This window comes from Pedobacter immunditicola, assembly GCF_037482985.1.
Lineage (GTDB): Bacteria > Bacteroidota > Bacteroidia > Sphingobacteriales > Sphingobacteriaceae > Pedobacter > Pedobacter immunditicola.
In genome coordinates this window covers 345,130-402,800 of the sequence record NZ_JBBHKC010000005.1, presented here as the reverse complement: position 1 = coordinate 402,800, position 57,671 = coordinate 345,130, and the positions used below count along the sequence as shown (strand labels likewise).

The following is a 57,671-nucleotide window of genomic DNA, read 5'->3' as shown; positions in this document are numbered from 1 at the left end:
GAATGCATCGCCAACTGCACTAAATGCATCGCCAATGCCTTGACCAAATCCAGTTGTAACCAAATTATTGAATTGATCATTGAATTGAATTTGACCCGCAATTATTTGAGCTTGCTCAGTTGTTAATTGACCTGCTAAATCTTTTAATCCTACTTGACTACTCATTTGAATAGAAGATTTCTCACCTTTTACTGGTGGTATAGCGGTTACTTTATGATTGTTAGGTTGAAGTAAGTTGAATTTTAATTGTTCAACTTGTAAATTCTTAATTGCTATAGATGCAGGTTCATAACCGTTTTTGATAAGTCCATTGATAGCCTGTTGATATTCTTCAATCTTTTTCTTTGCCTTCTCGTCAAATGTTGCTCCAAAAAGAGAATCAATTTGCTTTAATCCAACACTTAAATCATTATAAACCTGAGCAATTGCATCTTGTGATTTTGAATCTGTGGTACTTTTAGTCTTAGTTGTTGTGGTAGTCTTAGTTGATGTAGTAATATCACCTGCTGTAACACCTGTAACCTCTTTTTTAAAATCTTTAACAGCCTTTGTAGCTGCTTTAATGGGTATTTGAATTTTAGAAAATATTGAATCAATTCCAGATCCTAGCTTGGTTAATCCATTACCTAGGGTTTCCATTCCCAACAATTTGTAAAAAGCACCTAAACCATTAGCTAATCCCTTAATTGCACTCTTAACAACATTTACAATTCCATTCCAAAGGTTTGCAGTAATGCCTTTAATACCTTCCCATATCTTTGACCAGTCACCACTTAAGACGCCATCCCAAACTTTCATCAGTCCTGAAATAACTCCAAGGGTTGCAGTGATGATATCTTTAACAAAGTTGAAAGCAACCAATACCTGATTAATAATATTGTCACCAAATTTTTTCCAAATTGCTGCACCAACACTAACAATAGTTTGAAAAATGGATTTAAGAGAACTCCACATGTCAGAGGCATAGCCTTTGACAGTGTCCCAGAACTTACCACCTTCACCAGATGTAAAATATTGAACAATGCTATCCCAATTGTAAACAATCAATGCAACTGCACCTGCCACTGCTGCGACAACTAAACCAATTGGACTGATTAAAGCTGCAAACCCACCTATCAATGCAGGTAAAATAGTACCAGTTAAAACCCCTAAAGCAACAAGTATTGGTGGTATCACAATCGCTAAACCTGCAAATACTAAAACTCCTTTTTGAACCTCTGGAGATAAGTTTTTGAAATATTCTGTTACTGATGATAATCCATTGATAAGCTTATCAACCAGTTTAGATATATCAAGATTCTTATTGATTATCTCACCTATATCGGCAAGATTACCAAATACACCATCTTTAAGGTTTTCAAAGGCTGCATTCACACCACCAGTAACAGGTGGAAGTTTGGATAAACCATCAACAATAGCATCAACTACCATTGCAGATGAAACACCCATTTTTTTCAAATCATCGGATCTTGCAGACCCAAATGCTTCTTTTAATAAAGGTGTTACTTGTGGAATAGCATCTTTGATAATGTTTAAATCTTCACCTAATGGAAAATCTGTGTTAGCTAATTGAGCAAGTCCATACGTAGCCCGTTCAAATTGATCTTTACCACCACCAACTGTTGCAACCGCATTACCAAATGCTCTGATAGATTTCTCTGCTTTTTCTGCTGTGAATCCAATAACTTGAAGATTTATTGAACCCTTAGTAACTTCTTTCAATCCAAGCCCAGGCATTTTAGCAAGCTCGACTAATCTTGTGAATTGTTTGTTTGCTTCGTCTGCACTTCCAGTTACAGCAGTTAAGCCATTCTTTAAAGATTGAATATCTCCAAATGCTTTTATTGCACTAGCACCAAGGGCTACCAGTGGAAGGGAAACATAAGCTGATAAGTCAGAACCAAAATCTTTTAATTGTTGTCCTGCGCTTCTTAAAGATGTCTGTACTGTACCAATTGCCGATTGGAATTGTGAAATATTAGCTCCGAAAACATAGCTTATATTTTGTGTATTTATTGCCAATTCATTATTGTATTAAAAAACCCCTTAAACTCTTTTTAAGGTTGTTTAAGGGGTTTCACTATCAAGGTTATTTAAACCTTGTCTTTTCCTTTATTGTATCGCTCCACTGCTTGTAAAAACTCATCTTTTGTTGGCACTGGTTTTTTCTTGATTATCAGGTTATCACTTGGTAATGAAAACAACATTTCTGGTGTGATATGTTTGTCTTTAGGCATTTGCACATTGATAAGTAATGATGCAAGCATTCTAGTTCTCAACCATTCCCTTTCATCTTTTTGCATATATGCCTTTGCAACATTATGATATTCATTGTAGGTCAGTGTATAGAAATCTTTCAAGGTTAAACCAATCTCACCAATTGCCATTCCTTGAAGCTCTTCAAACTCTAAGCTTTTTTTTTGTCCTTAGGTGCTTTGTCCATCTCATCATTGGATAGAGATTTACCGCTGATTTGAGTCTCTAAAAATGCTTTGAAAATCTTATCGTAATTATCTTTATCTACTCCACCAAAATCTTGATACAGTTTGTAATAGTTAACTACCTCATTGATATCATTAATCAAATTGTAATTGCTTATTCCTGCATAAAGCAAATCAACTAGTAAGTCAAATGCCTTGATTGGATCTTGATCAACACCTTCAAATAATTCACCAATTTCATTTAAAGTGATGCCTCTTTTTTCGGTTAACAATTTGATGGCATACATCCCGAATTGAACCCCTTTTTTTTCTTTATTTATTTCTATTTGTAAAAATCCTTTCATATCCTCTTCTTATGTTATGATTTATACAGTAGCTTCAAATAAAAGCTTACCTGATCCTTTAAGGGATACTGAAAAACTTACTCCATCTTCCATAGGTGCATCAATTTCAAGACTTTCTAAGTATGCGGTACCCGAATAAACCATATCACCAGTCGCTAATTCTCTAGGTGAAAATTTTATCTGTAAAGCTGTTTTATTTTGGAATGCGGTCATTAATTCTTTGATGTTACCACCCCAAGCTGCAAGACCATCTGCTGATAATTCCCAACTTCTAGTAGTAGGAATTGACTCTGAATAACCCTCATTATCTTTGGTGGTGGCATCAGCCATATTTACGCTCATTGAGATCGAGCAAGATCTAGAAGATGCAATTGGTTCTGCACCGATGAAAAGAACTAAGTCTGATCCATTAATAAAATTATCTGCCATTTTTATCTATTTTATAAATTCCACTTGTGTGGTCGTTTATAGATAAATAGGCTGTTAACTGACTGATATTAAGAGATATTACTTAATAATATAGATGTTAAATTCAAGGCATAAAAAAACCCTAACCAACTGAATGATTAAGGTTCACTTTGTTTTTATTTAAATTATTTTATACTAATCCAAATCCTGTATTACAATCACCAGATGACGTTAAAACACCTGCAACCCATTGATCGCCATTATATGCACCATTAGTTTTAGTACCGTTAAAATATAACCCGTGAGCTAGTCCCCAATCACTAGTTGTTGATCCCGAACTAAACCCATAGAATTTATTATCGTTAACATTTCTTTTAAGTGTTATTTGAAGTCCAGTATTACCATCATTCATATATTGAGTCAGGTTAATACAAACATTACCCCAGAATGGAGTATCACCTTCATTAGGTGACCTGTGATAAACATAAGTAATATCACTAGCTGGATCTGTAAAGTAATCTACTTGTACAGGTGGTGTAGGTGGCGCTACTACACTTGGTTGAGTAATTTTGCTTGTCCCTCCCACAGTTTCAATTTCAACCCATCTAGGATTGGTATCGGATAACATATACCATCCGGTAGGGACTTGAGTATAACTGCCTTTAGCCAAACTTAAATTACTATTAGCATCCAATTTACCGTTGGAACTATAAATTAATTTTCTCCCAGCCAACAAAGTTCCAACCTTAGTAGCAGCTGGACCCCTCATAAAAAAGTTAACTTGATTCTCAAAAACTCCCTCACTATTATCAGGTAAACTTCCTTTTTGTGTAATCTTAGATTTACCATTAATAATAGCTACTCTAATCCATATATTACTGTTTGTATCTAAGTAATAACCATTTGGAACTGTACCTGCTGGTTGTACCCCTGATACGTGCCTTGTTGGTGTAACATAAGCACCTATGTCAAGTCCTCCTGATCCACTGAATTGACCCTCTGCATTTGTATATATTTGAGTTGTAGTGGTTGAATCTAAGGCACCAGTTAGGTTCACAGATGAAAACCTCATATCAAAATAATAATTATTGAGTAGAAAATTTTGTGCTGGTAATTCTCTAGTACCTTCCTCATTAGTAATAAAAGCTATAATGTTAATGGTATTTGGGGACGCATCAATAATGAATGGTACAAGCTGATCCGATAATACTGAACTCTGTTGTGATGGCAGTGTCCCGCCATCTAAAGTAGTCCAGGCACTACCACCTTCTGGCTTATATCTGATCCCAAAATTACTTGTGGTACTGTAATAACTTGAACCAAAAGACCCAAAAACTACCGACATACCGCCAATACTTATGGCTTGAACCTGTTCTAAATTACCATAGGTATTTAAACCAGCATCATTGAATAGAACACAATCACCGCCATCATAAAGCCTTAAATTGCTGTGTCTAGCATTGTTGTGCATATTAAAATTTGGTGTGCCAATTCTGCAATAGCCAACTACACCATCACCCTCGCCGCCCAGATTAGCATTAAATAACCCATCAAGATGGAATCTTGATTGCATTGTTGCTTTATCTGCTTGTGGAATAGCTGTTAGTGTTTGAATATCAGCTGTATTTTCTTTATTTCTTGTATAGATTGATTTGGTACGATAAGCGTTTATAGGTGCTGCCATTTATAATTGTTTACCTATAAATAGTACTAGTAAGCTTATATCTTGATCAAGGTAACTTAACAATATTAAGTAGTAATAAGGCTTAGTCATGTTGGCAATGCCAACATGAAATAAGCTATTAACATTACACTATCCAAATATCTCCTGCGGTTTTTGATGCTGGTGCTGACGTTGGAATTGTCATTTTTGTGGTCGCTTTAACTACAGGGGCTTCTACTGAGTTAGTTACGTACATACCATTCCCATTCCATTGTAAAGTACCCCCTGAACTCATCCAAAGTGATGCTCCATAAGCACTCGGATAGTGAAAACCGATCCCGGGATTCACTCCTTGTGTTTCAATTTGAGCTGTTCCATAAGCATTACCATTTAATTGTTGCCCTACACCTGCTGTTATTCGCCCATCAAACCAAGCATTACCCGTTCCTAACCCTATTGATGCATAGACGGTTCCAGCATCCCTGAAAACTATTTGGTGTGCCCCGGGGGCATACTTAGATGCAAAACTATATCCGATTCCATACATACTACCTATACTATTCCACTGATCACCTATTGTCCAAATGATTTTATCACCATTTCCGTTCTGGTCGTAGTCACCAACCATACCTTTTAGGTTGGTGGATTTAAAACCCCCAGTACTTGTTACTGACCCTTCAAAATATCCTGACCCATTGGCTGCAAATTTATAGCCGACATCCACACTATATCCAATAGAAACATTACCCCCATTTGGATTTAGCTTTAATAATTTAGTCCCAGTTTCAGAGGCTAAAACTACATCACCACTAGCAAATTGAAGGTAACCTTGTCTAACCGTTCCTGCTGTATTAAATCCTGAGATATAAGCACCATTATGATTAATTCTTAGGGCTTCTCCTGTTGAAACAGTAGACGTAATTGTTCCTACCATCGTACCACCACCCCGGGATAAAGCATAAATGCCGTAATTAGAATCATCTAAAACTGTTTTCCAAGCAGATAAAGTTCCAGCAGTCATTTTTCTATGGTATAATCCTTCGGTACCAGTGAAAGATTGTGCTAGTTCTGTATAATAGCCTGCAGCATTATCGTGCAGTATTTTGATTTTATTGTACCAAGAACCATTAACAGGTCCACTTGTTGAATCCTGAACAACACCACCGTATTTCCCATAAGTAGCAGTATTCAATTCCAAACCCGTAGGGTTAATACCAATTTTTGTTCCCTCAGTTATACCTAACCACGCCTTAACATTTCCTGTTCCAATAGGATGCCACTTATTATCAGCCCCATAACCCATTATATAAGTACCTATAGCTGTTTCAACACCAACATACTCCATTGTACCCCACTTAGCAGCACTTCCACTTATATTCAAAGCAAGTGTAGCATTAGTGACAACTGAGTCTAAGAACACTTTATTAGTATGGGTATGATTATTCGTGAATGCTGTATTCCAATTAGTTGAATTACCACCAGTTGCTGTAATTACACCTGTTGTAGATATGTTTGAATTCGATGTTAAAGCTCCATATAATGATCCACCATCTCTACCTACAAACACCTCTTTCATTAAACTACTGTTGTAGTTCAGAACCCATATTTGAGCAATACGTTTATCAGCTGATTTAAAGTTATTGAGTGTCCATCTCATCTTACTAATACCACCCCCTAGACCAACATTTACATAATGATAATTATTATTATTATTTGTGATGTCGGAATTTAAAACCCACTTAGCGTTTGCTACATCATAGGTTTCAACCTTAATATCATTTGAACCCCACCCTGAATTTCCAAAATTAATCCCAACCTTAGTTCCCCAATAAAATGTCTTATTAAAATTTATCTCAATTATTAAACCTTCAGCTGGAAGTGCCATATTGAACCCACCGTAACTTGGTGTGCCATCAAACCACATATCCATAATACCAGAAGATATACCAATATTGTTAGTTACAGTACCTCCACGTTTTGTTAAATATGCGATATCGTTTGATATATATGGTAAGATCGTTGTATTTCCCTCTGGATGAAGATCGAGTAACGTATTTTCAAGTGTTTTGGCAGATAGAATTCCACTAGCTGTAAGATTAGTTACACCAGTTAATGCACCAGTAACATTACCTGAACCATCAAAATTAACACCCCAGAGTGTCCTAGTGGTCTGCAGTTTAGTAGCAGTTGCAACATTACCATTAATTGATGCTAATCCTAAATCACCTATTATTTGTGCATTGGTTCGGGTTGATATTGTTTTACCATCAACACTACCTAAGGTTAATAAAGTACCTGTTTGGTTTGGGATTGTTGAAATTGATAAATTACCATTAACCTCTAGATCACCGTGTATTTTTTGTTTTGCCATTATTTATTGTCTTTATTATAAATAGTTCATTCTTGTTGAAATGACCTATTCCAAATAATAAAACCCCATATTTCTATGAGGTTCTTATAATTTTTAATACTTATGTTATTTTTTGATTATAACACGATATTGATTGGTAGCAGGTGCAATATTACATTGAACATTAACAACATTAGCTGATGATCTACGTGATTGCATAATAACCGTTTCGCCTGTTGATACTTCAATAATCTGAATGGTAACATCAGTTGTATTTAAATTATGAGTAAAATCAAATGATGTTAAACTTGCATTACCAAAAGTTGCTGCATATCCACCAACATAACCAGTAATATAGGTTTTCATTGTCAATGGGGTGATAGCCCTTGAATAGTCTGTACCTGCATTTACCTCTGCTTGGGTGGCTATTTCAATTAAACCTAATGCTGCATCCGTTGCTACTTTAGCTTGTAATGTAGCAGGTGTAACAGCTTTATTTGCATCAACACCTGCATTTACTTCTGTTTGGTTAGCTAATTGAATTATACCTTGTGATCCAGTACTAGCTTGTACAATATCAGCAATGTTTTTATTCACCACTAACCAATGCGCTAAGGTTGTTGGATTGTCTTGTTTAGCAACAATCATATCACCAACCTGAACATTTTCAGTAAAGAATGTACCAGCAACTGTAATTACATAAGTCCAACCATTCTTAATTCCCGCTATTGGCGTTACATCAAGCATTGGAGAATTTGCACCAGCATCGTAACCACCTTTATTTACCAAACCACCTGTGATTGTTGAATTAATATCAGCTATGGTATTAGTAATTTTCTGAGATGACCAAGTTTGAGTTGTGTTTGTTGAAAAATCGTTGACACTTGTTACAACTTGGTTTGTCCAATTTGTACCGTTAAACACTAATGCTTGGTTAGCTACTGCACCACCAACGATAACATCACTTAGACTACCTAAAGTATTGGCAACAATAACTCCTGCAGATGCTCCATCGCCCACCCATAGTGAACCCGCATTAACACCAGCTGCTTTAGCAACTGGAATTCTAATATCTGTTGCACCAGATAAAGTACCTGACATTGTGATGTTAGTAACACTTGATAATGCACCAGCAATATTTGCTGTTCCATCAAAACTAACACCCCACAAGGTTCTTGCTGTGGTTAATTTGGTCGCTGTTGCTGAATTACCGCCAATATTAAAAGAAGCTGCTGTACCTGTTAAACCAGTACCTGCACCATTGAATACAGTAGCTGTGATTGGTAATGAAGATGTAATTCCAGTGGTATTAATACTGAACCTGTTTACTCCACCGGTTGTAAAACCTAAAGTATCCGCTGCACCCCCATTCCACATACCAGTATTAGGATCACTTGTAAATGAAAAACTTGGTGCTAATGCTGTATCAGATGAATTACCATAAAACAATGCAAAATCTGCTGTCCCCGTACCTGCTGCTGATGTTATACCAGTCAAAGCACCAGCTATATTAGCACTTCCATTGAAAGATTGTCCCCATAGGGTTCTAGCTGTGGTTAATGTTGGTGCAGACCCTGTGATATTGATACCCCACGATCCACTTGCACCAGTACCTGTTAAAGTAGGTGCTACTGCGTTAACTCTGGCAGTTGTAAAATATTGATTTGTTCCTTCTGGTACTGCTGATGTATTTAATGTCTGCCAAGATTTATCACCTCTCCAAAATTGAGCGGTTGTACCTGCTGTAATAGAAGGCTCAGCTCCAATTATTGCAGGTGTAAGTAGTGCTGATGTAGCACTAGTAACGTGTCCTAATGTGTTTACTGATAATGCAGTAAGTACGTTTGCACCAGTTAATGTAGGATTAATTGCTGTCTGAGTCGGGTGAACATAAATATCACCTAAATTCAACCAGGCTACACCAGTCCATTGATAGGTTGTCTTGTCTGCAGTATTAAAGTATACATAACCTGCTTTTAGTGCTGCTGTTGAGGGTGCTACCGCTAAATTTTGAAGCGTTGCGTTAATTAATTGGTTTTGTGACAAATCAATGTCTGTCAAAAATGTTTGTTTTGCCATTGTTTCTTTTTATTCTTTATTCTTTAGTTTAGCGTTGCATACCCACTAAAAGCGGCATTGAACGTTATCGTTATCTTATTTTTATTTATATATGTCACAGATCCTGATACTATTGTATTAGCACTATCGATCACGGTCACATTAACTAGCTTGTTTAAATTGTGTTGGATTTCCCAATTTGCTGATGGTACATTTTGTGTGTATTCATAGTTTTTATCTGCTATTGATGCTACTTCTTGATTGATCCACTGACCATTAGAATACACCAATCCATCACCATTTACTGGTGCTGTAATTATTACATCTTCAAGATTATCTAAATGATTAGCCTGAATAATTCCTGCTGTAGCACCATCACCTACCCAGATTGAACCTTGTGTATTTGCGTCTGGTGTTGTAGTTGGGATGATTAGTTGATTATCAAATTTGGCTGTACCACCTATTGTAATATCTCTATCTGATGAATTACCACGTGATAATACCTTATCAAGTGTTTCACTTTCGCCTGTGATGAAATTGCTCGGATTTGTGATTGAATAATATCTTGCATCAGCTTCATCTTTTGAAAAGAATTTTTCTGCTAGATATGATAACCCAACACCTGTACCTGCCATTTGGTAACGACCATCAAGATTTGTTGATAGGTTACCTACGGTTAGATTTCCATTGTCTTTTGAAAATGATAAATTATTAATAGTTGAACCTGTACCGCCCGTATTTTTAAATGATGATGAGTAAATATTACCATCCTTAAATTTTATCTTCAAAGTTGTTGTTTCTCCAATTGTTAGAAATTCTAATTCTTGGATTATCTTGTTATTGGCTTCGTTCCACTTTTGTTTATCAGCTTCTGATATATTGAAAGATGGTGAACCACGAAATACAGGATCAGTTTCAACCTTTAAATATCCTGATTGCTCTGGTGTGCCCTCATTGTCAAATGATATATTTCCGACTCCTTTTAATGATCCAGAATATTGAGCTATCTCACCATTATCAGCAGTCTGTTCAATATTTTGTATATGAACTTCGCCGTAAAAAGCGTGTGTAAAATTTTCTTGTACTACACCAAATTTGACAAAGAACGGTTCAGCATTTTTGAACTTAGACAGGAAAAAACTTGTATCAAAGGCATTGCCATAGCTTACAAGCCCATCAAAATCAATTGACCAATCCTTTAACCCAACCATATAATCTTGCCAAGAACCACTGTCTTTAGTGGTTACATCAGATAAATTATTATTGATCTTTAAGACACAATTGGTTGAGTAGGCTACTGGTTCATTGTTTATATTATAAAGCAAGAATTCAGAACCTGAAAGGATGTTTCTCTGCATATATTATAATTGTTGAATTTTATTTTCAAAGCTGATTAGCTTTCGAATCACAACACCAGTACCTGATTGACTCTCAATATATCTGGTGTTATCTAATTTTGAAGTGTAAATATTCCAAGTATCATCCACATAAAATTTATTTCTAGTTAGAATTACTTTGAATATTTCATTTGAAATTGAGTCTACAAGACGTTTTCCCCCACCACTAGCGAATCTTGTGACAATATCAATTGTCATATTTGCACTATATCCGTAACCTGAATTATAAAGGGTGGGGGTTAAAGTCAAAGAGGAAATTATGATGTACGGTGCTTTGGCATCATCAGGAACAACGTCATATACAGGTATAAATTTACCTTCAATGATAGAAATCTGATTATTGAGCTTTTCAAAATAAGCTGTACGATATAAGTTACTTGGATCTTGTGCAAATTCATTCATTACCTATAAATAGGATAATGGAGCTGTTACACTGGTTGATATATCTTAATAATATTAATTTAAGGTCTTAAACTGTTCAACAATTTTCTATGTAGATTTTGCAGCTCACTGTTTACCGCTGGATGAAAATATGGCATTGGTCTAATGTTTACTTGTTTTAAATCATCACCCTTGAATTGAATTGCAAAATCTTCAAATCCTGTTGGTACATCTACATTGGTTCCAGTTCCATACTCTATATAAGGTGCGTAGTGCTTATTGAAACCAACATCAGCACTTAACCCATCACTTGAATAAAGAATATATCCACTCTGAGCAATACCACCAACCGAATCATTAAAAGGTATTTGAGCAAGGTTTTGCTTTGCTTTGCGCTCAATGTTTATCGCTGTCTCTGCGATGGCTTGCTTTGCTTCTGATTCATTCTGTCTTGCTAAACGGGCTAACCTATCAAGGGCAGTATCAAGCCCATTAACACTTATATTGAAATTTGATCTAGTTCTCATAACTATAAATAGTATGTTAGTAGAATATTAACCTCTTTATATGATCTTATCTGAATCTTTTTCTATTTCGACCTCATTATCAAGTTACGCCAAGGAAATAAATGAATCATTAACTCAACTAACCAATAAATCTTTTGATAATATAGTAAGTTATGACATAGATTGTACTTTATTGAGTGACTTTGGAAAAAGTATTGAATGTGAAAAGACTTTAAAATTTATTACTGACTTAGAGCAATTTATTGATATACCAGCAGTATACTGGTTTGAAATTGTATCGGAACATACTACATTGGAGATATATAATTCTGCAATAAGCTTAAAGGAAAACTCATTAAGGAAGCTACCCGCCCATAAAAAGTTATTTTCCAAGTGGGATTCTAAAGTACTCTATGTTGGAAAAGTAAAAAGCAACATATCAGGTAGAATGTATGTGCATCTTGGTTACCATAGAGCACCAACAATACAAGGTTTACAACTTTGTCATTGGGTAAATATTGAGGGCTTGAAATTAAGATTGAATGTAATATACCTCCCTAAAAATTTAGATATGCTTGCAGGGACTTTTGAATTCCATCTAGCCAAACAATTGCATCCAATTTTGGGAAAACATAGATAATAACAAAGCCCTGCATTTCTACAGGGCTTAAATTCAGTTACATAAAGTAAGGTATAGGTAATAATTTCAATCTTATTAACATATAAACTGCGTTTACAGCTAATTTAAACACTTGTTGAAAACTAGATTTCCAACAAAGTTGTAATTGCCTAGTGTTAACCCTAACTTTGATTAACATTGTAAACAATGGTGCTTCACTACCCTTGTTTAATTTTAAAATTACTTCATTCATAATTTGTTAAAGCAAATTTTTAAGAGGGCTGATATTACAAGTATTAGCCCTTTTTGCTTGCTGTAAAGATAGGTACCTCCAGCTTTGTTTCCATCCTATAAGTTGTTAACAACTCTTGCAATTTATTAACATACGGGAAACAAACTGACATATAAATTACTTGAAATATTTGCTCCTGATCGATTCTATTTGACCGTATCCGTTCGCCCAGCCACAATTAGATAATACACACCTGATACAAACATCGTATCCAGAAACGATTCTATTGGTAATTTTGATACGGGTCTTCTGGTATATCTGTACTGTTATCAGATTCACTGGCAATAAGCTTAAATTCTTTGTTTAATTCATCAATATTAACAATGCTATGAATGGTTAAATTCTTTCCTTTCATTTTGATATTATGACTTTTAGCAATTGAAATATCTGACCTGTAACGCAAATAGACCTCAAAATATCCTTCTAATATCAATTGTCCCTCTTGTAAGGTTCTAGTCTCATCTTTGGTTATGATGTGAGCATAATCAGCAAAATCTAGCATATAATGAACATAAGTACCACCTTGACCATTACTGACTTGATTAGTTGACCAAAACTCAATGAGTTGATTATATTTCTTGGCATTTTTCATTTAAAGAATGATGTTAGTACGAAATTGATTCAAAATTTTGATGGTGGTATTTGATAAAATATTACCGCCATTCTCTGGATCTAGGTAATTTTCTCTATGCTGGTAATTACTTGCAATATCTTTCAATAATGCAACATCAATCAAGGCATTAGATTCTGTTGTAATCCTTGTAGCCTGTATCATTGCAGCAGCTTGAAGAAGTGATATTAATGCATCATCAGTTGTATTGGTTTCGTGAATATTTAGGTATTTTTTTACTAATTCTAGTGTCATAGTATATATATGTATAAAAAAAGGTGATGGATATTTTCCACCACCTTCAAGTATTGATTATTGATAGTAACCTAGATTAGGCTGTTTTCAATTTTGCTTTAGCTGTTCCAAATGCTCCGAAAATAAAAGATGCAGGGTTGTAAATAGGTACTGCAATTCTTTCTTCAAGTGCTATTGTAACTAGACCATCCTCAACATCTGTTGAGTTTTGATTGTAAAAATTGATTGACAAACCTTCACGTTCTACTAATTCAGCACCTAATTGAAAGTCTCCGATTAGGAAGTTACCTTCTTCTATCACATTTGAACTGATAACTGGCACACCAGCAACGCTCATTGATCCGTTTGGAAACAAGTAACCGCCTTGGGTATCTTTTGTAAGCTCAAGTCTTGCTTTGTCACTTGGGTGAACCAAGATTGCAGTAGCACCATAGTTACCAACTTCTACCATATTAACACCTACACGCATAACATCATACTCATTTGGAGTACTAGCAACACCTAATGTTAAAGTAGTAGTTGTAAAAGCGACTGCTTTAGCTCTAATTAGATCTAAGATGTATTTATCCTCTACAATTTTTAATTCAGCAGGGGCACGATTTGTGATAAAGCTTGAAATACCTTGCACGTCTGCTAATTGCTCTTTTGACACTTTTAAGAAAGTACCAATAGTTTTAACTGGTGCTAATTCACCTTTTAATACGAATCCTGATTCTGGTCTTTTGGTACCCTCAGCAGTAGTACCACTGAATGAAGTCCAAGACTGTGACTGTACATAGTTAACTGCATTTGAACTGGTAGAACCAATTGACATTAAATTTCTAACACTTACTTTTCTGTTTGCGTAACCGTGGATTCCTGGTACTTGATCAGGTGCAACGACACCAGCTGGTGTTAAAGATGCTTTAATTACAAATTTTGCACCTTTTGCCAAAACATCTTCGGATGTGGCAGATAGTTTAGTTGTTAATTCATCTTGAAAAGTGATTCCTTTAGATGTTAGGTCAATATTCTTTGCAGATAATTGGTCAAATTGATCTTGAAGACCTTTAATTTCATTTTTTAATTCGTTATTAGACTTTTCTAAGTCAGATTTTATTTGAGAACCTAGGTTCTCCATTTTTTCATTTAATTCCATTTAATTGTTAGTGGACTTTTTATTATATCCTTTGAAAAAGGATTCTAGTAGTTCTGCATCATTGTTTTTAACCTCAATTTCTTGCTTGATATCTAGCGGGTTTACGTCTTCCAGACTGTCTTCCAACGGGTCTAGTGCTTCAACTGCTTTTATTGATAAATCAAGGAATGCGGTTTTAAACTGATTCAGGTATATTGTTAATAGTTGTGCAGTCTCAGGTGTGATATCACCTTTTAACATTTTGGACACCTTGTCAAATTGACTGGTGATTGATTCTTGATCTGAGAATTGAGATTTGAACCCCAGGAATGGAGTATTAGCGTTTGCACCGAATGTTACTGTTGAAAACTCAAATAATTTAACCTCTTGAATTTCGTTGTAACTACCTCTATTAGTTGATTTAACTGTTTGAAATCCGATTGAATGCTCATTTATAACACCTTCTTTATAGAGTTGCAAAACATCATTACCAAGGCTTGTATTGGCTATTTGAGTCTCAAAATAAAGACCTTTATCATCTTCAATTAACTTCGTAGGTCTACCTAGTACCTGTGTTATATCGTGTTGATATAAGTGGAAGATCCTTGGATTAGCTGACTCTACGCCATTCTCCATTAGGGTCTTCGCAAATGCACCTTTTACAATTAAATCACCATCAGCATCAATTGTATTGAATGTACTTGCATAACCGCTTATAATACGGCTGTCAACGTCAACGTTGCTAATATCTATCGTAAAGTTTTTTGTAAGTAATTTCTTTTGGTTACCCATTTATATCAGTGTCTTTCTGATAAATAGGTCGTGAGGTGGGAGTTATTAACAACTAATACTTAATAATGTATTAGTTATTATATTTGAGGATTAATAAAAAATAATGGTTCAAAGAATAAAGAATTTTTTCAGTAATGGTTGGGTAATTACTATTGGTAGTGGAATTACAGTAATTTATCATACGCAAATACTAAATTTCATATATAACCTTATAGGTAGAACCCCTATTATAATAAATGAATTCTGGTCGGGACTTCAACACCTCATTTCATCGGTTTTGAATTTCCCAATTAAATTATGGTGGTTAATTGTAGCTTTTCTATTAATTGGATTGATAAGGCTTCTTGTAAACCTTTCAAATAATCAACCAGTTGAAAGAGCAGTAAATTCTTCAAGTCCGGGAGTAACTATAACACAAGGAGGTATACCATTTGAAGAATATCAACGTCTAAAATCACAACAAGCTTTGGATAGAAAACTAAAGTATGTTGGTGATAAATTTGATGGGTTTGTTTGGAAATGGGATTGGATTTACAATGATCTAATAGAACAATATGAAGTTAAAAACATTACACCTTGCTGTGCAAGTGTAGATTGTAAAAACAATGGACTCACATATGTTACTAGGAACAAAATTGGTGAAATCTTTAAGTGTGTAAAATGTGGTGAAGCGTACAATCTGAAGTTAACTGATCTGGAAGTGCAAAAAAAGGTGGAAGCGCAAGGAAAGTATTTACTAAGTCCTTACTATGAACATAATGAGCGAAGGGAGAATAACCAAGTATCAAATTATTTGATGAGAAGACCGCTTAAGGAAGATTAACTCTTTAATCCTCATATTCAATATCATCATACATCTCTTCAAAACTTGTATCAATTCCACCTGCTTTAAGAAATGCAATCCTATCTTCAAATACATCATCACCTACTTGCTCAGGAAATCTCACTGTATGCATTAATTTACCTGTTAATATATCAACTGGTATTCCATTTGGGAATGCACTGCAGGTATTATTCTCATTATAATTGATGCACTTATGGCAATATTTTATTTTAATCTGTTCCATATATAATAAATAGTTAGATTTTGGTCATTCTGAAAAGTTTATCAAAATATTCAACAATATAAATAGGTAGATCAGGATCTTTAGCCATATACATAACAAATGTTTCAGCGAAAAATTCTTTGTTATTACTTGCACCATAGGCAGATATCTTATAAATATCACCATTTTGTTTTGCTCTACCATATAATAAATAGTGTTCACTATCTAATTCAGTAGCCATTTGCCTATAACCATTAATATCTAATCTGGTTTTATTTATAACTCTTAATCCATTGATACCACCAATTAATTGATCGTGCAACACGTGCCCAAATTCGTGATGTATGGTAGATTCTAAAAATCTATCTTCTGCATAGTTGATTGTCCACCTGTTGAATTTGGCTTCATCTTCATAATGTTTAGCTTGTTTTAACCACTTGGAATTTTTAGATATCTCATAATTTCTTTTACAAGTAGCTGCATTGGCTAATGCACGTTCTCGAAATCCATTCTCATTAACTTTTGCATAATTCTGATGTATAATTTTGTCAGTCTTCCAGTAACTGTGTTTCATATTAAGCCCTCTATAGTTCGCACTCATGAGTGCGCTTACAGGCTTTGGTTTACCCCCAATTTGGTCTAACGTATCAAAATTAAATCTATCCTTTAAATTATATAGTACTCTATTTATATCATTTGCAACCTTAACATCTTTAATCCAAGTATAATCAACGTGTTTAGCCATATTGTTATTAATAGCCCATTGTGATGCTTCTTCAATTGTTTTAGCAGGTTGAAATCCTGTTTTAACTGGTTGAATGATATTATCAAATAATTCTGGTTGTACTGTCGGTTTAGGTTTAGGTGTTCTTGGTTTTCTGGCAGGTTTTACTGGTGTTGGATTTAAACCAACTGGTATAACTTCTGATGCAGGAATAAATGCTACGGTACACCTACAATTGCATATATTCTTTGCTTTTGCTCCATTGGATGAGTCCCCAGGTTGAGACATCTTATCATCACCGACATCAAATAAATCATCTATGGGTATAGGTGCAGAATCAACCATTCCTGCGTGACTGTCCCTTGTTCTACTATCTCCACTTCGTGCAATCCATTGCTTGTAAAGTACAAGTCCCGAACTCTTTGCGGAATAGATAGCCCCAAGGTTGCTGCCAACGCAATTTTCAGTCCTAGCAATTAGTAGCGCACGTTTTTTAGTCGTGATTCCATCAGCTTCATCTAGAAGTAATTTAGCAATCTGTTTGTGACTCAACTGATCTTTAACAGCATCATTCATTACCTGCCTGATCTGGTTACGTGTGGTGTCGGTTATACCTTTAACCTTTGTAGCGCAATCAGTAGACTGTGTAAATCTTATAAATTCCTGTTTCCAAAAATTGGTGTGATCTGGATGATCATCTGGAGTAGGTATATATTGCTTTTTAGGCTTCTTATCTGCTTTTGTTTGAATATTTAATGATTTACCCTTTTGTTTTGGAAGTGAATTAGTTACCAATAACCCCATTGAAATACCAATACCATCATAGATTTTAACCAGAATATCCAATGTATCTTGCTCACTTACAAGTAACTCAATTGGTGTATCAGGCTTGTTTAAATACTGCTCACTAGCCTTTGAATAGATACTCTTAAAGCCCTTCAATACTACTTGATAGCTTAGTCGTTCATATTTTTTAATAAGGTTGTTATAGGCTCTATAATAGCGTTTTACATTCATTTAAAATTGAAGGGTTATACAATAACCCCACATGAGTGGGGTCTTAAATTCTTATTGGTAATCAGATAGATCTTGGTTACTCGTGTTATCAATATCAATTGAAAGTTCATCAATCGGCACTATTCCTTGTGGTACCAGATAGGTATTCATCAATGGAGTGTTATTATCAGCACCGTATTTTGATGCTATCCTTTTTTCATTACCTGTGATCCAATACATTTTAGATAATTGCTCTACAATTAAACTCATATCACCTGCTAATTGAGGTAAAACCGAGATATCAAAATCAATGAAGTACTTTTTACCATCTGCTTTTTCGTAGGCAGGTAAAATCCATTTGTTTAAAGCATCTCGTAATGAAGTTAATTCTGGCACTACCGTATCATATATGAGGCTTTTTTGAGCTGTCTCAAAATTTAAAAATGTTTTATCGTCACCACCAAGCAACAAGGAAGGAAAACCGTAAATATTACAAAGATCCTGCTGATTCAAATTCATTGACTCTAATATCATCAGGTCTTCTGTGGGCATTCCAATTTGGGTAAATTTTAAGTCTGCTGATGCTACCATTAATTCATTAGCTTCTGCACTTTTGAACCTCTGTTTTAGTTGGGTTAACTGTTCTTCATCCAGTGATTGTGATGTATCGGATAGAAACCCATAAGCACCCTTATTTGCTAGGATTGATCCTTGTGCATCATAGGCGGTATTATGTAATTGCATTACTTTTAATGCAGCTTTCAATGGTGATTGTCCATAATGTTGTAACCCAGAACTAAAATCTGGATTCCAGTATTTAAGGTGGCAAATGGTTTCTTTCTCAATTCTTGTGTTACCTCCAATTATATTATAATAATCAACCTCACTTGGATTCTTAGATATGATATTCATTAATTGACTTGGTAACACAGTTATACCAGTAATTTTTCCTTGATTTTTTCCCATCTCTGGACTTTGCCCATAGATATAGCTATTACCAGTAACAAGCTTATATCCTAAGCTATTTTTCACAAAGTCACTCCAAGATTGATTTTCATTTGGTTGCTCCAATAAATCTATAATTTTGTGAGAGTCTACTTCTTTAAGACTTTGAGATTTTGTAACCATACCATCATAGGAAATCAAATTATTTGATAGATTCAAAGACTTATATCTCTTTAACTTCTTATCATCTTTAACCTCATACAAATAAAAAGGTACTGCTGCTGCTTTCTCTGTTATCTGCTTTATTATTGAATATATCACAGGGTTACCGCAATAGCCATTTTGGATAAATGAGGTAGCAGACGAATCATTCAACCAGTTGATACCATTATTTCCAATAATTGGAAAACTGATCGGTGTACTTTGTGCCTTTTGTTTTAGATTTGGCTTATCATTTTTAAATAAATTGTAGAAAAATCCCACTTGCTTAATTGTTATACTTTTATATCCAGTTGATGGATATTCATTGACTATATATAAATAGTCTGGTCTTGGTCAAATCGTTAGACAAAGAACCCTTTTCTTTTTAATTCGAGATATTCTCTCATTATTAATGCATCACTAAAATCTGGAGAATGACCAATGATTGATTTTATTATATCTTTTGAAATCACTTCAAGCTTACCTGTATCATTATCAATGTTGGTACGCTTCAATTGTTCCAGTTCCTTGATGATATCTTGCTTGTGTACTTGGTCTTTTATATAGTAACCACCACTTGCAGCCCTCTCACAGAATTTATAGATGCATTGAGTTTTTTGGTTTTTGTAATTCTCGTTATTCAATGCCTTTCCCCCATTATGGAATGCTTTTGCCCCTTGAAGATATCCACCAACGAATGATCCAACACCATCAGCATCATAAACTATTCTTGACTTAGGTACTTGATAGGTGTTAGCCATTAATTCAATAGCATCAATAACTTGCTTACCATCTGTTTTTGGATATACCTTTATTTTCTCCGCAACAAATCCCGACCAGTAAGTTATTACCATCTTATCAGCCCCCTGCATTGCAATGTCGCAGGTTAATGCCCGATTAGTTGGGTCTGGTAGTATGTGAGAATTAGTGAATAAATCAAGTATTTGTTCAAATTCTAAAAGTGATGATGGATCATTATCATAATCCCAATTCCCGAACAATAAACGCTCCTTAGATGCCTGATCTAGCGTGTGTAAGTTGTTAATATAATGCTGACTGATATATGGGTTGTCGGTGGCTAAGGCTTGTATAAAGGCTTTATATGCTTCTAATTTGTTGTCTTTATGAAGCTTGAAGAAGTTGGAATAAACCCAATTTTTTGAAGGGTTACAGGTGCCTAATATCTTTGGAATAAGCCCATATTCATCTAATTTGTACCTTATCCTGGACTTAACTATTAACCAAGCCTTTTCAGAAATCTGATTACATTCATCTATGAAGGCTCCAGAAATTTCTAATGAACCAAGTTGATCGAAATTAGGATCAGATGGATATGTGAATAGGTCTTTAAGTATGATTTGAGAACCGTTGAAGAATTTAATAACCCCTGTCTGTTGGTTATAGATAAAATGCTCCTTATCTCGTAAACCCTGTAATTTAATTACATCAAATAATGAGTTTAAAGTAGTTTCTTTTAATGATTTTAATTTAGACCTACCTATCAACCATCTTGTACCCTTGTATTTAAGACAATTCTTCAAAATCCAGTAACACCCAACAATTGATTTACCTCCACCTGCACCACCACCAAATATTACTTCAGTCGTTTGGTTATCTTCTAAAATATCAAGGACAATGGTCTGTTTAAGGGTTAGATTCAATTATTCTGAATCCTTTCCATTGTCAGAATAGGTTTTATTCTCTACCCATTGAATTTTATCGCCACCAGTAGTATGATCCACGTCTACCTCTGACTTATCTTTCCATCCGAAATTCTTTAATGCGAATATGGCACCCGCTGGATTACGCTCATATAGATTTGACTCATATTGTTGCTCAACCTTTAAAATTCCCCTTTTTATCGGGTACGAAAACCTAGCTTTCTTTTGATACTCATATAATGTTGATTTAGAATCAAAGCCAAGAAATAAGGCTAAACCAGTAATAGTGATACGCTCAGGGTATCTAATCCATACATCTATGACATCAATTTCACCAGTTTTTAAGTTTTCAATTTCTTTGCTGATTTTTTCACCTTGAACAAAAATGAAATATTCATCAATTTTCAATGATAAATCATCAACATTAGTGTATTTCGGTGGTCTTCCACCCTTGTTTATTTCGGCCATCTATCTGATTGTTTACAGATAAATAGCCTGATAAAGGGTGTTAATAGGTGATGATAACTTAACCTGTTTCAGTTATTAATTATTAATCAGTACCTTCAAAAATAATTTAAAAAGAAAAAAAATATATGAAAGTTCAATTTAAACGGAATACCAAGTTAACAGGAAACACTTATAGTAAGATAGATATAGTGGGTCGCACTCTTGCAAATAATATTAGCGAAGGATTATCACCAGAGGTTTACATAACCAGTGTTTTTGAGGTTGCTGAGTATAATTCAAAACTTGATAGAGCAGTGTTAAGCCCCTTGAATACTGATGAAATAGAAGATGTGACCCTCGACACTAAACCAGTAAATACTAATGGTATGTCTGTGTATGCCCCTCGAGAGAATCACTATAGCTACACCCTTAATTATAAACCAGTCTCTATAACCTATGATTGTCTATTTATTTACCCAGATGATGTGTTCATCTTAATTGAACCAGAAACAAATAAAATCATTGAATATAAAAAACCAAAGGATGCTGAAGCCTTCCTTATTCATTAAATGATTAAGGATTATTCATGTTGGCGGTGCCAACATGATAACGCTACTATAATAAATTACTAAGCAAGGAAACGTAAATATTGAGGGTCATATATAAGTTTCTTTTCCAAATTAAACTTTAGAGGTACTAATTCCATCTGGTAAACTTTTGCATTGGGAAAACCCGTATTAATTTGATTCATAAATTTTATCTTTTCATTTTCAGGAAAATTAACTCCTAGAACAATTTCAGCAATTACATCTTTTGGTACACTTAGTTCCTTTCCATTTTTATAAATATGTAAAAACCTAAATTCGCTTTCGTGGTCCCAAACGTCAGATTTCGTAAAAAAAAGACTTATGAAATGATGATCTTTTTCAGAAGGAAATAAAGGAAGGACTGGAAATTGATTATCATATATTATTTTACCACCCATTCCAAAAATCTGTGTACGTATTAAGTTTTCTGTATTGTACCCAATAGCAAAACCTTTATGTGAATTAGAATAATATGACCACATTAAAAAATTATTAATATCGGGTGTTGTACAAAAAATACCAAAGTTATTACAAGTATTGTTATAGTTCTCTATGTCACACTTATTCAGGTGGTCTTCATCAAATAAAAGTCCTTTCTTTTGGTTATCGTAAGCATTTTGTTGATGTTCTTCTTCTTTTAAGCTTGGAAAACTTTGTTTAGAGATTAGCAAACACTTTTTATAAATATTCTCTTCAGTTAATTCCTCAACATCATATCGGAAAGGGGTTTTTGAATCCAATGGATCATTAAACTCATTGGCTGATGGAATATAGATTTTATTATTTAAAAGTGTATTTACGCTTAAAGTATTATAATTTTTGAATTTATAAACTATCTTCTCAACATTTAGCTCTTCAATTGGAACAGGTATATTCATTCGTCAATATAGTAAAATGAATTTGGTAGATCAGGTTAAAACCTAAAGAATAAAAAACCCTCACCAAAACTGATGAAGGGAGACATAAACCTAATGAGTAGTCAGGTTATAATATTTATATTAATGGCTTCAGATTTATATTATAATGAATCTGCATTTTTACCATTAGTTTCTGGATTTCGTGTTGATAACTCTGGTCAACATTACAATAATCCCAAGCCGAATAAATTAACTGGCAAATCCATTCTTTATTTACGTTAAGGTACTCAGCGATTATTTTACCTTCAATGTTGTGGTGCATCCTCGCAAGGAATGCTATTTTTCTCCTAGCTTCTGCTATCTTTCTTTTCCTGGTCCTGCTGAATAATTCAGCCTTAGATATCTGGTATTCATTAATTACGAAGTCGGTTATTAACTCTAAGCGCTCCAGTTGAAGATCAGTGATATATAATTTTAGATTTTTATACGTTTTTAATTCTTTCATTTATTTTAATTTCCAACCAAGATTTCTTATCTCTATAGCAATATTTTGTAATTCATTAATCAACAAATCTTGCTTTGAATCTTGTTGATGTCCATCTTTCTGATTTACAATGAATTCAACTGCATCGTTGAATATTGAATAAAATTTATCTAATGAGTCCTTGATAAAGCGATATTCCCCACCTTTCATTGTGATATCATCTAATACATTAATGAGGTTTTTATAATTAGTATCCAATTTTTCCTTTAATTGTTCGAATGTTTTTATTTCTTTGTTTTCTTCTTTTTTCCTGTAATTTTCAACGATGCCTGAAAATTCAACCTTATTTAATTGTTCGTCTGTTATCATTATTTTATTTTCCATTCTATTTATAATTTATTTTTTCTTTTTCTTTTAAATTCAACTGCCTTACCAATAATAGCATACTATCAACTAAGGCTTGTTTTTCTTGTTCCAATTTTTTGACTTTTAATCTCAAATTTTGGGTTTCGCTTAGTTCTTTTCCTTCAAAACTATGAAACCACTGATTAAATAACTTTTCGTTAGTTTCCATCCAGTGGTCAAAAAACCTTGAATAATCGTTTACATCTTTTTTTAATCTTTCTATTTCTTCCATTTTTATTTTCCTTCTTTTATTTTACTATTCTTTTCATACCAAAACACCCATATGATAATCCCTAATCCAACTATCCCCTGTAATATTTCCATTTATTTAGTTATTATAAACTTTAACCGCTGCTGTTAATGGCAGTTCTATTATTTGCTTTTTTATCCAAAACTCATCATCGATAAATGTCGATTTCGGCATATATATTTCACTTGTTTTGAATCCCTTTTCCCATAATTTAGTTAAGTCAAACAAGTAAGATTTATGATCAGTAAACGTGACGAAATAGAACGCTTTTCCCTTATTAGGGCTATTCTGAGCTTGAATTAGTAATGCTTTACATTTTTTCACCTCGAGGAATGTTGTTGGGTATGTTGAAGATTTTACATCCCTTGCTTTAACCTCAACGTAATAATCTAGTGGATTTACTGGAAAATATTCTGCAGTTGATCCTGAAATATCCCATATTCCATATTTATCATTATTAGTTATCCACTGCATACCAGTGTGGTGCTGTAGGTAGATGGCTCTGCCAAACTCTTCTTGTGTTAATATTCTTTGATTTAGATTTTTCATTTTACTATAATATGTTTACTCTTATAAATAGTGCGTTACTTGGTAAAAGTTGATTTTATTCTCATATTTATTTTTAGGCATAAAAAAACCCCTTACCGAGTTGGTAAAGGGTGGTGATATATATTTGAAAAATTAGCTAGTTGTTAATTGTATAAATCATCATTCCCTTTGGGTCTGGTTTGAGCAATAACCTCTGATGTTTGGTATTCTAGTTTATCGCCTAATTTCAAGGCAAAGTCATTCATTTTATTAAATATAAACTTCTGCAAGCCCTTATATTTTATGGCATAATTTGAAGGTCCCTGACTAATCATACCGACATTTAGACCTAAATTAGTTCCCCACGTGCCCGTAATACTTATTTTACCCTCCCTACAATTAATCAAATAAGCATAACTACCATTGTCAGTTGATCTAATCTTACCTGTCTTAATTTGAAATATATCCCTATCCTGACTGAGAATCTCTATATCAAGATCTGCCAATGCTTGCTTTGCTTTGATGAAATTGTCTGCTGCTGTGAGTTTATTTATTACAATGATTTTATCCGAGTTTTTCGGGATTTCAGTTTGAGAATATCCAACAAATGGAAGGAGCAACAATAATAAGAGGGTTAATTTTTTCATAATATTTTTTTCGGTAAGTTAATGTTTTCAATTCGTCAAGCACTCCAGATAGTTACATCATTTAAAAGGGTTCACCATGTGAACCCCACATACAACACTAAAATATATCAGCATCTAAAAAAATCAAGTCGCTATCATTGTTTATATTTTCATCAATAAATTCACAATTTGGATTAATAATTAAGGCTTGCTCTCTTATGGTTAATACGTCCATATCTTCCATCAGTTGGATTAAGTTTTCTTCTTTGATATCTTTATTGATGATGGCTTTGTGCTGCTTAAAAGCTTTAATATCAGTTGTATTATCTTCATTTAATCCACGAGCATATTCTTTAACTTGCGCCCAATATTTGCTTACTGTATTTGGAGCTAAACCAGTAGCTTGTGCTACACTCCTTATTGTGATTTTTCCATTAAACTCGAAATTCCAATCTTCAATTACCTCATAAATTTTGGTGGTAGCAGCATTAGTATAATATTGTGATTGGCTTTTAGCTCTTAACTTTTGTTTTTCATCACTACTTAGCAAGGATTTAGGGTTGAAAATTATTCTACGCTTTTTGATCTTTGGTACTAACTTACCTACATTCTTTTGCTTTAAAATAGATGTTACTTGTTGTTCAATTATAATTCTTGGTAATGGATCAATGCTTAAAGAAATATTAACAGCTAAAGCACTATTAATTATTTGATAGAGTTGAGCATTTGGGTTCAACCAAACATAGTTTCTGATATAATTCAGCATATATCGTTTTCTCCCATCTCCTAATGGCTTGAATGGTTGATTGCATTCAACATAGCTTAATCCCTCATTCCAGTTTTCAATATATTCTTTACCTTCAAAATCAAAATCATTAACATTATTAAACCTTATTTCTGATTTTGTGCCAACGGTCACATTATGTTCTTCTTTTTTTTGACTAATAATATGACCCTTGGTACAAAATGAATTATTAGTATTTATTTCAGGTTCAATAGTAGAATAAATAAAGGAATCTTCATTTATGTATAAATTTGGATCATAACTTAAAATAGAATATTGAGTAGGCTTAACAGCATTAGTATCATCACATTCAAGACCTAGATCATTAGTAATATAATTGTAAGTTGATTTAAAATTATCAAGAGTTATTCCATCAACTCTAACCAAGAGTGAATACCCCAAACCACCAATACTTTGATAATATGAATAAATTTTATTTAGATCCAAGGATTCAATTTTGAAGTCAGTGGAATCGATATCAATATACATCAACCCGGTACCACTGATAAAATTTTGATTACATTTTTTTTCAGAAAACAATCCATTCCAAGTGATCGCAGGAAGAGTTTCTTTTATTTTGTCGTATTCGGTTTTGATAAATTCATTACCAGTGTCTTTATACAATAATTTATATTTTCTGGCTTCTGTGATAGTATCAAGATGTATAGATGATCCTCTAATAAGGTTTAACCAATCGGTTGAGGTAATAGAAGACGTGATGTTAGGGCTAAATACATTAGCATAGGTGTTTAAGTAAGTTGTCATTTAGTTTTTCTCTTTATCCAGTAAAATGTTATGATTAAGAGAATGGTCGGGAGCAACCCCGACCACTTAAACTAATAATGCATTTCGAACATTAAACTGTATATCAATAAATAGTGCGTCATAATTTTAATGATTGTTTATTGAAAAATATTTATTGATATCTAACTAAAATAGGTCAGGAATATTTTTTATCAAGGTCGTATTGAAAATATATTTAATTTAACTTTGATATTATTTTGATAATTACGAAATATTTTTCTATATTTGTACTTTGACGACAACTCAAACAGGACAGGTAAAATGGTTAATGGGTTAGTCACGCTTTTTTAATATAAATAACACTACAATACACGAGTAGGTAGTATGTTTTGTCAAATCGATCAAACATACTACCTACTTTTTTTTTGCCAAAAATTTAAACTAAAAATCAATAAAATACGAATTATGAGAAAATCAACAAAGAAAGAGAAGCTAAGAATTAGCATTAAGTACATCAATGATTATGGTGTAGTGGATTTTAGAGAACATTACCACGATCTAATTAAACGTTATTATTCAACAAATGCGACAACAACTCAACTGCGAAAACTAAAAGTACCTTATGAAAAGGCATTCTTTGATTTCTCAGTGACTCGTGGTAAAGCTGGTGGAACATACTACAAACCTACCATTGGTAACATTGTAAGAAAAAAAGACCTATCAACGGTTGATGCATACCTTCAGGAGGTGCAAGCAAGAAGAGAAAAAAAGAATTAACGCTAAATTAAAAGAAATGAAAAAAAACAAAACAATAAAAATTGTAAAAGACCTAACTAAGTTGGATGTTGAAACAATATGGTCAAATAATTTCTTGCCTGACCTGAAGGAAATATCTGATAGATTAATTCAAAAAGGCATTAATATTATGATGGAGACAGAAGAAAATATCAGTTACGTATTTGAATACGACTTATTAGATAGCGAATTCAATGGTGGTGATGAATTGTACTTAATCCCAGATGGTGAACTAAAAGCAACCTTAGAAGAGGCTACAGAAAATATTAGACTTATTATACTAAATAAGCGATAAAGATCCTCACTCAGGAAAGGGCTACTGTAATGGTAGCCTTTTTTATTTACTAGAAGCTATTATAAATTTTATAACTTTTCAATAACTAATAATTTTATAAGTCCGACTTGATTTTTTTAGAACCTAACCTATTTTGGTTCTATGACACTAACAGAAGGTGCTACAGGTTGAAAAAGAACACAAAAAGAATTATCACTTAATTAATATATATAAATGGAAACACCACTATCTAACATCGAAACTGCTATCGCCAACATTGAAGAAATACTAGAGGATCTTACACTACCATATAGTGCTGCACTACATATCAATGATAATCTCAACACTCTTAGGCAGGCATTAAGGGCACTAGAATATATTCAAAGCTCAAAAGCAGACAATAAGATAACAGTAGACTATGAAGAGCTTACAGAGCAGGAAAAACAGGTTGGCGATTTATTTCCATACCTAAAAAGAACAGAACGACTCTCAATGAGTTTTCAAGATGGTTTGGTGTATGAGTATTTACTAGATAAGGTTTTACATAATACAGCAACATCAGACCAAAGACTTTTATTACAACATTTGGTTAATGGCAACCATCTTGTTTTTACTGATAATGATGAAAATAAATTTTCGGATGCTGAAATAGCACAAACTGTTAATATGGTTGCTTCAGAGAATTCAGAACTATTGCAAGCACTTTATGTAATGCAAGCCTAATCAAACTCCTTTTAAATCACAACTTATCAATATAATATGAATATCCAGAAACACAATGAAACAATGATACTAGAGGGTTATGTACTTGGTCGCATAGGTGACTACACATTAACTGCTGACAATGTGAATGAACACATTAACCACATCTTAAACAGTGGTAGATTTACAGAGCTGAGCAAAGAGGAAATAATTGCAGCATTCCAGGTTAATGAAGATGAAATTGATGCACTTCACAGACTCAATAAAGCTATTGATGAACTAGGAGAAGATTTCAAGAAAAAATTTAACTAACAACTACTTAAAAAGGCTACTGTAAAAGGTAGCCTTTTCTGTTTTATACCAATTATTATAAAATTTATACTTTTTACACTTTTATAATATTTTATAACATTCCGACTTGATTTTTTTAGATCCTGCACTATTTTGGTTACAGATGCAGGAAAACGATCACATATCAACTCAACTTTTAGAGCAGAACAAGCTGCTGATGGAGATGTTGGGTAAAATGCAGATTGAAAACAGCAACCTTAAAAGTATGGTGTTAGATATAAATGCAAAAGTCAGTAACATACATAGAGTGTTTGACCTAGCAGATTCTATTAAAGTTGAAAAACCAGTTAAAAAGTTAACACCGCTTCAAGAAAAAAAACAAAGACAAGAAGAAAGAAAAAGCAAAGAAAAAAAAAGGATGATGCAAGAAATTATGCAAGAATTAAACCAAAATTAAAAAGCAAAATCATCTGCATTATCATCAAGAACCAACCCCAAATCATTGTAAATATACTTTTCAGTAATTGCAAAACTTGAATGTCTCATTTGCTTCATCAGTGCATCCTTAATTTCGTAGGATGATTTATTCAATTTTTTGGCATTACTGATGAATTTTCTTGCACCTGTATGTTTAAAAGCATAAGGTGTTTTGTTTAGAATTATTTCATTTTCTTCAAATATTTCATCTTTCATCATTCCAAAAAAGTGTTGAAACATTGAATAAGTCATAGGTGTATTTTTATCCTCCAAATGATAAAATAAATAATACTCTGGTTTCTGGTCATCGCCAAAAAACTCATCTATATATTTATTCAATACAGTAAATAGAGCAGGGTATATTCTAACCTTGGCAACTGCTCCATCTCTTTGACCTTTGGCAATATGTGCAGGAATATTAAACACCCTATTTTCTAGGTCTAAATGCTCCAGTTTAAGACGAAAAATTTCAGAAAATCTAATAAATGAATATAGAATAGCTTTGGATATTACTTCATATTTTAGCGAGAATGTTGAAAAAACTAATTTCAATTCATCATCCGAAAAATGATTAAATCTAACTTCTTTTCTTTTTTTTAAAATCAAATCACCATCCTTATTAATGATTATTTTATCTTCTTTAATCTGATCAACATATACAATTGGATTAATAGCTATCAATTTATTTTTGAAGGCATACTTAAATAAACCGCTGATCCATCCAATTCTATTGTTACAGGTAAAAGCAGACCAAGTACCTGCTAAATATTTTTCATTGATAAATTCATTTAATTCAACATCAGTAATTAATCTGATATCTTGGTCAATTCCTTTTGATTTAAAATATGGAATAAATTGATTTTTAAAAAATCGCTGATATTTCTCGGCTGATATTACCTTGCTTGGTATTGGGTTTAAATAATTTTTCGCCTCAAACCACTTTGTAAATACATAATCAAGGGTGTATTTTCTTTCTTCTTGAATTTTTATCTTTAGTTTATTCTTCAGTAGCTGTTGTCTGAATTTGGGATCAATACCATTTGTTAAATCTTCAATGACACCATCCAATACATCATTGAATTGCTCAATTTTATCATCAATATTTTTACATCGGTTAACTTGGATGTCGTAATTGGCTCCAGATTCTTTTCTATATTCTTTTTTTCCACCTTCAAATTCAATAGTATATCTGACACACCATTTCTTCACCTCAAGACCTTTACTATCTTTGTAATTATTGGTGCTATCAGGATACATAAAAGGGGCTGAATAAGTAAATTTTTCCATAATATTTTTTCAATATTTTGTCCCCGTTTTGTCCCCGTTTAAAATAAGAAACAAAAAAAAGAGCCTTAATTAGGCTCAAATATAACATATATTATGTCAGACGAAAAAATAATCTTTTCAATGGCGGGGGTAAATAAGATTTATCCTCCCCAAAAGCAAGTACTAAAAAATATATACCTCTCCTTTTTCTATGGAGCAAAGATAGGTGTTATTGGTTTAAATGGTTCAGGAAAATCTTCACTTTTAAAGATTATTGCTGGCATTGATAAGTCCATCCAGGGAGAGGTTGTTTTTTCTCCAGGTTACACGGTTGGCTACCTTGCTCAAGAACCCGAATTAGATGAGAATAAGACAGTTAGGGAGGTTGTTGAAGAAGGTGTGGCAGAGATTACCGCTATCCTGAAAGAATATGAAGAAATCAATGAAAAGTTCGGTTTGCCGGAGGTTTATGAGAATCCTGATGAGATGGAAAAACTGATGAACAAACAGGGCGAGCTGCAGGACAAAATTGATGCCGTAAACGCCTGGGAACTGGACAATAAATTAGAACGGGCAATGGATGCTTTACGCTGCCCGGAGCCTGACACAAAAATTGCCGTACTCTCCGGAGGTGAACGCCGCAGGGTTGCCATGTGCCGACTGCTTTTGCAGGAACCGGATGTGTTGTTACTTGATGAGCCTACCAACCACTTGGATGCAGAAAGTATTGACTGGCTGGAGCAGTTTTTGAAGAATTACAAAGGTACAGTGATTGCAGTAACGCATGACAGGTATTTCCTGGACAATGTTGCGGGCTGGATCCTGGAGCTTGACCGTGGGGAAGGTATTCCATGGAAAGGGAATTATTCTTCGTGGCTGGAACAAAAAGCTAAACGCTTGGCGCAGGAAGAAAAAACCGAGAGCAAACGCCAGAAAACCTTGGAAAGAGAACTTGAATGGGTACGCATGGCGCCAAAAGCCAGGCATGCCAAATCTAAGGCACGTTTATCAAATTATGACAAGCTGGCTTCAGAAGATTCCAAAGAACGTGAAGATAAACTGGAACTGTTTATTCCTGCAGGCCCCCGGTTGGGAAATGTAGTGATTGAGGCCAATAATATCAGTAAGGCTTACGGGGATAAGATCTTATTTGAAAACCTAAGCTTCTCCCTTCCTCCAGCAGGGATCGTGGGCATTATCGGGCCAAACGGAGCGGGAAAAACCACTTTATTCAGGTTGATCACCGAACAGGAAACACCTGACAACGGGGATTTCCGTGTAGGAGAAACAGTGAAGCTGGGATATGTAGACCAGATGCACAATGACCTTGATCCAGCTAAAACGGTCTATGAAAATATCACTGATGGTTTAGAGAGTATCCAGCTGGGCAACAAAGCCGTAAATGGCCGTGCCTATGTTTCCAAGTTTAATTTTAACGGAGGCGACCAGCAAAAGAAAGTAGGCGTTCTATCCGGTGGGGAGAGAAACCGTGTACACCTGGCCATAACGCTCAAAAAAGGCGCGAATGTTCTTTTACTGGATGAGCCCACCAACGATATAGACGTAAACACTTTAAGAGCACTGGAAGAGGCCCTGGAAAACTTTGGGGGCTGTGCCGTCGTGATTAGTCACGACCGGTGGTTCCTGGACCGTATCTGTACGCATATTTTAGCTTTTGAGGGTGATTCACAAGTATACTTCTTTGAAGGAAACTACAGCGACTACGAAGAAAACCGCAAAAAACGATTGGGTGATGTTACACCACACCGAATAAAATACAGGAAGTTAGTGTAATTTCCATTAATAACCATTAACCCCCAAATTGCTGGAGGTTAATGGTTAAACTTAACTGCAAGTACTTCGTAATCTGGTTGTTCCTGCTATCAATAATTGAATTATTTGCAATGCTCCGCATCAGGTAATTTCCCTGGTTCAATAAATCGTAGGCCTGTAACTTAAGAATAGCCTGCTCCTTCTTCAAAAAAGTTTTCTGCACACTCAGGTTAAGCAAAAAAGGATTTTTAACATTGATCGAATACCCCTTATAGATCCGTTTTGAGGCGTCGAAGCCAAAAGAAAGCGTCGGGTTAATATAAGTTAGGGCATTCATATTGATTTCATAAATCTGAATATCTTTCAAATTGGCCAAAGCGAGTGAATACCTGTTACTATTGTAAGTATAATTAGCATCGGTGCTTAAGGTAAATCCCTTTTGATTCATCCTCAACATGACTGCCTGCATAAAATTAAACCCCTTGTTGTTATTCTTTATCCCATCAGTGAAAGAAACATTATTGGCAAAACCCACATTTCCCCTGAATTCAACGTTAAACTTGTTTTCCTCAAAAGGTCTCGACCAGGAATATAAAGCATCAATGCTATAAGCACCATTTGCATTTTCAAAACGCGTCTCCTGTTTTAAACTGTTTAGCGTATCCTGTTTTAGAATGATATTGCTGACTACCTGATCCTGAATAAGATTCGTATTGAAACCCAGCATTAAAGCCCTTCCATTTTCAGGGTTATTATTTTGAAGGGTAAAGTTGGAGCTATGGTTAAAAGTAGACTTTAAATTCGGATTACCGACGACAATATTCTGGAGGTTGCGTGTATTGGGCACCGGCTGTAACTGCGTGAGGTTAGGTGCCTGACTGCTGCCATTATAAGCAAAGGTCATACTGGTGGTTTGCGACAAAATCATGCTTAGATTAAGCACAGGTGCAACATTAAAACCGTGATGAATAATCGTGCTTCTGGGCTGCTCATTTTCAACCATCAGCAAATTAGGCTGCGCTGTAATCCCCAGGCTATAACTAAGGTCCTCAGAACCAAAACGATAACTAAGACCCACGAGATGGGAAAAAAACTTTGAGGTATAAATTGTGCTTAATGAATCTACCACACGCCTGTTAAAACGGTTATTGGTTACCTGAGTAAGCAAATTGTTATCATTTTTTTCAAACTGGAAATTATAATAAATATCCAGGTTCCTGCTCACCAGAGAATCTGCCCGGTTTCCCACCGGCTCGCTAAACCTAAAGCTGGTTTCAATATGCCGGGATTTGTTCCTGGTATCCACGAGGCGGTTGAGGATCGAATCTTTCACGATCCTGCTCCGGTCGACTTCATAATACCCGATCCGGCTACTGATATCCTCCGTAACATCACTGATCCCGTTCTTGGCCGTAAATCCCAGGGAAAGATTCCTTCCCGGTTTTATAAAACGGTAAGCCCAGGCCACATTTAAGTTAAAATCAGGAACATAGGCTGTGGTGTTGCTGATATTACGCTGGTCCTGGCGGATTACCCCGCTTTGTATCGAACTCCCATTAAAAGCATCGTTCGTATTTAAAAAAGATCCGACAACACCGGCCTGAAAATAACTTTTCTTACCAACAGACTGCAGGCTCCAGTTCAAATTGTGTTTGTTACTTTTGGCATCCCTTTCATTGCTGTCGAGGGTAAAAATAGTCCCAAGGGTATTTAAAGTTTCAATAAAATCCAGCTGGTTGTTATCAGTATTCACATTATCAAAAGAATAAGCAACACTTGCAGTGATTTCTTTAGTTAATTTATCACGGTAATTGATCCCGGTACTGATGTTACGATTAACACCAGCGGCATTGTTGGTACTGAGCACATTTCCCTTTACACCGATCTGTTTTTTTTCCCGCCATACATTGGCTGTAGTTTGTATACCATAACGTTGGTTGGAACCCCCGTTGGCAGAAGTATTACCAAAATTTCCCTTGTTGCGTCCGGGTTTGGTAACCAGGTTTAACATTTTCTGTGAAGAGCCACTTTTTACACCCGTAAAATTAGCCTCATCACCATAATCATTAATCACCTGCACCTTAGCAATCATATCTGCCGGCAATTGCGAAATAAACTCTTTCACATTATTGGTAAAAAAATCTTCCCCGTTAATTCTCAACTTTGTCACCACACTGCCCATGCTCAACACTTTCCCGTCATTGTCGACCACAAGTCCGGGCAACTGTTTAAGCAAATCTTGAACTCTATCCGTTTCACGAACTAAAAACGCTGCTGCGTTATATTCAATGGTGTCTTTGGCTAAGCGGATGGGATTGACATTTGCCCTGATGACGACTTCTTTAAGGGTGTTGGCATCAGGCTCTAGACGCGGCTGTATATTAATATTCCGCAGTGAGCTATTAAATGTGATCTTACGGCGATAAGTCAGGTACCCCATCGCCTTTATGGTTAATAAAACCTCTGAAGCCGCAATACCCGAAACATTGAATTTACCTCTGTAATCAGAATAGTCTGTGAGTGTGTCTAATCCCGCTACGAGTTCGATAATAGCTTCGGGGATGGGTTTATTGAGTGAATCGCGGAGCGTACCGCTCAGCCGGTTATAGGATTGGCCGGAGGCATAGACGACACATAGCAAGTTGAGGACTGTGACAAGGAAGAGGCCTTTAAACCGATTTGGAATTCCATAAGATTTTAAAAACCTGTTCATCAGCAACCGCACAGTTTTATGAATATAAAGTTACAATAGTTTTAGAATCTCAACTCTATGCTTCGAAAATAAGCCCTATGCGAACATAATAAAAATTACTTTAAGTTAAGGCACTATTCTGGTTTTTGACAAAACTGTTAAACAATAAATAAACCAATTAAGTGATGTTATTCAGGTTTATTGTCAGTTGCTGACTTTATTTGTTTGTCTTCCACTGGCTTTGGTCCTCTCTTATAGATCACCAATCCATTTAAAAAATTCCTCAGAATCTGATCACCGCAAGGTTTAAAATTAGGGTGATCATCACTACGGAAGAACGCTCCAAGTTCACTTTTAGTAATCTTAAAATTAACCAGTTCCATAATTTTAATGATATCATCATTATTTAACTGGAGCGCAACGCGCAATTTTTTAAATATATCGTTATTGCTCATAATTAAAGTGCTACCTCAATTTTTACTTTTTTATTTTTGATCTTTTCATTGGCTAATGCAGAAAGCACCTTACCAACCATTTTACGTTTTACAGCGACATAAGAACTTTGATCCTTAATTTCTATTAACCCAACATCCTCTTTCTGTAACCCGCCTTTTTTAAGCAAAAGTCCTACCACATCAATTTTGTTAACTTTATCTTTTTTACCCGCAGCGATGTACAAGGTTTGCCACTGACTATCTTTAGGTAAGGCATACCTTCCATCAAGTTTTTCAATTTCCATATCATCACGCAGGAAAGGATATTTTTCCTCATCCGTCAATAATAAGTAGGCAGTGCCCTTGGCATTCATACGAGCAGTCCTGCCGTTACGGTGGACAAAAGCATCAGCTGTATAAGGCAGCTGGTAATGAATGATGCATTCTATCTCCGGAATATCCAAACCACGGGAAGCAAGATCAGTGGTAATCAGCATTTTTATACTGCCATTTCTAAATTTCAATAATGCACGTTCACGTTCATCCTGCTCCATCCCACCGTGAAAAATATCATGAGCAAGGTCTTTATCAATCAGGAGGTCGCTGATGCGGTCTACAGTTTCTCTGTGGTTGCAAAAGATCAGGGTGGTTTTATCACCAATTTTACAAATAAGGTTAAACAAGGTAACCAGTTTATCTTCAGCCTGCGTCTGCACTTTTTTCAATTTCAGATCCGGCACAGACTTACTATCTTTTAGAAAATTAATTTCTACGGCATTCTTCACGCCTGTAAATGCAGGCAGTTCTTCCATAGCGGTAGCAGAAGTTAGGAAACGTTGTTTTAGGGAAAGCAAATGACTGATGATGAAGGCCATATCTTCCTGGAAACCAAACTCAAGCGCTTTATCGAATTCATCGAGTACTAAGGTTTTAATGCCTGACTCGTCAAAATTCTGATGTCTTAGGTGATAAGCAATTCGTCCTGGTGTACCCACTAGCACTGCCGGAGGTTCTTCGAAGTTATTACGTTCAGTTTTAACGGCATGTCCGCCATAACAGCAATTAACTTTATAGCCAGTAGACATTTGTTTAAATACCTGTTCAATCTGAAGGGCAAGTTCACGAGAGGGCACCATGATTAGTGCCTGAACACCTTTTGCCGCAGCATCAAGCTGCATAAATATGGGCAATAAAAAAGCCAGTGTTTTACCTGAACCTGTGGGGGCGAGTAACAACACATCACTTCCTTTCTTGGCTGCGGCAATCGCTGCTATCTGCATCTCATTTAAGGAAGCTATTTTTAAATTACCCAATATCTTTTCTACCGTCATGAGGCAAAGATAAGGTAATTAAGCCATTTCAGTTTTAGAAAAAATTTAGGATTAAAACCTAAAATATTTCTTCTTAAATCTTCTAACCTGACGGTGCATGGTACTTTCCAGTTTCATCAGCATTAAGCCCCGAGTGTTCATCCAATTTACTACCCTGTGGTTGGCCTTTTTGACTGGCATATAAACCTTTTCATCCAAGACATCCAGGTATTTGGCATTAGATCTGCTTTGTTGCAGTAAGTAAAATTCGTTCAATAATTCCGCCTTCATCGCCTTAAATTTCTTTTAGTGAATTTATAATAACAACTTCATCATACAACAAAAACCTATTTATATTGTTCTAATAAATATATCATTATTATTTTAAATGGAGAGACACACCTACCAGACCGGCATTATCGGCAACTGCGCATACCTAGCTCACATCAATAAAAACACGAATGTAGACTGGCTTTGCTGGCCACGATTTGACAGTTCCTTTGTCTTCGGTAGTTTACTTGGAACAGAAACCGGCGGCGAGTTTTCTATCCGCCCGCATGGCACCTATGAATCCAAACAATACTACCTGGAAAACACTAATATTTTATGTACTGAGATCAGCAATACTGAGGGCACTTACAGGATTACCGATTACGCGCCAAGGTTCAGACAATATGAACGTTATTACAAGCCGTTGATGCTGATCCGGAAAATTGAAGTACTTGAGGGCAACCCACGCATCAAAGTAAAATGCAGGCCTGTATATGATTATGGCGAGCGTACCTTCCATAGCAGCCGCGGAAGTAATCATATTTTATTTGAAAGTGGTGAAGAGAACATGCAGCTCAGCACCAATATTTCATTAAGTTACCTGGAAGACGAGCGGTATTTTGCCCTCAACGAGCCCAAATACCTGATCCTGACTTTCGGTTACCGACTTGAAGCCACCATAGAACAAACAGCAGAACAATTTTTGAGCAATACCAAACAATACTGGCGAACCTGGATTAAACATTCCACTATTGCAGGCTTTTACCAACCATTGGTGATCCGCTCCGCATTGGCATTGAAAATACATCAGTACGAAGATACCGGTGCGATAATTGCCGCTAGTACAACCAGTTTGCCTGAATCCCCGGGAAGTACGCGTAATTGGGATTATCGCTTCTGCTGGATGCGGGACACTTATTATGTCATTACCGCACTGAACCACATCGGTCATTTTGAGGAAATGGAAAAGTATTTTACTTATATCACAGATATTTCTTTTCGTGACGACACCCGGTATCAACCTTTATTTGGTATAGCGGGAGAAAGAGTTTTAACGGAGCGCATCCTCGAGCACGTAGAAGGCTATATGGGCGAACAACCGGTAAGGGTTGGCAACCAGGCATTTGAACATATTCAAAATGACATTTACGGGCAAGTGCTGGTCTCCATGCTACCTTTGTATAATGACAGCCGCTTTGTGTATGCTGAAAGACAGGATTCAGGAAAGTGGCTGAACTTCCTGCTATTGAAAATTGAACGTACCATCGATGAAAAGGACGCGGGCATCTGGGAGTTCCGGAACATTGCCAATATACATTGCTATACCAATCTGTTCCAGTGGGCAGGGGCTAAAGCGGCACTAAAAATGGCTAAAACCATAGGTGACTCTGGCTTTGAAGAGCGTGCGCAGATCCTGATCGACAAAGCTGCAGCACATATCGAAGCTTGTTATGATCCGGTTCGCAAGGTATATAACCATGCGGTGGGCAGTGAACACCTTGATGCCAGCACGCTGCAGCTTATTCTGATGAACTACCTTGATCCGAATTCTCAGCGGGCAAAAGATCACCTGATTGCCTTAGAAAAGGAATTAAAAGCTAAAAACGGTCTTTTTTACCGCTATAAACACAGCGATGATTTTGGAAAGCCAAAAACGACTTTCTTAATCTGTGCTTTTTGGTACGTGGAAGCGCTGGCTTGCGTAGGGAGGACCGATGACGCTATCCGTGAATTTGAATCCCTGATACAATATGGCAACCACCTGCAATTGTTTAGTGAAGATATCGATGAAAATGATGGCAGCCAGTGGGGGAATTTCCCCCAAGCTTATAGCCATGTGGGTTTAATGAATGCTGCGCATCGAATTGCTATTAAACTGGACAGGCCAATATTTCTGTAACGTCATGCTGCAATTAATTACCAATGACAATGTTTGATGAGCATTGTCATTGGTCGCATTGGCCTTTACTTAATTTAACTGCACCAACTCCTTTAACACCAGCCGCACTTCTTTTGGATTTCTAACAAAGTATTTTGCAGCAGAGATATTGCTTCCTACTTTAATGGTATAAGCAGATTCAGGCAATGCCTTAAAAATATCCTCATCGGTATGATCATCGCCAAGTGCAAGAATGAAATCAGCATCCTTATCGTAAAGCCAATTTTGGGCAGCCTTGCCTTTATTTACTTCAATATTTTTAATTTCAAGCACCTTATTACCCGGCATCAGCTGCAAACCTTTGTCAGCAACAATTAACCTTAAGTGATTAATAATTTCATTCACCCTCAACTCACCAAGCCCCTGCTCCACTCTACGGTAATGCCAAACCAAAGAATAGCTTTTATCTTCAATAAAAGAACCGGGTGTGCGATCAGTATATCTTTCAAGCACAGTCCTCACTTCTTGCTTCCATTGATCTGTCAGTAAAGGTAAGCTTCGCCATTCTCCATCAAGGTACTTTTGCCAGGCACCGTGTTCAGCAATCATCCCGACTTTTAAATGACCGAACCATTGATCCAGCGTTTCATGTTTCCTGCCACTGATCAGCACCACATGATTATCAGGATCACTGGTTAACTTATTCAGCAGCTCATATAATTCAGGATCAGGGGAAGCCTTGTCGATGACACTGTTAAAGCCAACCAAAGTGCCATCATAATCAAGAAAAATATAGCGGTCATTACTCACAAGGTAATCTTCAGCCATCTTTTCCCTCACTATATCAGAGGCGTGTTTGGCTAGCAGCGACTGCTGCATCTCTTTTACCTCCATCAATTTGGCGATAAAGTTTTTAACCCAAAGGTGTATGTTGTATTTTCTCACCACCTCCCGCATGCTGCTCATCCTGGCTTTCTGCTCTTCCAATGACATTTCTTTAGCCATAACAATGGCACGCATCACATCACCAACGTTATTGGGGTTAACCAATAGTGCATCATTCAACTCTTTAGAGGCACCAGCCATTTCACTTAAAATCAATACACCGGTATTATCAGTTCTTGAAGCCACATACTCCTTACTGACCAGGTTCATACCATCGCGCATCGGAGTAACCAGGCATACATCTGCTGCACAATATAAAGCAGATAAAAATTCAACCGAAAAAGACCTGTAAAAATAATGTATGGGCAGCCAGTCCATCGTTCTGAAACGGGCATTGATATTACCCACCATCTGGTCAATATGATCCCGCAACTCTTTATATTGAGGCACCGTGTCTCTTGATGGAACTACAACCATGTACAAGGCAACTTGCCCGATATTTTCAGGATGGGTCTGCAATAGCAATTCATAAGCCTGCAATCGCTGTATAATGCCCTTGCTGTAATCCAGCCGGTCTATTGAAAGTATAAATAGCTCATTATTTCTATCTTTCTTAAAAGATTCTACATGCGCTTTAACCGCTTTTCGGTTACTTAACTGCTCAAACTTGACATCGTCGATGCCCATTGGAAAAGCTTCCACAACAATTTGCCGCTCATTATAGGTAATGATGTTATTCGATGATTTTGCCGCAGTAAGCCTGGTTGTTGTGCTTAGAAAGTGTCTTACATCATCAAAAGTATGGAAACCGACAAGGTCGGCGCCTATGACTCCATTAATGATCTCTTCGCGCCAAGGAATCAGCCTGAAAATCTCATAGGAAGGAAAAGGAATGTGTTGAAAAAAGCCGATGGTCACAAAAGGCTGTATTTCCCTTATTAAGCCCGGCAAAAGTAATAACTGGTAGTCATGCACCCATACCGTATCACCTTCTAACAGGTTTTCTTCCACAATATCCCTGAACTTAGCATTAACACGCTTATAAAAATCCCAATATTCCTGTTCATAATGTGCATAAGTAACCAGGTAATGAAATACAGGCCAAAGAACTTCGTTAGAAAAACCTTCATAGTATAAATTGATTTCCTCCTGCGTTAAAAATACAGGAATCAAATTCAAGTGAGCTAATTGCTGCTTTACTTCATCCTGCCGCTCCGGTGGCACTTCAATTCCGGGCCATCCGATCCAGACATTGTTTCCCTCTTTATATACAGATCCTAACCCTGTAGCAAGGCCTCCCTCACTCGGACTTAGGACATATTTCCCATCTCTTTCTGTAATTTTTACGGGTAAACGGTTTGATACTATTATAGTTTTATTGATCATCATATCGACTTAAACAACTCCCTATTCACAATTTTGTTTTTTCAGAAAGTTGATCTTTTTTGCAACATATTGATTTATAACAATTAAAGTGAAAAAAAAATCAACATTTACCAAATTATCCAGTTAAATTTAATGAACTAAATCTTAATCCCTAACTTAAAACAACATAGTATGACCTGGAGAAAATTTAGCGGGGAGGTTGTTCACTCCTCACTTGTAGAAGAAATTGAAAAAGCCATCATTCAGGAAACTGAGAAAGGCTATCGTTTAAAGGTTTGCATCGGTACAGATTCCCAGGTAAAAGGCGCAATAACAGATTTTGCAACTGTGATTGTTTTAGTAAGGGAGCATCATGGCGGATTTATGTATATCCACCAAGAGAAGACCAGTCAACAGATGAGCATCAAGGAAAGAATGCTGCTGGAGGTTCAAAAGTCTATAGAGACCGCCTACTCGATTTGTGATTTGCTTGATTTATATGATGTTGATCTTGAAGTCCACGCAGACATCAACACCAACCCCATGTTTAAATCAAACAAAGCACTAAACGAGGCGATGGGTTACATTCTAAGTATGGGATTTATTTTCAAAGCCAAGCCTGAGGCTTTTGCCAGCTCCACTTGTGCAGATAAAATGGTTCATTAACGAAGGTGCTTTTTCTATATTAAAACGCATAGACGGCAGCTAAAGAGAATTGTGATGCATTAGCTGTAGGGGATAGATCGGATTTCAGAAATAAGTCCTCTCCCCTGTTATCAAACCTGAACTCAGGAATCAGGGTGAGCCCCCCTGTTTTCAAATTCCCTGATAAGGTAACAGACTTAAAACTTTCACCGGCTACAGTGCCTACAGCCTTGGTTTTGAAATACTCACCCCGCAGGCCCAAGGCAAAACCTTTGGTAAAGGCGTTCTGCAGGTAAACAGCCGCACCGCTATAACCGCCATTATCGTCAGCTAAACTGTAGTCGGCTGCATTTAAACCCAGTTTAACCTTTTCAGAAACCTGGTAAGCAGTAGTCAAGTCAAACAAAGCACCGTCACTTACAGCCCCCTGATTTTTCCCGGTTAAAACATTGAAGTAAGCAGACCAGCCCTCCACAGGGAAAAGACCTAACTGTGCACCAAAATGTGAGATACCATTGAGGTCCTTATATACATTCCAGTCATCAAACATACCCAGCATCAGGCTTACTTTGGAAGAAAAGGTATAAGTACCTTTAATTCCCGCATTTTGGAAAGGGCCTGCCGAGAACAGATAAGAAGTAGAGTAATTGAAATTCCCTACGGGCGAAATCACCTCATAACCAACAAACGTCCCCATAAAACCTGCAGTCATGGTAAACTTATCTGTGAACGCATAAGCAATAGCAAGGTTTTGCAGATTGAAGGTGTTGTTACTATTGGCATCAGTACCATCACCATTAAGCAAACTCTGGGATTGTCCCCGGGGCCCGAAAGATACCTCACCGACAAAAGAGGCTTTGCCGGTTGTTTTCTTTAAGGCAATATCAATCATGCCCAGCGATAGAGAATTATGATCATTCGCAAAGCTTGTCCCAATGTTTGGCTGCTTTTGAAAATCATATTTGTAATAGGTGTCCACCGAGCCCGAAATCTGTAAGGGAGTATTTTCAGGTTCCTGAGCATAGGAAGTCTTAACAAGGGCCATTGTAGAAAGCAACAGCAAAGCTTTGGTTTTCATAGGAAGAGGGTTAAAAGGTTTAAAACATAGGTTTTACATTATTCTGGTGGTCTCATCAGTTATTTTATAGTGGCGGTTTCGCGGTCATATTCCAATCCGGTTTCCAAAACCACTAAAGTTCCCTGGTAGTATTTTTCGTTGTGTTGACTTGCATCTAATCCTGCTTCCTCTTCCTCAGAGGTTACACGGATAGGCTGTATAAGGTTAATTACTTTAAAAACAAGGTAGGCCATCGCAAAACTGAACAAGACCACGATCACGGCGCCTTTTAGCTGGGTAATAAAGAAATCCGGGTTTCCGTAAAATAGGCCGTCGGCACCGGCAGCATTTACAGTTTTTGTGGCAAATACACCGGTTAGCAACATCCCTACAATACCGCCGACACCGTGACAAGGGAATACATCCAAGGTATCATCAAGGCTTGTTTTTGATTTCCATACCACCACAAGGTTAGATACAACTGCCGCAGCGCCACCAATAAATATGGCAGAGGGGATAGAAACAAAACCAGCACCTGGCGTTATGGCCACCAAACCGACTACAGCACCAATGCAAAACCCTAATACAGACGGTTTTTTACCACGGAGCACATCAAAAAACATCCAGGAAAGGCCGGCAGCACCTGCAGCAATATTAGTGGTGGCGAAGGCAGAAACCGCCAAACTGTTAGCACCTAAGGCAGAGCCAGCATTAAAACCAAACCATCCGAACCATAGTAAACCTGTACCTATTAAAACATAGGGAATATTTGCAGGAGGTATTTCCTTATGATCCTCATGCACCTTTCTGCGTTTCAGCACTAAAGCACCAGCAAGAGCAGCCATACCGGCAGAAATATGTACCACTGTGCCCCCGGCAAAATCAAGCACACCCATTTTAAACAAAAATCCGTCAGGATGCCAGGTCCAGTGAGCTAAAGGGGAGTAAATAAAAATAGCGAACAAGACAATAAATAAGATATAAGAGGTAAAACGAATCCGCTCTGCAACAGCGCCGACTACAAGCCCGGGCGTAATAATAGCAAACATCAATTGGAACAACGCAAACAACGTTAATGGAATAGTTGGTGCACCTGCCCATGGATTACCAGAGTTGACATGCTGAAAAAAGGCAAAAGTTGAAGGACTACCGATAATTCCATTGATACTTTCTCCAAAAGCTAGGCTAAAGCCAACAGTTACCCATAGAACAGTGATGATGCCAGCAGCAACCACACTTTTTATCATTGTTGATAAAACATTTTTGCGATGCACCATGCCACCGTAAAAAAAAGCAAGCCCTGGGGTCATTAAAAACACCAGGGCAGTAGCAGCAAGCATCCAAGCAATATCAGCTGCATTGTACTCACCTTTATCAAAATTAGGTGAAAGCGGAATAAATAGCGCCACAATGGCCACAATTGTCAGAATTGCGAATGGCGCATACTGTTTTAGAGGGATAGTCTTCATTTTGTTGATTTTTAAAGGTTAATATCTTTATGATTTGATTCTTTTTATAAAACTAGGAATAAAAAATCAACGTTTTCCAATTTATTTTCAAATAATTTTACTATTTCATCTTTAATTTCAATCAAAAGTGAATTATTTATATGCAATAAATTGAAAACAATAAAAAATATAGAATTATTATAGACATTTCTTAGCTAAATCACTAAAATAGATGGAATACCACAGATCATCCTCAAATTTGTATCTTTATCTCATGAAAGCTTACCATTTGACTTTTAGTCAGCAGTTACCTGTATCATTGAAAGAAGCCTGGGATTTTTTTTCCTCCCCATTGAACCTCGCCAAGATTACGCCGGCCGAAATGGCATTCACAGTCACTTCAGGACTCAAGGAACATCAAAAGATGTATCCGGGAATGATCATCACCTATAAGATAACGCCTTTGCTGGGCATTAAACTGAACTGGATGACAGAAATCACCCAGGTAAAAGAAGAAGTGTATTTTATTGATGAGCAGCGATTTGGCCCCTATAAGTTCTGGCACCACCAGCATCATTTTAGCGTAATAGCGGGCGGCGTGCAGATGGATGATATCCTGACCTACGGACTACCCTTTGGAATTTTCGGGCAGACCGCAAACGCCCTGTTTGTTGAAAACAAGCTCGAGGAGATTTTTTCTTTCAGGAAACAGAAAGTGACGGAAATTTTCGGAGAAATAAATAGATAAGCTAGAAATGCACTACAAGGCGTACGCAGAACCCTGCACAACACCCCTGCGTTCAATTTCCTTATCAATATAAGTCTGAATGGCTGATTTATTAAGCCCCCAGTTTGGTGCAATCAATAAATCCCAGTCAGAAATACCAAATAAACGCTGAATAACGATATCAGGACGCAATAAAGGAATCAATTTACATAATAGATCCGTATATTCTTCCAGAGAGAACAGTTTGAATGGCTCTTTCTTATATTTTGCCCCCATTATAGATCCCTCTACGATATGGAGGTGATGAAATTTCACAAACTTAATTTGCGGAAAACGGTTAATCTCATGAATATACCCCAGCATCATTTCTTCCGTTTCCCATGGAAAACCAAAAATGGTATGAACACAAAGGTCAAGCTTTGAATTTTCCAGCAGCTGTACCGCTGCAACAAACTCCCCATGACTACAGCCACGGTTAATTTTTTCCAGCGTCTCATCATAGATAGATTCCATACCCATCTCCAGGTCCACATCAAAACGATCAGCATAGCTTTCCAGTAAGGCAACCTTTTCTGCATCAATGCAGTCAGGGCGCGTGCCGACAGAAAAGCCCACTACATCCTGCGGATTGATAGAAAGCGCTTCATCATACATCATCTTCAGATAATGTACGGGTGCATAAGTATTGGTATTGGGCTGGAAATAAACAATGAATTTATCTGCCTTATAAAAGTTTTTACCACGTACCATACCCTGCTCCAACTGTTCGCGGATGGTGGGTAATTTACGGGAAAGCTCAGGCGTAAAGGAATCCACGTTACAATAGGTACAACCTCCGTAACCTTTGCTTCCATCACGGTTTGGGCAGGTAAAACCACCGTCCACAATAACTTTGAATACCCTTTGCCCTGCATACTTTTCTTTAAGATGCGTTCCGTAATTATTATATCCCTTTATCCCTAAATCTAATGGCGTTCCCAATGGCTTTTCTTTTTTGCAAAATTACACAAAAAAATCCAACCCTGACGGCTGCAACATTTCAATGCTTATTCTTCAGGAGTTTATTACCATTATTAATTGTGTTTAAGAACTAGCAGGCAAGGTTTATAGTTATTTTTAAGCTACAAGCTGATGATGGTTACCGGTAAAAAATCTCTAAACAATGATTCATTAGCTTAGAAAATGCTTATTTTTAAAAACTAAAACCGATTATTATGGACAAAACAAACCGAAGAAAATTTATTGGAACTGCCGCATTAATGGCTGCAGGAACCGCTGCAACCGCAGCAATATCGACAATACCGGCAATTCAATCGGGAAACAAATATCCTGTCGTACATCATGTGTTTTTCTGGATGAAAAACCCGGGATCTAAGGCAGATCGTGATCAACTGGTGGCAGGCGTAAAAACATTAAATAAAATCGAAACGATTAAAGCGCTGCATGTAGGTATAGTTGCAGATACAGAAAAACGTGATGTTGTAGACCACAGCTGGGGTGTTTCGGAGTTGATGTTTTTCGAAAACCTGGAAGGACAGGCCGCTTATCAAACACACCCTATCCACCTGGAGTTCATTAAAAACTGCAGTCACCTCTGGGAAAAAGTGGTTGTATATGACATTGCAGAAGCTTAATATAATCTTCTTTCATCGTTGAGCACATCAATAGCACATTCATAACAATCAAAAAGCGTGGAGTACTCCTCAATTTTGTAAGACGCGACAAGGCCGGCTTTTTGATTTTTTCTGCCATCCCTCGCCCTGCGGCTAACCTGATTAATCAGCTGGCGACCAGTTTCATAATCTGCAAGCTCAATTGCCGCTTCTGCCCGCCATAACAATACATCAGGATAACGGATTACATAGAAATGCCCGACATCCGCTTCCTCATCAACATACTGTATAGCGAATACAATTTCAGGGTTGTTTTCATTTTCAGGAAGAAAGACATCGGCAAAGTCGGCCATTAAACTATAGCCACCTTTGTGGATTACCTCATCTGCAGCCTTAATCGCTTCCGTCCATTTCTTCTGATAAATGTAAGTCTTAGCTAAATAAGCCCAGGCAGCAAAACGACCGGGCATACCGGGCTGGCGAGAACCACTATCTGGCAAGGAGGTTGCGGCAGCTTTGAAATCTGCCTCTATTTGTGACCATGATTGTCTAACCTGGCTTTGTTCCATAAAAGTCGTCACATCAGCAATTCTTTGTAGTTCAAAGCTGAAATGACCTCGTAAAAACCGCAGTTCAGCCATTTGCAGTCTAGCTAAATCATCCTCATCAACTTTAAATCTGTTCATTAACCGGATGGCATCATTTACATGGCCAATCCCCTCCAAACAGGCCAGCTTTTTTTGCCCTATAGCTATTTGACTGTTTAAAACATGGAAAGTATCCTTATCCCTGTAAGTATCGCTTGAGTTTAATTCTACAAAGTTCCAGTTTGCAGCTGGAGAAGTCAAGCTGTGGTAAGCCAGGCTTATGGAGTTTTCTATCCCCATTTTTTGAAACTGTGGATCTATTGCGAGTGGATCAGTATTAGAGGAAGGAATAAAAGTTCGCTGACAGCCCGCCACACAAAGAACAAGCGATATCACAAGGCAGGTTATGACTCTTAAATTCATGGGAATCAACTAAAGCGTTAATGAGGTATCATTAATTTACGAAGGAGTTTTTACAATAACAAAAACCAAGTTTAGTAAAAGAAAAATAAATGTGAAATAATTTTACACGCAGACTTTTAAAGTCTAGTGATAAAATTCAAACCATCGCACAATGTGATGAAAACTAACTATCCGGGGCAATAACTTTAATCCTGATATTTCCACCTGGGGCTTATCTATAAATTTCTTTATTCCATTAGCGGTAGGCAATTCGATCACCCCAATTTTCTTATAAATTAGGGTGGTGTCAACCAGCAGAAAATCTACTGCAGTAGCCTTCTTCGAATCAAAAATTGTTTTGTCTATCAATTCTATTTTCAGATAATCTGTCAGGACTTTTCCTTCTTCAAACTCGTAAGTCTTTTCTTTAATTGTTAAGGATGTGATGATGTTTAAATCCTTTTCTAATAGGCTAATATCTTTTGAACTGCCTGTCGTAATTTTTGGAACATATACCTTTTCCCAGCCAGTACTTTCTAAGACTTTTTTATTGTCATAATCAATCGAGTTGCCTCTCCCCTCCAATTGCTGGTTTGAAACTGTATCAATTGGTAAAGTATGAAAGACCAACTTCCAACAGCCATCGCCATCAAGATAAGTACAAACCCAGGAGCTGATTTTACTTCCATGAGCCTCATTTAGTTAAGTTTACCCGGTTATTATAAAACGGGACATACTTTGTTCCATCAAAAACAAAGGGAACATATTCAAGACTACTATCCGTATCTGGGACCGCCATGGTAATTAAAAGTATAGGTTTACTATGCTGGTATAAAGGAAGCGGTAAAATATCCCAAAAGGAATATTCATCAGTCTGCTTATAAAGTAAATTCAACTTATTTCCGTTTAGTTCCGTAAGGTAAGACACATTCCCTGACTGCTCCTGGAAAGAAAAAATGGAGTAGAGATTTTGACTTCCTTTCACTTGCACATGTTTTGGTACCCAATGGTAAATGGATTTAATATTTAGTTCCTTTTTAAGCCTGGCCGTAAGTAAAGTATCGGCAATATATTCGGAAGAAAGACTGCGCCTTGACTCTTTTGTCGGACTTGTACAATAATATGGCTCATTATCAATTTTAACTTGTTTTCCAGCTTTAAATACCGCAATAAAGTAGTTCTCCATAGTCGGCTCATAGTACTCCACTCGTGTCAGATTAACGCCGGAAATTCTTTTATGTAAATGACTGAAGACATCCAGGGTATCCAACAGGTTAGTATCGAAATACTGCCTGGCAATTGACATGGGCAACCTCCTTCTTACAGTTTCATCATCTTGGTAAGTGATGGAATCAGTCAGTGCTGTAACTTTATCCCAATCAAATTCTACACCTTGCTTCACATTCAGGGCAACATAAAATTCTGCAGTTTCAGGAAAATAATCAATGGAATTGATATAGATCTCCCTTCCTGAACCTTCCGTTGAATCTGCTAAATTATTGGGAGCTTGCCTGGCACAAGAATTTATTAGCAACAGCAAAATTATTGATAAGCTTGCAATTCTCATAACCAGTGATTAATACTTGACATAAGGTAATATTAACGAAACAAAAGTTCATTCTGTGTCAATTACTCCGCATAAGAAAAAGATCCGTGGATATTTTTTTACTAGAGAATAAATTTTTCAATCTGAGAGAAGTGGACTTTAAAATCGGGACATTTATTTAGAATAACATTGTACTTGTAGTCAACAATACAAATAATTTTAAAACCGCATCTTTTCAAATTCAAATGCTGATCTGCAATCAGCTGGTAATTATCAGAAGAATAGGTTCTATAAACAGATTCATCAGTAAGGTAAATTATTCTATACACTAATCCCTCCTTTTTTTCTTTTAAAAAACGACAAAAGTATGGTGGTATTATCTTGCCGAAACCCTGAACTTTTTAGGACAAAATTCAGCGCACGAACTAAAAAGCACGGGAAATCACTGCTATATCGGCTTTCAACTTGAAGATTATGCTTTTAAAATGGGCATAGTATTTATAAATTCGACTTTTAAATACCGGGTGATCAAAGCATCAACAGAAAAAATGTGCAAGTTCGTGCCTCAGCAGATCAAGATTTTTTGAATTGTTTAAAGAACAAAAATCATTAAAGACTTACCTTTAATGATTACCTTATCAATTTAACACTTAACAGTACCTATGAATCATAAGTTTAGAAAGGCCGAGAATACGGATGTCACCTCCATATGGACTATACTGCAACACGCTATACTTCGAAGAAAGGAAGATGGCAGCGATCAATGGCAGGATGGCTACCCCAATGTTGATGTGGTACAAAAAGATATTGACCGTGGTGCCGGATTTGTATTAGTCGACGGTGATGCGATCATAGGTTATTGCGCAGTATTTACAAATGATGAACCTGCATACGCGAACATTGAAGGCAAATGGTTAACAAACGATGATTTTGTTGCCATTCATCGGGTAGCCATTTCAAACAAATATCTGGGAAAAGGCTTCGCCAAAAAAATCATGACCAGTGTCGAAGATTACGCCATTAGTAACCGCATCTTCAGCATCAAAGCAGATACAAACTTCGACAATATTGCGATGATGAAGATTTTTGAAAAGCTGGGCTATATTTATTGTGGGGAGGTTTATTTTAGAAATAGCCCGAGAAGGGCATATGAAAAAGTGCTGGCAACTAACAACACACCGAATGATTGATTCGATGCGTTGTTGTATGATCATTTGTTCTAGAAAGGCTCTATTGCTTCAATGAAGCCATATCAATTACAAACCTATATTTTACATCGCTTTTCAACATGCGTTCATATGCGGTATTATTAATCGGTTGTCAATTGTTTTAACTCGTTTTCATTGAATTCATAATCTGCCGCCCACCTATTTTCTTGTAAGTGTGCCAACTTGGTCGTCCCCGGAATAGGAACAACAAATGGCTTCTGAGCCAACAGCCAGGCTAAAGCTACCTGTGCCACGGAGAGGCCACGGTGATCCCCGAACTCTTTTAGTATTTCTATCAAAGGCCAGTTGGCTATTATGCCTCAGGTTGATAACGTGGCAAAGAGCCCCGGTTATCTTCGCATACTTTAATTACATCGTTCTCCGGACTTCTGGTCATTAGGGAATATTCGCTTTGTAATGCGGTGAGTGGTTGCACGGCATGAGCCTTACGAATGTTCTCAGCACCAGCCTCACTCATTCCGAAATGCTTTACTTTGCCTTCTTTAATCAGGTCTTTTACCGTTCCGGCTACCTCTTCTATCGGTATATTGGGATCTACTCTATGTTGATACAACAAATCGATGTAATCCGTGCGCAAGCTCTTTAAAGAATGTTCCACCACCTTTCTTATTCTTTCTGGGCTGCTGTCAAGGCCAAGGCTTGGTTTACCTTCTTTAAACCCGAACTTGGTTGCAACAACAATATTTTTTCTAAAAGGTTGCAATGCCTCCCCCACTAACTCTTCATTGAATAGGGGGCCATAGGCTTCGGCAGTATCAAAAAAAGTGACACCCAAATCAGGGGCTTTTCTAATCAAAGCGATCATTGCTTTTTTGTCGGGAACAAAACTCCTGTGGTAGCTCATTCCCATACAGCCCAGGCCGAGGCTAGATATCTCTAAACTGTGCACTCCCGAACCGAATCTTCTGGTTTTGGAATTTGCGGACAAGTTTTTGCTTTGCGTACTTGTTGTATTGTTGCATCCAATCGCACTAAATGCTGAAGTAGCCAGCAGGGCAGAGCCAAGGACGGCTCCTGATTTCAAAAAGGCTCTTCTATTGTTGTTTTACAAATGTTCCATGTCTAACGTTTGCTTATTCAAAGCTAAGTATAGATTTCACTTCTAAGAAACCGTTCATGCCTAATCGGTGATTTTGGTAGGTAATGCAGTAATCTGTATAAGTGAAGAAAAATAGATCGGAAAAATATATGAAATGATCAAAACCCAATATCTTCAAAAGAGTGCTTTAATCACCTCTCCCTTTCTTATCACGTTTTTTGCGTTTTTCTCCATCCTTTTCTCTACGCTTTTGTGCTTTTTCTCTACTTTTTTCCTCCCACTTATTACGCTCATAACTATTTTTCGACTCTTCCCGATACTGCTCGTCTCCTTTTCTGTCCTCATCTTTTTTCCTTTTATCTTCTTTGGGGAGTTTATAATAAACATTACTGTAATATTCTTCTTCCTGTACCGGCTCACTGTAGATGCAGGTAAGTTTATTCTGAGTTTCGATATTTAAAGCAGCAAAACGTGAGTTGAAATGATGTTTTCCAAAAGATGTATTGGAATACTGTGAAATAAATTTGCCCCATACAGGCAACGCGGTATTCGCTCCCTGACCAAGCTTTAAGGTCCTGAACCTCACAGAGGGATTTTCGCCACCTACCCAAACACCAGTGACTAATCCAGGTTTAATGCCGATAAACCAGCCATCAGATTGATTTTGGGTTGTGCCGGTTTTCCCAGCAATATCCATTTTCAACCCGTATTCTGTACGTAAGCGACGTGCACTACCTTCTTCAACAACTGCCCGCATCATCAGAATTATTGTAGCAGCATTATTTGGCTCCATGACTTCTTCAGACTGCTCTTTTTCGTATTCATGCAATACATCGCCTTCCGTATTAGTAATTTTCGTAAAATACACCGGATGAGAACGCTGCCCTTTATTTGCAAGCGTGGAGTATGCTGTCACCATCTCTATCAACGAAATTTCGGCGCTGCCAAGTGCTATGGATTGTACTTTTGGCAACTCGGATTCAATACCAAGATCATGAGCTAAGGAAATAGTTTTTGACACCCCTACTTCATTAATTATATGTGCGGAGATGGTATTTACCGAATGTGCTAAAGCCTGTACCATGGTATATAAACCGCCATATTCTCCGTCCGCATTTTTTGGCGTCCAATCATCATCATAGGTTTCCTGCTTGTTCTCAAAAGTCTAATGAATTTCTTAAGTCGTCGAGTTTATACATGAAGTTTTTTAGCGATTTATCAAACCCTATGTCGATAAATACGAGGGGCGTAATAAAAGCAAACAATATTATATCAAATAAACATAATATCTTGCTGTTGTGCGCTCATTTACAGTCGTCTATTTTTTAATGTGCTCATATATACCTGATTGAATAATTACTTAATGGACCTTCGTAGATAGAAGAAAGTTCATGACCACCGCAGGATACAAAATACCAGCAGTTGAAAGGAAAGCAGAAAACATTTTACCATTTTTACAGCATGAAAAGTCCGGAAAAATCACCGCGCCCTTTAACCATAAATTTCAATCAACTTGACCAGATTTCTTTGGAAAAAGACTTTGAAAAGGAGGATTACTTGATTGTCATCGCCGGAAGGGTGAAGGGCACTTACTCGATTGATTTCCATGAATATGTTTTTCAGCAGAACAGCATCGTTATGATTTCGAAGAATCAAAATGTAAGCTTCACCTTTGATGGGAATGAACAGCAATTTATCGCTTTAACATTTACCCAGGACTATTTAAAAAATGCTGACGAAAACATACTCAAAATGCTCTCATTTTGTATAAGGGAACATTATGAGGGTAAGCAAATTCTCCGCATGGTTGATAAGGACTTTGAATATCTTGAAAAGTTGAGCAGCCAGCTTCTTGAAATAGACAAAAACCTCCATTCAGCTATCCGCTGGCCATCAAGCTTTCATTTTCTTCAGCTCATTTTGATTTACTGCGCAAATTTATACACCAAACAGTCGGTCGATACCATCAAAGGTTACACCAAGGTAGTCGGAGATTTTACAACATTACTGGAATCGAATTTTCGAAGCACCCAAAAAGTTCATTTTTATACAGAAGGATTAAACCTCACCTACAACTCATTAGCCCGCTATACAAGTAGCTATTGCAACAAAACCCCCAAGGCGATCATTACCGAGCGGTTAATTTTAGAAATTAAACGTCTTCTTGCTGGAACAGACACTCCTATTAAAGAGATCTCCTACCACCTTGGTTTTGATGAACCCACCAACCTGGTGAAATATTTTAAAAAGTTCACTGGATCCACACCTTCTCAGTTTCGCGAAACGAGTAAAAATTACCATCCTTTGTAAAGTTTTCACCTTTACCAGCTATGTTTTGCAGGCGACCTTTGCTTCATACAAAACATAGAAATCATGCCATATATCAACATTAAGATTACGGATACAGGAGTTACCCGTGAACAGAAAGCGCAGCTGATAGCAGGAGCTACAGAACTTGTGGTAAAAGTGCTTAACAAAAAGCCTGAAACCACTTTTGTAATTATCGATGAAATTAACACCGATAATTGGGGAATCGGGCACAAACAAGTTTCAGCACTTTAAGACTCAACGGATGAAAACAATTATTATCACAGGAGCTTCCAGCGGAATTGGTAAAGGAATAGCTAAACTCTTTATAGACCAGAAATGGAACGTCGTGCTAAACTCTCTTTCGGAGGATAAACTAAATAAAACTTTTGAAGAATTCGGCTCGCCAGAAAATGCGATTTTGGTAGCGGGAGACATTGGCGACAAAGGCACCGGGCAAAAACTCGTTGATACTGCGCTGGAGCGCTTTGGCGCCGTAGATGTACTCGTTAATAATGCAGGCGTATTTGAGCCGAAGCCATTTTTGGATGTTGAAGAAAGCGACCTGGATAAGTTCTTTAAGACTAACCTAAAAGGAACTTACTTTACTACGCAGGCTTCAATAAAAGCCATGCTCCTGAAAAACGATGGATTGGTCATCAATATCGGGACCGTTCTGGTAGATCATGCCATTGCAGGATTTCCGGCTACGGCGCCCCTTACCAGTAAGGGAGGCATCCATGCACTAACTAAACAGCTTGCTGCAGAATTCGGCAAAAGTAATATCCGCGTAAATACCATTGCTCCAGGGATTATCAGATCTCCACTGCAATCGAAGATAGGCGTGGAAGACGCAGACTCGCTGGCTGGTTTACACCTGGTCGACAGGATTGGCGAAGTGGAAGATATTGCAAAGGCCTGCTTCTATCTGGCCAATAGCAATTTCATCACCGGAGTAACTTTAAACGTTGACGGGGGCCATGTGGCCGGGCATTAATTAAATTTAATTTATGACAATAGCCTGCTTACGTCTTCCATTTCCATAAAAACAGGAATCAGCACTCTTCCTCTGTTCGACAAGGTGTATTCAATATGCAAAGGTTTTTCTTTTGTTTGTTTGAAACCATCAGATGTGGCATCTCATTGCGAAGAAGCCGGAGATTACTACGAAATGCCGATTGATGGCGATGTTTGGTTTGAAGACCCTTTTGATTCTTCCTACCCACCATCTATTGCTGTGAAGGCCGCAGAACTTCAGGGGAAAGAGAAAGGTGTTTCTTTCATGCGTAGAGTAAGGGAAATGCTTTTCCTGGAAAAGAAAAACATCACTAAATGGGAACATTTGCAGCAAGCTGCCCGGGAAATTGGATTAGATACCTTCCAGTTTAAAGCAGATTATGAAAAAGAATTTGCCGTGTTGACAGAGAACAGCCTTGAAAGTGCAGAGCAAATACTTCATGGATTGCTTGATGAAGGAAAAGTGCGCCAATTTAAAAGCAAAAATGGTGTACTTTGGATAGGGAAGCCATAAAGGGAATACGCTAACAAGGGCATCATCCGTAGAAATACATGGTGTCCTTGAATTTTGAAATGATCCTTGTTAGTCGTCCAGCCCTTTTCCGTCGAGAATTCGCTGCACATATTTCTCAATTCTTGCCTCTCGTGTCTTTCTTTGTTTGGCCGCAGAAAAATAAAGCAAATAACCTCTTTGTCGACCTGGCGTCAATGCTTGAAAAGCGATTTTCAATTCAGGCATATCTTCTAACAAATACTGAAATTCATCAGCCATTTTAAATTCTGATGTTTTTTTAAGTTCAACTTTCATACCCCCTTTTTCAAGCTCAATAGCTTCAAGAATATAATCTTTGATGGTATCCCGAAGTTTTAAAATCTCTGCAAGGCTTGTGAAACGGATTTGTCTTCTGTCTTGAACATTTTCCGTTTGCTGAATTAGAATACCTTCTCTATCTTTTAATAAAACGCCTTTGAAAAATAGAAGCGCGACATAGTCTTTGAAACCGTGAATTAAAACTACATTTTTACCTTGAAAGGAATAGCAGGGATGCATCCATTTAAAGTATTCGTCTAATTTACATTCCAGAACAAGTGTTCTTAATAACCTCATCTCCTCCTGCCATTTCTTTGCTTTATCTAAGAACAAATCAACCTTTGCGTTTAAATTATTCATCGTTAATGTTTTAGGTAATTAAACGGATTTTATCCATTAATGATCGTTTCCATCATTTTGTGATGGTTATTTAGAAAATATTTTGTGACCATATAATGCTCCGTTTCTTCATATCTTACTTGTTTAATTCCAAATTCATTAAGCTGATAAATGGTGGCGTTAGGATAGGCTAACAAAATCGGTGAGTGCGTAGCGATAATAAATTGGGATTGTTCTTTTACGAGTTTGTCAATAACAGCAAGGGCCTCCAGTTGCCGGGAAGGCGAAAGCGCCGCTTCTGGTTCATCAAAAATATACAGACCTTTTCCTTTAAGTTTCAGGGTTAAGGTAATCATAAAAGACTCTCCATGAGATCGTTTATGAAGAGATTTCCCACCATATTCTTCCAAGTATCCCACCTCCTCCATATAGGTAGCGACGTTATAGAAACTTTCTGCCCTCAAAAAATAGTAATCAGCAGGTCTTCTGAAGCTCTTCACATTCTTGAGATAGTTGAATAGCTGTGAGCCATTGTTATGTGTTTGAAATTGAACGTTTTTGGTACCACCCTCAATACCAAAACCAAGACTTAACGCTATCGCTTCGATCAGCGTTGATTTACCTGACCCGTTTTCCCCTACAATGAAAGTGACATCAGGATGGAATTTTAGCGTTGATAGATTTGAAACAGCAGGAATGTTGAAAGGATATGCATCGAATGATGGAATTAAATCTCTTTTAAGACTTATTTCCTTTAAGTAGGGTTTTGCTTCCATAGTCATCACATAAGTAATCCTGTTAAACTTTAATTTCTCCCGTCACATTGTAAGAAACAATAAATATATAGAAACAATTATTTATTGCAACGCTTCTACATATGCTACGTGAATTCCTATAAAACAATCATCCATACAACCTTTTTCTACATATCCACAAGAAGAGATGATGCCGTTATTTTTTGCTTCGAAATAAGTGTCTGCATCTTTTCTTTTTAATAACCAATCTGTCTTAGCCTTTTCATAAACTTGATCTAACGTTAAAGCCTCAGGGACATTGTGGGTGTTGATTTCGTTTTCATTTTCCGTCCACTCCCTCATTTCTGCAGGAAGATTAACGGTTCCTTCTAATGAAGTATATTTAAAATGACGCTGTGTAATTTTTCCATTTTTGATGGTAATGACTGTTTCAGTTGAAGAACCAAACACGGAACCTTGAGCTACCATATAGCGATAAGAATTATTTGATGATTGCTTAAAACTCAACCAGGCTTTATGGCTATTACCAAAATCATTATCGTATTCGATGTCACTTTTCTCGCAAGCAGTAAGTAAAGCTCCCATTAATAAAAGGGTGAAAATGAAAAATTTTGTCTTCATAATTATAGTAATTTAAGGTTAATGCTCATTTAGTTACTTAAACAGGTGAGTAAGCTATTGTGCTACACTTACCTATAATTATTTCTAAAAACAGGTGGTTTTGGTTTTACTTCCATAATCGTTGCGTAATGTCGTTATGGATATCTGGAATAAAGACAACTTCATAATTGCTGACTTACGAAGCAAACCAATTAAAAGTGGAATTGCTTGGGGTAAATTTAGTACCAATATTAAAAAAGGACTTCTATCAAGACTATTCGGGCGATAATGATAGTTGAACGAAGAATTCCAGCAGCGAAAAAGCATATAGCAAAAAAGCGGGTTCAGTTCTTAAATGAAAGTTTTTTTTCGTATCAAGTTCATATCTAGTAAACAGTTTATGCCTAGAAATCCGCTGGCTCGCAAAACGCCAAAATGTTACCAGTAATGAATATCCTCATTATTCCCTGGCATCCTAAAGTGATGCAGTTTGAGGTTACACCTGTGCTTATAGGTGTTCTCTCTGGTCGCGATTTACTCGAAAAGGCTAAATCGCTTATTTTAAATGATTAAGGCATGGCTATTAAACCTTACCAAGATTAGCAATAAAAGGAAATT

General features: G+C 36.6%; 62 protein-coding genes and 2 pseudogenes (1 of these 64 running past the window's edge). 19 read left to right on the top strand and 45 right to left on the bottom strand.

What is annotated here, in order from left to right; translation table 11 throughout:
- The 10 genes from WG905_RS11290 to WG905_RS11245 all read right to left on the bottom strand — a co-directional run.
- Positions 1-2,022: the 5' portion of a tape measure protein gene (locus tag WG905_RS11290; RefSeq protein WP_339591819.1), read on the bottom strand. Its footprint begins 498 nt before the window's first position; 2,022 of the gene's 2,520 nt are visible here — the first part of the coding sequence; it begins with the start codon at positions 2,020-2,022; its stop codon lies off the left edge, out of view.
- Positions 2,023-2,093: 71 nt separating this feature from the next.
- Positions 2,094-2,387, bottom strand: coding sequence for a hypothetical protein (locus WG905_RS11285; RefSeq protein ID WP_339591818.1), 294 nt, complete (start codon positions 2,385-2,387; stop codon positions 2,094-2,096).
- Between the two features lie 20 nt (positions 2,388-2,407).
- Positions 2,408-2,785 carry a hypothetical protein gene (locus WG905_RS11280; RefSeq protein ID WP_339591817.1) on the bottom strand — a complete coding sequence of 126 codons (378 nt, stop codon included), beginning with the start codon at positions 2,783-2,785 and terminating at the stop codon, positions 2,408-2,410.
- A 21-nt stretch (positions 2,786-2,806) separates the two neighbouring features.
- Positions 2,807-3,214, bottom strand: a complete 408-nt coding sequence (locus WG905_RS11275; RefSeq protein ID WP_339591816.1) for a phage tail tube protein — start codon at positions 3,212-3,214, stop codon at positions 2,807-2,809.
- A gap of 169 nt (positions 3,215-3,383) precedes the next feature.
- Positions 3,384-4,877, bottom strand: a complete 1,494-nt coding sequence (locus WG905_RS11270) for a hypothetical protein (protein WP_339591815.1) — start codon at positions 4,875-4,877, stop codon at positions 3,384-3,386.
- A gap of 124 nt (positions 4,878-5,001) precedes the next feature.
- Positions 5,002-7,227 carry a hypothetical protein gene (locus WG905_RS11265; protein ID WP_339591814.1) on the bottom strand — a complete coding sequence of 742 codons (2,226 nt, stop codon included), beginning with the start codon at positions 7,225-7,227 and terminating at the stop codon, positions 5,002-5,004.
- A 105-nt stretch (positions 7,228-7,332) separates the two neighbouring features.
- Positions 7,333-9,285, bottom strand: coding sequence for a hypothetical protein (locus WG905_RS11260; protein WP_339591813.1), 1,953 nt, complete (start codon positions 9,283-9,285; stop codon positions 7,333-7,335).
- A gap of 23 nt (positions 9,286-9,308) precedes the next feature.
- On the bottom strand, positions 9,309-10,622 hold the full coding sequence (locus tag WG905_RS11255) for a phage tail tube protein (protein WP_339591812.1): 1,314 nt from the start codon (positions 10,620-10,622) through the stop codon (positions 9,309-9,311).
- 3 nt (positions 10,623-10,625) lie between these two features.
- Entirely contained in the window at positions 10,626-11,063 is a 438-nt protein-coding gene (locus WG905_RS11250; protein ID WP_339591811.1) for a gp17 family tail completion protein, read from the bottom strand.
- A 59-nt stretch (positions 11,064-11,122) separates the two neighbouring features.
- Complete coding sequence (locus WG905_RS11245; protein ID WP_339591810.1) at positions 11,123-11,569, bottom strand: HK97-gp10 family putative phage morphogenesis protein; 447 nt, start codon at positions 11,567-11,569, stop codon at positions 11,123-11,125.
- Between the two features lie 40 nt (positions 11,570-11,609).
- On the opposite strand from WG905_RS11245, the gene WG905_RS11240 reads away from it, so the two are divergent.
- Entirely contained in the window at positions 11,610-12,188 is a 579-nt protein-coding gene (locus tag WG905_RS11240; RefSeq protein ID WP_339591809.1) for a hypothetical protein, read from the top strand.
- Between the two features lie 494 nt (positions 12,189-12,682).
- Here the strand turns inward: WG905_RS11240 and WG905_RS11235 are convergent, their stop codons facing one another.
- From WG905_RS11235 to WG905_RS11220, 4 genes are all read right to left on the bottom strand, one after another.
- A complete protein-coding gene (locus WG905_RS11235) occupies positions 12,683-13,051 on the bottom strand; it encodes a phage head completion protein (RefSeq protein WP_339591808.1) in 369 nt (122 codons plus the stop codon).
- Positions 13,052-13,324 carry a head-tail connector protein gene (locus WG905_RS11230; RefSeq protein WP_339591807.1) on the bottom strand — a complete coding sequence of 91 codons (273 nt, stop codon included), beginning with the start codon at positions 13,322-13,324 and terminating at the stop codon, positions 13,052-13,054.
- A gap of 76 nt (positions 13,325-13,400) precedes the next feature.
- Positions 13,401-14,462 (bottom strand): phage major capsid protein, encoded by a 1,062-nt coding sequence (locus WG905_RS11225; protein WP_339591806.1) that lies wholly within the window; start codon positions 14,460-14,462, stop codon positions 13,401-13,403.
- Positions 14,463-15,233 (bottom strand): HK97 family phage prohead protease, encoded by a 771-nt coding sequence (locus WG905_RS11220; RefSeq protein ID WP_339591805.1) that lies wholly within the window; start codon positions 15,231-15,233, stop codon positions 14,463-14,465.
- A gap of 103 nt (positions 15,234-15,336) precedes the next feature.
- Here WG905_RS11220 and WG905_RS11215 point away from each other — a divergent pair, with 103 nt between their 5' ends.
- Positions 15,337-16,056 (top strand): hypothetical protein, encoded by a 720-nt coding sequence (locus WG905_RS11215; RefSeq protein ID WP_339591804.1) that lies wholly within the window; start codon positions 15,337-15,339, stop codon positions 16,054-16,056.
- Between the two features lie 4 nt (positions 16,057-16,060).
- On the opposite strand, the gene WG905_RS11210 is transcribed toward WG905_RS11215, so the two are convergent.
- The 5 genes from WG905_RS11210 to WG905_RS11190 all read right to left on the bottom strand — a co-directional run bounded on the left by WG905_RS11210 (position 16,061) and on the right by WG905_RS11190 (position 21,274).
- Positions 16,061-16,300, bottom strand: coding sequence for a hypothetical protein (locus tag WG905_RS11210; RefSeq protein WP_339591803.1), 240 nt, complete (start codon positions 16,298-16,300; stop codon positions 16,061-16,063).
- A gap of 13 nt (positions 16,301-16,313) precedes the next feature.
- Positions 16,314-18,020 (bottom strand): phage minor head protein, encoded by a 1,707-nt coding sequence (locus tag WG905_RS11205; RefSeq protein WP_339591802.1) that lies wholly within the window; start codon positions 18,018-18,020, stop codon positions 16,314-16,316.
- A 51-nt stretch (positions 18,021-18,071) separates the two neighbouring features.
- Positions 18,072-19,427, bottom strand: a complete 1,356-nt coding sequence (locus tag WG905_RS11200) for a phage portal protein (RefSeq protein WP_339591801.1) — start codon at positions 19,425-19,427, stop codon at positions 18,072-18,074.
- A gap of 80 nt (positions 19,428-19,507) precedes the next feature.
- Complete coding sequence (locus WG905_RS11195; protein ID WP_339591800.1) at positions 19,508-20,806, bottom strand: phage terminase large subunit; 1,299 nt, start codon at positions 20,804-20,806, stop codon at positions 19,508-19,510.
- Positions 20,807-21,274: a terminase small subunit gene (locus WG905_RS11190; protein ID WP_339591799.1), complete on the bottom strand. Its 468-nt coding sequence runs from the start codon at positions 21,272-21,274 to the stop codon at positions 20,807-20,809. It abuts the gene before it with no gap.
- 125 nt (positions 21,275-21,399) lie between these two features.
- On the opposite strand from WG905_RS11190, the gene WG905_RS11185 reads away from it, so the two are divergent.
- Complete coding sequence (locus WG905_RS11185; RefSeq protein WP_339591798.1) at positions 21,400-21,822, top strand: hypothetical protein; 423 nt, start codon at positions 21,400-21,402, stop codon at positions 21,820-21,822.
- A gap of 59 nt (positions 21,823-21,881) precedes the next feature.
- Here WG905_RS11185 and WG905_RS11180 read toward each other — a convergent pair whose 3' ends face one another.
- The 7 genes from WG905_RS11180 to WG905_RS11150 all read right to left on the bottom strand — a co-directional run bounded on the left by WG905_RS11180 (position 21,882) and on the right by WG905_RS11150 (position 26,539).
- Positions 21,882-22,718, bottom strand: coding sequence for a DUF2971 domain-containing protein (locus WG905_RS11180; RefSeq protein ID WP_339591797.1), 837 nt, complete (start codon positions 22,716-22,718; stop codon positions 21,882-21,884).
- Positions 22,719-22,833: 115 nt separating this feature from the next.
- The gene (locus WG905_RS11175; RefSeq protein WP_339591796.1) at positions 22,834-23,202 is read right to left on the bottom strand and encodes a helix-turn-helix domain-containing protein; all 369 of its coding nucleotides are present in this window, start codon (positions 23,200-23,202) and stop codon (positions 22,834-22,836) included.
- Positions 23,203-23,565: a hypothetical protein gene (locus WG905_RS11170; RefSeq protein ID WP_339591795.1), complete on the bottom strand. Its 363-nt coding sequence runs from the start codon at positions 23,563-23,565 to the stop codon at positions 23,203-23,205. It lies immediately after the preceding gene.
- A 1-nt stretch (position 23,566) separates the two neighbouring features.
- Entirely contained in the window at positions 23,567-23,818 is a 252-nt protein-coding gene (locus WG905_RS11165) for a hypothetical protein (protein ID WP_339591794.1), read from the bottom strand.
- Positions 23,819-23,914: 96 nt separating this feature from the next.
- Positions 23,915-24,385 carry a hypothetical protein gene (locus WG905_RS11160; RefSeq protein WP_339591793.1) on the bottom strand — a complete coding sequence of 157 codons (471 nt, stop codon included), beginning with the start codon at positions 24,383-24,385 and terminating at the stop codon, positions 23,915-23,917.
- 143 nt (positions 24,386-24,528) lie between these two features.
- Entirely contained in the window at positions 24,529-25,011 is a 483-nt protein-coding gene (locus WG905_RS11155; protein ID WP_339591792.1) for a hypothetical protein, read from the bottom strand.
- A 97-nt stretch (positions 25,012-25,108) separates the two neighbouring features.
- Positions 25,109-26,539, bottom strand: coding sequence for a BT4734/BF3469 family protein (locus WG905_RS11150; RefSeq protein WP_339591791.1), 1,431 nt, complete (start codon positions 26,537-26,539; stop codon positions 25,109-25,111).
- A 444-nt stretch (positions 26,540-26,983) separates the two neighbouring features.
- Between WG905_RS11150 and WG905_RS11145 the strand changes: the two genes are divergently transcribed.
- From WG905_RS11145 to WG905_RS11125, 5 genes are all read left to right on the top strand, one after another.
- On the top strand, positions 26,984-27,295 hold the full coding sequence (locus tag WG905_RS11145) for a hypothetical protein (RefSeq protein WP_339591790.1): 312 nt from the start codon (positions 26,984-26,986) through the stop codon (positions 27,293-27,295).
- Between the two features lie 16 nt (positions 27,296-27,311).
- Complete coding sequence (locus tag WG905_RS11140) at positions 27,312-27,608, top strand: hypothetical protein (RefSeq protein WP_339591789.1); 297 nt, start codon at positions 27,312-27,314, stop codon at positions 27,606-27,608.
- Between the two features lie 213 nt (positions 27,609-27,821).
- Positions 27,822-28,310: a hypothetical protein gene (locus WG905_RS11135; protein ID WP_339591788.1), complete on the top strand. Its 489-nt coding sequence runs from the start codon at positions 27,822-27,824 to the stop codon at positions 28,308-28,310.
- Positions 28,311-28,346: 36 nt separating this feature from the next.
- Positions 28,347-28,601: a hypothetical protein gene (locus WG905_RS11130; RefSeq protein WP_339591787.1), complete on the top strand. Its 255-nt coding sequence runs from the start codon at positions 28,347-28,349 to the stop codon at positions 28,599-28,601.
- Positions 28,602-28,707: 106 nt separating this feature from the next.
- Positions 28,708-29,037: a hypothetical protein gene (locus WG905_RS11125; protein ID WP_339591786.1), complete on the top strand. Its 330-nt coding sequence runs from the start codon at positions 28,708-28,710 to the stop codon at positions 29,035-29,037.
- Here the strand turns inward: WG905_RS11125 and WG905_RS11120 are convergent.
- Positions 29,034-30,344, bottom strand: a complete 1,311-nt coding sequence (locus tag WG905_RS11120; protein ID WP_339591785.1) for a tyrosine-type recombinase/integrase — start codon at positions 30,342-30,344, stop codon at positions 29,034-29,036. The two genes, WG905_RS11125 and WG905_RS11120, sit on opposite strands and share 4 nt — an antisense overlap.
- 93 nt (positions 30,345-30,437) lie before the next feature.
- On the opposite strand from WG905_RS11120, the gene ettA reads away from it, so the two are divergent.
- Positions 30,438-32,117, top strand: a complete 1,680-nt coding sequence (gene ettA / locus WG905_RS11115) for an energy-dependent translational throttle protein EttA (protein WP_339591784.1) — start codon at positions 30,438-30,440, stop codon at positions 32,115-32,117.
- A 16-nt stretch (positions 32,118-32,133) separates the two neighbouring features.
- Here the strand turns inward: ettA and WG905_RS11110 are convergent, their stop codons facing one another.
- The 4 genes from WG905_RS11110 to WG905_RS11095 form a co-directional block, all read right to left on the bottom strand.
- The gene (locus tag WG905_RS11110) at positions 32,134-34,809 is read right to left on the bottom strand and encodes an outer membrane beta-barrel protein (protein WP_339591783.1); all 2,676 of its coding nucleotides are present in this window, start codon (positions 34,807-34,809) and stop codon (positions 32,134-32,136) included.
- A 167-nt stretch (positions 34,810-34,976) separates the two neighbouring features.
- On the bottom strand, positions 34,977-35,243 hold the full coding sequence (locus WG905_RS11105; protein WP_339591782.1) for a DUF1456 family protein: 267 nt from the start codon (positions 35,241-35,243) through the stop codon (positions 34,977-34,979).
- A 2-nt stretch (positions 35,244-35,245) separates the two neighbouring features.
- Positions 35,246-36,553: a DEAD/DEAH box helicase gene (locus WG905_RS11100; RefSeq protein ID WP_339591781.1), complete on the bottom strand. Its 1,308-nt coding sequence runs from the start codon at positions 36,551-36,553 to the stop codon at positions 35,246-35,248.
- 51 nt (positions 36,554-36,604) lie between these two features.
- Entirely contained in the window at positions 36,605-36,823 is a 219-nt protein-coding gene (locus WG905_RS11095; protein WP_339591780.1) for a hypothetical protein, read from the bottom strand.
- A gap of 97 nt (positions 36,824-36,920) precedes the next feature.
- Here WG905_RS11095 and WG905_RS11090 point away from each other — a divergent pair, with 97 nt between their 5' ends.
- Entirely contained in the window at positions 36,921-38,702 is a 1,782-nt protein-coding gene (locus WG905_RS11090; RefSeq protein WP_339591779.1) for a glycoside hydrolase family 15 protein, read from the top strand.
- A gap of 69 nt (positions 38,703-38,771) precedes the next feature.
- On the opposite strand, the gene WG905_RS11085 is transcribed toward WG905_RS11090, so the two are convergent.
- Positions 38,772-40,955 carry a bifunctional alpha,alpha-trehalose-phosphate synthase (UDP-forming)/trehalose-phosphatase gene (locus tag WG905_RS11085; RefSeq protein WP_339591778.1) on the bottom strand — a complete coding sequence of 728 codons (2,184 nt, stop codon included), beginning with the start codon at positions 40,953-40,955 and terminating at the stop codon, positions 38,772-38,774.
- Between the two features lie 168 nt (positions 40,956-41,123).
- Between WG905_RS11085 and WG905_RS11080 the strand changes: the two genes are divergently transcribed.
- Positions 41,124-41,597: a ribonuclease H-like YkuK family protein gene (locus WG905_RS11080; RefSeq protein WP_339591777.1), complete on the top strand. Its 474-nt coding sequence runs from the start codon at positions 41,124-41,126 to the stop codon at positions 41,595-41,597.
- A 19-nt stretch (positions 41,598-41,616) separates the two neighbouring features.
- On the opposite strand, the gene WG905_RS11075 is transcribed toward WG905_RS11080, so the two are convergent.
- Together WG905_RS11075 and WG905_RS11070 are read right to left on the bottom strand one after the other, a co-directional pair.
- Positions 41,617-42,654, bottom strand: coding sequence for an outer membrane beta-barrel protein (locus tag WG905_RS11075; RefSeq protein ID WP_339591776.1), 1,038 nt, complete (start codon positions 42,652-42,654; stop codon positions 41,617-41,619).
- A 59-nt stretch (positions 42,655-42,713) separates the two neighbouring features.
- The gene (locus tag WG905_RS11070; RefSeq protein WP_339591775.1) at positions 42,714-44,102 is read right to left on the bottom strand and encodes an ammonium transporter; all 1,389 of its coding nucleotides are present in this window, start codon (positions 44,100-44,102) and stop codon (positions 42,714-42,716) included.
- Between the two features lie 253 nt (positions 44,103-44,355).
- Here WG905_RS11070 and WG905_RS11065 point away from each other — a divergent pair, with 253 nt between their 5' ends.
- Entirely contained in the window at positions 44,356-44,829 is a 474-nt protein-coding gene (locus tag WG905_RS11065; protein WP_339591774.1) for an SRPBCC family protein, read from the top strand.
- Between the two features lie 12 nt (positions 44,830-44,841).
- On the opposite strand, the gene mnmL is transcribed toward WG905_RS11065, so the two are convergent.
- Positions 44,842-45,789, bottom strand: a complete 948-nt coding sequence (gene mnmL / locus WG905_RS11060; RefSeq protein ID WP_339591773.1) for a tRNA modification radical SAM protein MnmL/YtqA — start codon at positions 45,787-45,789, stop codon at positions 44,842-44,844.
- Between the two features lie 233 nt (positions 45,790-46,022).
- On the opposite strand from mnmL, the gene WG905_RS11055 reads away from it, so the two are divergent.
- Positions 46,023-46,442: a Dabb family protein gene (locus WG905_RS11055; protein ID WP_339591772.1), complete on the top strand. Its 420-nt coding sequence runs from the start codon at positions 46,023-46,025 to the stop codon at positions 46,440-46,442.
- Here the strand turns inward: WG905_RS11055 and WG905_RS11050 are convergent.
- From WG905_RS11050 to WG905_RS11040, 3 genes are all read right to left on the bottom strand, one after another.
- A complete protein-coding gene (locus tag WG905_RS11050; protein WP_339591771.1) occupies positions 46,439-47,431 on the bottom strand; it encodes a RagB/SusD family nutrient uptake outer membrane protein in 993 nt (330 codons plus the stop codon). The two genes, WG905_RS11055 and WG905_RS11050, sit on opposite strands and share 4 nt — an antisense overlap.
- A 123-nt stretch (positions 47,432-47,554) precedes the next feature.
- Positions 47,555-47,995, bottom strand: coding sequence for a hypothetical protein (locus tag WG905_RS11045; protein ID WP_339591770.1), 441 nt, complete (start codon positions 47,993-47,995; stop codon positions 47,555-47,557).
- A gap of 109 nt (positions 47,996-48,104) precedes the next feature.
- Positions 48,105-48,977 (bottom strand): hypothetical protein, encoded by an 873-nt coding sequence (locus WG905_RS11040; protein ID WP_339591769.1) that lies wholly within the window; start codon positions 48,975-48,977, stop codon positions 48,105-48,107.
- A gap of 641 nt (positions 48,978-49,618) precedes the next feature.
- Between WG905_RS11040 and WG905_RS11035 the strand changes: the two genes are divergently transcribed.
- Positions 49,619-50,146, top strand: a complete 528-nt coding sequence (locus WG905_RS11035) for a GNAT family N-acetyltransferase (protein WP_339591768.1) — start codon at positions 49,619-49,621, stop codon at positions 50,144-50,146.
- Positions 50,147-50,265: 119 nt separating this feature from the next.
- On the opposite strand, the gene WG905_RS11030 is transcribed toward WG905_RS11035, so the two are convergent.
- From WG905_RS11030 to WG905_RS11020, 3 genes and pseudogenes are all read right to left on the bottom strand, one after another.
- Positions 50,266-50,418, bottom strand: a complete 153-nt coding sequence (locus tag WG905_RS11030; protein ID WP_339591840.1) for an aldo/keto reductase — start codon at positions 50,416-50,418, stop codon at positions 50,266-50,268.
- A 59-nt stretch (positions 50,419-50,477) separates the two neighbouring features.
- Entirely contained in the window at positions 50,478-51,209 is a 732-nt protein-coding gene (locus WG905_RS11025; protein ID WP_339591767.1) for an aldo/keto reductase, read from the bottom strand.
- A gap of 202 nt (positions 51,210-51,411) precedes the next feature.
- Positions 51,412-52,347: pseudogene (locus WG905_RS11020) on the bottom strand (penicillin-binding transpeptidase domain-containing protein); the annotation flags it as partial.
- 338 nt (positions 52,348-52,685) lie between these two features.
- Here WG905_RS11020 and WG905_RS11015 point away from each other — a divergent pair.
- The 3 genes from WG905_RS11015 to WG905_RS11005 all read left to right on the top strand — a co-directional run bounded on the left by WG905_RS11015 (position 52,686) and on the right by WG905_RS11005 (position 54,528).
- Complete coding sequence (locus WG905_RS11015) at positions 52,686-53,534, top strand: helix-turn-helix domain-containing protein (RefSeq protein WP_339591766.1); 849 nt, start codon at positions 52,686-52,688, stop codon at positions 53,532-53,534.
- A gap of 63 nt (positions 53,535-53,597) precedes the next feature.
- Positions 53,598-53,786 carry a tautomerase family protein gene (locus WG905_RS11010; protein WP_339591765.1) on the top strand — a complete coding sequence of 63 codons (189 nt, stop codon included), beginning with the start codon at positions 53,598-53,600 and terminating at the stop codon, positions 53,784-53,786.
- Positions 53,787-53,796: 10 nt separating this feature from the next.
- Positions 53,797-54,528: an SDR family NAD(P)-dependent oxidoreductase gene (locus WG905_RS11005; protein WP_339591764.1), complete on the top strand. Its 732-nt coding sequence runs from the start codon at positions 53,797-53,799 to the stop codon at positions 54,526-54,528.
- 11 nt (positions 54,529-54,539) lie between these two features.
- On the opposite strand, the pseudogene WG905_RS19525 reads toward WG905_RS11005, so the two are convergent.
- Positions 54,540-54,632 (bottom strand): annotated as a pseudogene (locus WG905_RS19525) (hypothetical protein); the annotation flags it as partial.
- A gap of 16 nt (positions 54,633-54,648) precedes the next feature.
- On the opposite strand from WG905_RS19525, the gene WG905_RS11000 reads away from it, so the two are divergent.
- On the top strand, positions 54,649-55,062 hold the full coding sequence (locus tag WG905_RS11000) for a DsbA family protein (protein ID WP_339591763.1): 414 nt from the start codon (positions 54,649-54,651) through the stop codon (positions 55,060-55,062).
- Positions 55,063-55,131: 69 nt separating this feature from the next.
- Here WG905_RS11000 and WG905_RS10995 read toward each other — a convergent pair whose 3' ends face one another.
- The 3 genes from WG905_RS10995 to WG905_RS10985 all read right to left on the bottom strand — a co-directional run bounded on the left by WG905_RS10995 (position 55,132) and on the right by WG905_RS10985 (position 57,074).
- On the bottom strand, positions 55,132-55,719 hold the full coding sequence (locus tag WG905_RS10995) for a YdeI/OmpD-associated family protein (protein WP_339591762.1): 588 nt from the start codon (positions 55,717-55,719) through the stop codon (positions 55,132-55,134).
- A gap of 29 nt (positions 55,720-55,748) precedes the next feature.
- Positions 55,749-56,474: an AAA family ATPase gene (locus WG905_RS10990; protein ID WP_339591761.1), complete on the bottom strand. Its 726-nt coding sequence runs from the start codon at positions 56,472-56,474 to the stop codon at positions 55,749-55,751.
- 81 nt (positions 56,475-56,555) lie between these two features.
- The gene (locus tag WG905_RS10985) at positions 56,556-57,074 is read right to left on the bottom strand and encodes a hypothetical protein (RefSeq protein ID WP_339591760.1); all 519 of its coding nucleotides are present in this window, start codon (positions 57,072-57,074) and stop codon (positions 56,556-56,558) included.
- Between the two features lie 426 nt (positions 57,075-57,500).
- Between WG905_RS10985 and WG905_RS10980 the strand changes: the two genes are divergently transcribed.
- The gene (locus WG905_RS10980; RefSeq protein WP_339591759.1) at positions 57,501-57,626 is read left to right on the top strand and encodes a hypothetical protein; all 126 of its coding nucleotides are present in this window, start codon (positions 57,501-57,503) and stop codon (positions 57,624-57,626) included.
- Positions 57,627-57,671: the final 45 nt, after the last annotated feature.

What these genes read in the sequence shown, in the direction of transcription:
- WG905_RS11285 (WP_339591818.1), bottom strand. Translation starts at nt 2,387, where the DNA reads ATGGCAATTGGTGAGATTGGTTTAACCTTGAAAGATTTCTATACACTG.
- WG905_RS11280 (WP_339591817.1), bottom strand. Translation starts at nt 2,785, where the DNA reads ATGAAAGGATTTTTACAAATAGAAATAAATAAAGAAAAAAAAGGGGTT.
- WG905_RS11275 (WP_339591816.1), bottom strand. Translation starts at nt 3,214, where the DNA reads ATGGCAGATAATTTTATTAATGGATCAGACTTAGTTCTTTTCATCGGT.
- WG905_RS11270 (WP_339591815.1), bottom strand. Translation starts at nt 4,877, where the DNA reads ATGGCAGCACCTATAAACGCTTATCGTACCAAATCAATCTATACAAGA.
- WG905_RS11265 (WP_339591814.1), bottom strand. Translation starts at nt 7,227, where the DNA reads ATGGCAAAACAAAAAATACACGGTGATCTAGAGGTTAATGGTAATTTA.
- WG905_RS11260 (WP_339591813.1), bottom strand. Translation starts at nt 9,285, where the DNA reads ATGGCAAAACAAACATTTTTGACAGACATTGATTTGTCACAAAACCAA.
- WG905_RS11255 (WP_339591812.1), bottom strand. Translation starts at nt 10,622, where the DNA reads ATGCAGAGAAACATCCTTTCAGGTTCTGAATTCTTGCTTTATAATATA.
- WG905_RS11250 (WP_339591811.1), bottom strand. Translation starts at nt 11,063, where the DNA reads ATGAATGAATTTGCACAAGATCCAAGTAACTTATATCGTACAGCTTAT.
- WG905_RS11245 (WP_339591810.1), bottom strand. Translation starts at nt 11,569, where the DNA reads ATGAGAACTAGATCAAATTTCAATATAAGTGTTAATGGGCTTGATACT.
- WG905_RS11240 (WP_339591809.1), top strand. Translation starts at nt 11,610, where the DNA reads ATGATCTTATCTGAATCTTTTTCTATTTCGACCTCATTATCAAGTTAC.
- WG905_RS11235 (WP_339591808.1), bottom strand. Translation starts at nt 13,051, where the DNA reads ATGAAAAATGCCAAGAAATATAATCAACTCATTGAGTTTTGGTCAACT.
- WG905_RS11230 (WP_339591807.1), bottom strand. Translation starts at nt 13,324, where the DNA reads ATGACACTAGAATTAGTAAAAAAATACCTAAATATTCACGAAACCAAT.
- WG905_RS11225 (WP_339591806.1), bottom strand. Translation starts at nt 14,462, where the DNA reads ATGGAATTAAATGAAAAAATGGAGAACCTAGGTTCTCAAATAAAATCT.
- WG905_RS11220 (WP_339591805.1), bottom strand. Translation starts at nt 15,233, where the DNA reads ATGGGTAACCAAAAGAAATTACTTACAAAAAACTTTACGATAGATATT.
- WG905_RS11215 (WP_339591804.1), top strand. Translation starts at nt 15,337, where the DNA reads ATGGTTCAAAGAATAAAGAATTTTTTCAGTAATGGTTGGGTAATTACT.
- WG905_RS11210 (WP_339591803.1), bottom strand. Translation starts at nt 16,300, where the DNA reads ATGGAACAGATTAAAATAAAATATTGCCATAAGTGCATCAATTATAAT.
- WG905_RS11205 (WP_339591802.1), bottom strand. Translation starts at nt 18,020, where the DNA reads ATGAATGTAAAACGCTATTATAGAGCCTATAACAACCTTATTAAAAAA.
- WG905_RS11190 (WP_339591799.1), bottom strand. Translation starts at nt 21,274, where the DNA reads ATGGCCGAAATAAACAAGGGTGGAAGACCACCGAAATACACTAATGTT.
- WG905_RS11185 (WP_339591798.1), top strand. Translation starts at nt 21,400, where the DNA reads ATGAAAGTTCAATTTAAACGGAATACCAAGTTAACAGGAAACACTTAT.
- WG905_RS11180 (WP_339591797.1), bottom strand. Translation starts at nt 22,718, where the DNA reads ATGAATATACCTGTTCCAATTGAAGAGCTAAATGTTGAGAAGATAGTT.
- WG905_RS11175 (WP_339591796.1), bottom strand. Translation starts at nt 23,202, where the DNA reads ATGAAAGAATTAAAAACGTATAAAAATCTAAAATTATATATCACTGAT.
- WG905_RS11170 (WP_339591795.1), bottom strand. Translation starts at nt 23,565, where the DNA reads ATGGAAAATAAAATAATGATAACAGACGAACAATTAAATAAGGTTGAA.
- WG905_RS11165 (WP_339591794.1), bottom strand. Translation starts at nt 23,818, where the DNA reads ATGGAAGAAATAGAAAGATTAAAAAAAGATGTAAACGATTATTCAAGG.
- WG905_RS11160 (WP_339591793.1), bottom strand. Translation starts at nt 24,385, where the DNA reads ATGAAAAATCTAAATCAAAGAATATTAACACAAGAAGAGTTTGGCAGA.
- WG905_RS11155 (WP_339591792.1), bottom strand. Translation starts at nt 25,011, where the DNA reads ATGAAAAAATTAACCCTCTTATTATTGTTGCTCCTTCCATTTGTTGGA.
- WG905_RS11150 (WP_339591791.1), bottom strand. Translation starts at nt 26,539, where the DNA reads ATGACAACTTACTTAAACACCTATGCTAATGTATTTAGCCCTAACATC.
- WG905_RS11145 (WP_339591790.1), top strand. Translation starts at nt 26,984, where the DNA reads ATGAGAAAATCAACAAAGAAAGAGAAGCTAAGAATTAGCATTAAGTAC.
- WG905_RS11140 (WP_339591789.1), top strand. Translation starts at nt 27,312, where the DNA reads ATGAAAAAAAACAAAACAATAAAAATTGTAAAAGACCTAACTAAGTTG.
- WG905_RS11135 (WP_339591788.1), top strand. Translation starts at nt 27,822, where the DNA reads ATGGAAACACCACTATCTAACATCGAAACTGCTATCGCCAACATTGAA.
- WG905_RS11130 (WP_339591787.1), top strand. Translation starts at nt 28,347, where the DNA reads ATGAATATCCAGAAACACAATGAAACAATGATACTAGAGGGTTATGTA.
- WG905_RS11120 (WP_339591785.1), bottom strand. Translation starts at nt 30,344, where the DNA reads ATGGAAAAATTTACTTATTCAGCCCCTTTTATGTATCCTGATAGCACC.
- ettA (WP_339591784.1), top strand. Translation starts at nt 30,438, where the DNA reads ATGTCAGACGAAAAAATAATCTTTTCAATGGCGGGGGTAAATAAGATT.
- WG905_RS11110 (WP_339591783.1), bottom strand. Translation starts at nt 34,809, where the DNA reads ATGAACAGGTTTTTAAAATCTTATGGAATTCCAAATCGGTTTAAAGGC.
- WG905_RS11105 (WP_339591782.1), bottom strand. Translation starts at nt 35,243, where the DNA reads ATGAGCAATAACGATATATTTAAAAAATTGCGCGTTGCGCTCCAGTTA.
- WG905_RS11100 (WP_339591781.1), bottom strand. Translation starts at nt 36,553, where the DNA reads ATGACGGTAGAAAAGATATTGGGTAATTTAAAAATAGCTTCCTTAAAT.
- WG905_RS11095 (WP_339591780.1), bottom strand. Translation starts at nt 36,823, where the DNA reads ATGAAGGCGGAATTATTGAACGAATTTTACTTACTGCAACAAAGCAGA.
- WG905_RS11090 (WP_339591779.1), top strand. Translation starts at nt 36,921, where the DNA reads ATGGAGAGACACACCTACCAGACCGGCATTATCGGCAACTGCGCATAC.
- WG905_RS11085 (WP_339591778.1), bottom strand. Translation starts at nt 40,955, where the DNA reads ATGATGATCAATAAAACTATAATAGTATCAAACCGTTTACCCGTAAAA.
- WG905_RS11080 (WP_339591777.1), top strand. Translation starts at nt 41,124, where the DNA reads ATGACCTGGAGAAAATTTAGCGGGGAGGTTGTTCACTCCTCACTTGTA.
- WG905_RS11075 (WP_339591776.1), bottom strand. Translation starts at nt 42,654, where the DNA reads ATGAAAACCAAAGCTTTGCTGTTGCTTTCTACAATGGCCCTTGTTAAG.
- WG905_RS11070 (WP_339591775.1), bottom strand. Translation starts at nt 44,102, where the DNA reads ATGAAGACTATCCCTCTAAAACAGTATGCGCCATTCGCAATTCTGACA.
- WG905_RS11065 (WP_339591774.1), top strand. Translation starts at nt 44,356, where the DNA reads ATGAAAGCTTACCATTTGACTTTTAGTCAGCAGTTACCTGTATCATTG.
- WG905_RS11055 (WP_339591772.1), top strand. Translation starts at nt 46,023, where the DNA reads ATGGACAAAACAAACCGAAGAAAATTTATTGGAACTGCCGCATTAATG.
- WG905_RS11050 (WP_339591771.1), bottom strand. Translation starts at nt 47,431, where the DNA reads ATGAATTTAAGAGTCATAACCTGCCTTGTGATATCGCTTGTTCTTTGT.
- WG905_RS11040 (WP_339591769.1), bottom strand. Translation starts at nt 48,977, where the DNA reads ATGAGAATTGCAAGCTTATCAATAATTTTGCTGTTGCTAATAAATTCT.
- WG905_RS11035 (WP_339591768.1), top strand. Translation starts at nt 49,619, where the DNA reads ATGAATCATAAGTTTAGAAAGGCCGAGAATACGGATGTCACCTCCATA.
- WG905_RS11015 (WP_339591766.1), top strand. Translation starts at nt 52,686, where the DNA reads ATGAAAAGTCCGGAAAAATCACCGCGCCCTTTAACCATAAATTTCAAT.
- WG905_RS11010 (WP_339591765.1), top strand. Translation starts at nt 53,598, where the DNA reads ATGCCATATATCAACATTAAGATTACGGATACAGGAGTTACCCGTGAA.
- WG905_RS11005 (WP_339591764.1), top strand. Translation starts at nt 53,797, where the DNA reads ATGAAAACAATTATTATCACAGGAGCTTCCAGCGGAATTGGTAAAGGA.
- WG905_RS10995 (WP_339591762.1), bottom strand. Translation starts at nt 55,719, where the DNA reads ATGAATAATTTAAACGCAAAGGTTGATTTGTTCTTAGATAAAGCAAAG.
- WG905_RS10990 (WP_339591761.1), bottom strand. Translation starts at nt 56,474, where the DNA reads ATGGAAGCAAAACCCTACTTAAAGGAAATAAGTCTTAAAAGAGATTTA.
- WG905_RS10985 (WP_339591760.1), bottom strand. Translation starts at nt 57,074, where the DNA reads ATGAAGACAAAATTTTTCATTTTCACCCTTTTATTAATGGGAGCTTTA.
- WG905_RS10980 (WP_339591759.1), top strand. Translation starts at nt 57,501, where the DNA reads ATGAATATCCTCATTATTCCCTGGCATCCTAAAGTGATGCAGTTTGAG.